Origin of the sequence: Olivibacter jilunii, from assembly GCF_900607235.1 — a bacterium.
Classification (GTDB): domain Bacteria; phylum Bacteroidota; class Bacteroidia; order Sphingobacteriales; family Sphingobacteriaceae; genus Olivibacter; species Olivibacter oleidegradans.
This window is the reverse complement of sequence record NZ_LR027860.1, coordinates 57,672-115,342: the sequence shown is the minus strand read 5'-3', so window position 1 is coordinate 115,342 and position 57,671 is coordinate 57,672. Positions and strand designations below refer to the sequence as shown.

Annotated in this window: 57 protein-coding genes (2 of these 57 cut by a window edge); 29 read left to right on the top strand and 28 right to left on the bottom strand. The window is 39.2% G+C overall.

Features of this window, described 5'->3' with window-relative positions:
* The 7 genes from E0E36_RS26400 to E0E36_RS26370 form a co-directional block, all read left to right on the top strand.
* Positions 1 to 37, top strand: the 3' portion of a protein-coding gene (locus E0E36_RS26400) for a helix-turn-helix transcriptional regulator (RefSeq protein ID WP_013667743.1). 347 nt of this gene lie to the left of the window's left edge; only the last 37 of its 384 coding nucleotides appear in the window; the start codon falls outside the window, past its left edge; it ends in the stop codon at positions 35 to 37.
* Between the two features lie 256 nt (positions 38 to 293).
* Positions 294 to 758 (top strand): GreA/GreB family elongation factor, encoded by a 465-nt coding sequence (locus tag E0E36_RS26395; RefSeq protein ID WP_130858426.1) that lies wholly within the window; start codon positions 294 to 296, stop codon positions 756 to 758.
* Positions 759 to 1,233: 475 nt separating this feature from the next.
* Positions 1,234 to 1,587, top strand: a complete 354-nt coding sequence (locus E0E36_RS26390) for a YciI family protein (protein WP_013667739.1) — start codon at positions 1,234 to 1,236, stop codon at positions 1,585 to 1,587.
* A 17-nt stretch (positions 1,588 to 1,604) separates the two neighbouring features.
* Complete coding sequence (locus E0E36_RS26385; RefSeq protein ID WP_013667738.1) at positions 1,605 to 2,858, top strand: RNA polymerase sigma factor; 1,254 nt, start codon at positions 1,605 to 1,607, stop codon at positions 2,856 to 2,858.
* A 227-nt stretch (positions 2,859 to 3,085) separates the two neighbouring features.
* Positions 3,086 to 3,685 carry a hypothetical protein gene (locus E0E36_RS26380; RefSeq protein ID WP_013667737.1) on the top strand — a complete coding sequence of 200 codons (600 nt, stop codon included), beginning with the start codon at positions 3,086 to 3,088 and terminating at the stop codon, positions 3,683 to 3,685.
* 539 nt (positions 3,686 to 4,224) lie between these two features.
* Entirely contained in the window at positions 4,225 to 4,503 is a 279-nt protein-coding gene (locus tag E0E36_RS26375; protein WP_130858425.1) for a hypothetical protein, read from the top strand.
* Positions 4,504 to 4,509: 6 nt separating this feature from the next.
* On the top strand, positions 4,510 to 6,159 hold the full coding sequence (locus E0E36_RS26370; RefSeq protein ID WP_130858424.1) for a PepSY-associated TM helix domain-containing protein: 1,650 nt from the start codon (positions 4,510 to 4,512) through the stop codon (positions 6,157 to 6,159).
* An 86-nt stretch (positions 6,160 to 6,245) separates the two neighbouring features.
* On the opposite strand, the gene E0E36_RS26365 is transcribed toward E0E36_RS26370, so the two are convergent.
* Positions 6,246 to 6,650: a helix-turn-helix transcriptional regulator gene (locus E0E36_RS26365; protein WP_013667733.1), complete on the bottom strand. Its 405-nt coding sequence runs from the start codon at positions 6,648 to 6,650 to the stop codon at positions 6,246 to 6,248.
* Between the two features lie 472 nt (positions 6,651 to 7,122).
* Between E0E36_RS26365 and E0E36_RS26360 the strand changes: the two genes are divergently transcribed.
* The gene (locus E0E36_RS26360) at positions 7,123 to 9,279 is read left to right on the top strand and encodes a GH92 family glycosyl hydrolase (RefSeq protein WP_130858423.1); all 2,157 of its coding nucleotides are present in this window, start codon (positions 7,123 to 7,125) and stop codon (positions 9,277 to 9,279) included.
* A gap of 20 nt (positions 9,280 to 9,299) precedes the next feature.
* On the opposite strand, the gene E0E36_RS26355 is transcribed toward E0E36_RS26360, so the two are convergent.
* The 3 genes from E0E36_RS26355 to E0E36_RS26345 form a co-directional block, all read right to left on the bottom strand.
* Positions 9,300 to 10,886, bottom strand: coding sequence for a response regulator (locus E0E36_RS26355; protein WP_130858422.1), 1,587 nt, complete (start codon positions 10,884 to 10,886; stop codon positions 9,300 to 9,302).
* A gap of 131 nt (positions 10,887 to 11,017) precedes the next feature.
* Complete coding sequence (locus tag E0E36_RS26350) at positions 11,018 to 11,440, bottom strand: VOC family protein (protein WP_013667730.1); 423 nt, start codon at positions 11,438 to 11,440, stop codon at positions 11,018 to 11,020.
* A 94-nt stretch (positions 11,441 to 11,534) separates the two neighbouring features.
* Positions 11,535 to 11,936: a VOC family protein gene (locus E0E36_RS26345; RefSeq protein WP_130858421.1), complete on the bottom strand. Its 402-nt coding sequence runs from the start codon at positions 11,934 to 11,936 to the stop codon at positions 11,535 to 11,537.
* Positions 11,937 to 12,213: 277 nt separating this feature from the next.
* On the opposite strand from E0E36_RS26345, the gene E0E36_RS26340 reads away from it, so the two are divergent.
* On the top strand, positions 12,214 to 15,096 hold the full coding sequence (locus E0E36_RS26340) for a glycoside hydrolase family 2 protein (RefSeq protein WP_130858420.1): 2,883 nt from the start codon (positions 12,214 to 12,216) through the stop codon (positions 15,094 to 15,096).
* Between the two features lie 82 nt (positions 15,097 to 15,178).
* Here the strand turns inward: E0E36_RS26340 and thiD are convergent, their stop codons facing one another.
* From thiD to E0E36_RS26320, 4 genes are all read right to left on the bottom strand, one after another.
* Positions 15,179 to 16,045, bottom strand: coding sequence for a bifunctional hydroxymethylpyrimidine kinase/phosphomethylpyrimidine kinase (gene thiD / locus E0E36_RS26335; RefSeq protein WP_130858419.1), 867 nt, complete (start codon positions 16,043 to 16,045; stop codon positions 15,179 to 15,181).
* A 183-nt stretch (positions 16,046 to 16,228) separates the two neighbouring features.
* Entirely contained in the window at positions 16,229 to 17,359 is a 1,131-nt protein-coding gene (locus E0E36_RS26330) for an acyltransferase family protein (protein WP_130858418.1), read from the bottom strand.
* Between the two features lie 164 nt (positions 17,360 to 17,523).
* Positions 17,524 to 19,101 carry a cellulase family glycosylhydrolase gene (locus E0E36_RS26325; RefSeq protein ID WP_130858417.1) on the bottom strand — a complete coding sequence of 526 codons (1,578 nt, stop codon included), beginning with the start codon at positions 19,099 to 19,101 and terminating at the stop codon, positions 17,524 to 17,526.
* Between the two features lie 285 nt (positions 19,102 to 19,386).
* Positions 19,387 to 19,590, bottom strand: a complete 204-nt coding sequence (locus tag E0E36_RS26320; RefSeq protein ID WP_130858416.1) for a hypothetical protein — start codon at positions 19,588 to 19,590, stop codon at positions 19,387 to 19,389.
* 236 nt (positions 19,591 to 19,826) lie between these two features.
* On the opposite strand from E0E36_RS26320, the gene E0E36_RS26315 reads away from it, so the two are divergent.
* Entirely contained in the window at positions 19,827 to 20,618 is a 792-nt protein-coding gene (locus E0E36_RS26315; protein WP_130858415.1) for an SDR family NAD(P)-dependent oxidoreductase, read from the top strand.
* 238 nt (positions 20,619 to 20,856) lie between these two features.
* Complete coding sequence (locus E0E36_RS28460) at positions 20,857 to 21,138, top strand: DinB family protein (protein ID WP_130858414.1); 282 nt, start codon at positions 20,857 to 20,859, stop codon at positions 21,136 to 21,138.
* 101 nt (positions 21,139 to 21,239) lie between these two features.
* Here the strand turns inward: E0E36_RS28460 and E0E36_RS26305 are convergent, their stop codons facing one another.
* The 4 genes from E0E36_RS26305 to E0E36_RS26290 are packed head-to-tail and all read right to left on the bottom strand — an operon-like array spanning position 21,240 to position 24,885.
* The gene (locus tag E0E36_RS26305) at positions 21,240 to 21,917 is read right to left on the bottom strand and encodes a LytR/AlgR family response regulator transcription factor (protein ID WP_130858413.1); all 678 of its coding nucleotides are present in this window, start codon (positions 21,915 to 21,917) and stop codon (positions 21,240 to 21,242) included.
* A gap of 1 nt (position 21,918) precedes the next feature.
* Complete coding sequence (locus E0E36_RS26300; RefSeq protein ID WP_130858412.1) at positions 21,919 to 22,767, bottom strand: TlpA family protein disulfide reductase; 849 nt, start codon at positions 22,765 to 22,767, stop codon at positions 21,919 to 21,921.
* A complete protein-coding gene (locus E0E36_RS26295; RefSeq protein WP_130858411.1) occupies positions 22,721 to 23,419 on the bottom strand; it encodes a hypothetical protein in 699 nt (232 codons plus the stop codon). Before E0E36_RS26295 ends, E0E36_RS26300 begins: the two co-directional genes overlap by 47 nt.
* Positions 23,416 to 24,885, bottom strand: a complete 1,470-nt coding sequence (locus tag E0E36_RS26290) for a sensor histidine kinase (protein WP_130858410.1) — start codon at positions 24,883 to 24,885, stop codon at positions 23,416 to 23,418. The genes E0E36_RS26295 and E0E36_RS26290 overlap by 4 nt, the downstream gene beginning before the upstream one ends.
* Positions 24,886 to 25,099: 214 nt before the next feature.
* On the opposite strand from E0E36_RS26290, the gene E0E36_RS26285 reads away from it, so the two are divergent.
* A complete protein-coding gene (locus tag E0E36_RS26285; protein ID WP_165447088.1) occupies positions 25,100 to 25,657 on the top strand; it encodes a DedA family protein in 558 nt (185 codons plus the stop codon).
* A 5-nt stretch (positions 25,658 to 25,662) separates the two neighbouring features.
* Here E0E36_RS26285 and E0E36_RS26280 read toward each other — a convergent pair whose 3' ends face one another.
* Positions 25,663 to 27,105: a WG repeat-containing protein gene (locus E0E36_RS26280; RefSeq protein ID WP_157622289.1), complete on the bottom strand. Its 1,443-nt coding sequence runs from the start codon at positions 27,103 to 27,105 to the stop codon at positions 25,663 to 25,665.
* Between the two features lie 131 nt (positions 27,106 to 27,236).
* Positions 27,237 to 28,226, bottom strand: coding sequence for a helix-turn-helix transcriptional regulator (locus tag E0E36_RS26275; RefSeq protein ID WP_165447087.1), 990 nt, complete (start codon positions 28,224 to 28,226; stop codon positions 27,237 to 27,239).
* A 72-nt stretch (positions 28,227 to 28,298) separates the two neighbouring features.
* Between E0E36_RS26275 and E0E36_RS26270 the strand changes: the two genes are divergently transcribed.
* Entirely contained in the window at positions 28,299 to 28,937 is a 639-nt protein-coding gene (locus tag E0E36_RS26270) for a CatA-like O-acetyltransferase (RefSeq protein WP_130858408.1), read from the top strand.
* A 141-nt stretch (positions 28,938 to 29,078) separates the two neighbouring features.
* On the top strand, positions 29,079 to 30,050 hold the full coding sequence (locus E0E36_RS26265) for a 3-keto-disaccharide hydrolase (RefSeq protein WP_013667714.1): 972 nt from the start codon (positions 29,079 to 29,081) through the stop codon (positions 30,048 to 30,050).
* 80 nt (positions 30,051 to 30,130) lie between these two features.
* Here the strand turns inward: E0E36_RS26265 and E0E36_RS26260 are convergent, their stop codons facing one another.
* Together E0E36_RS26260 and E0E36_RS26255 are read right to left on the bottom strand one after the other, a co-directional pair.
* Positions 30,131 to 31,144 carry a fatty acid desaturase gene (locus tag E0E36_RS26260; RefSeq protein WP_165447086.1) on the bottom strand — a complete coding sequence of 338 codons (1,014 nt, stop codon included), beginning with the start codon at positions 31,142 to 31,144 and terminating at the stop codon, positions 30,131 to 30,133.
* A 191-nt stretch (positions 31,145 to 31,335) separates the two neighbouring features.
* Entirely contained in the window at positions 31,336 to 32,076 is a 741-nt protein-coding gene (locus tag E0E36_RS26255; RefSeq protein WP_130858407.1) for an acyl-CoA desaturase, read from the bottom strand.
* Positions 32,077 to 32,560: 484 nt separating this feature from the next.
* Between E0E36_RS26255 and E0E36_RS26245 the strand changes: the two genes are divergently transcribed.
* The 7 genes from E0E36_RS26245 to E0E36_RS26215 all read left to right on the top strand — a co-directional run bounded on the left by E0E36_RS26245 (position 32,561) and on the right by E0E36_RS26215 (position 38,178).
* Complete coding sequence (locus tag E0E36_RS26245) at positions 32,561 to 32,947, top strand: hypothetical protein (protein ID WP_013667711.1); 387 nt, start codon at positions 32,561 to 32,563, stop codon at positions 32,945 to 32,947.
* A 10-nt stretch (positions 32,948 to 32,957) separates the two neighbouring features.
* Positions 32,958 to 33,092: a hypothetical protein gene (locus tag E0E36_RS28255; RefSeq protein ID WP_013667710.1), complete on the top strand. Its 135-nt coding sequence runs from the start codon at positions 32,958 to 32,960 to the stop codon at positions 33,090 to 33,092.
* Between the two features lie 255 nt (positions 33,093 to 33,347).
* Positions 33,348 to 34,205 carry a sigma-70 family RNA polymerase sigma factor gene (locus E0E36_RS26235; protein ID WP_130858406.1) on the top strand — a complete coding sequence of 286 codons (858 nt, stop codon included), beginning with the start codon at positions 33,348 to 33,350 and terminating at the stop codon, positions 34,203 to 34,205.
* A 152-nt stretch (positions 34,206 to 34,357) separates the two neighbouring features.
* A complete protein-coding gene (locus E0E36_RS26230; RefSeq protein ID WP_013667707.1) occupies positions 34,358 to 34,798 on the top strand; it encodes a cold-shock protein in 441 nt (146 codons plus the stop codon).
* A 962-nt stretch (positions 34,799 to 35,760) separates the two neighbouring features.
* Positions 35,761 to 36,024 carry a hypothetical protein gene (locus tag E0E36_RS26225; protein WP_013667706.1) on the top strand — a complete coding sequence of 88 codons (264 nt, stop codon included), beginning with the start codon at positions 35,761 to 35,763 and terminating at the stop codon, positions 36,022 to 36,024.
* A gap of 324 nt (positions 36,025 to 36,348) precedes the next feature.
* Positions 36,349 to 37,476, top strand: coding sequence for a sensor histidine kinase (locus E0E36_RS26220; protein WP_013667705.1), 1,128 nt, complete (start codon positions 36,349 to 36,351; stop codon positions 37,474 to 37,476).
* A gap of 3 nt (positions 37,477 to 37,479) precedes the next feature.
* Positions 37,480 to 38,178 (top strand): LytR/AlgR family response regulator transcription factor, encoded by a 699-nt coding sequence (locus E0E36_RS26215; protein ID WP_013667704.1) that lies wholly within the window; start codon positions 37,480 to 37,482, stop codon positions 38,176 to 38,178.
* On the opposite strand, the gene E0E36_RS26210 is transcribed toward E0E36_RS26215, so the two are convergent.
* The 3 genes from E0E36_RS26210 to E0E36_RS27880 are packed head-to-tail and all read right to left on the bottom strand — an operon-like array spanning position 38,175 to position 41,812.
* On the bottom strand, positions 38,175 to 41,231 hold the full coding sequence (locus E0E36_RS26210) for a lantibiotic dehydratase (RefSeq protein WP_130858405.1): 3,057 nt from the start codon (positions 41,229 to 41,231) through the stop codon (positions 38,175 to 38,177). The two genes, E0E36_RS26215 and E0E36_RS26210, sit on opposite strands and share 4 nt — an antisense overlap.
* A gap of 12 nt (positions 41,232 to 41,243) precedes the next feature.
* Entirely contained in the window at positions 41,244 to 41,630 is a 387-nt protein-coding gene (locus tag E0E36_RS26205; protein WP_130858404.1) for a LytR/AlgR family response regulator transcription factor, read from the bottom strand.
* A 26-nt stretch (positions 41,631 to 41,656) separates the two neighbouring features.
* Positions 41,657 to 41,812: a hypothetical protein gene (locus E0E36_RS27880; protein ID WP_013667701.1), complete on the bottom strand. Its 156-nt coding sequence runs from the start codon at positions 41,810 to 41,812 to the stop codon at positions 41,657 to 41,659.
* 725 nt (positions 41,813 to 42,537) lie between these two features.
* Here E0E36_RS27880 and E0E36_RS26200 point away from each other — a divergent pair.
* Complete coding sequence (locus tag E0E36_RS26200; protein ID WP_130858403.1) at positions 42,538 to 43,311, top strand: TetR/AcrR family transcriptional regulator; 774 nt, start codon at positions 42,538 to 42,540, stop codon at positions 43,309 to 43,311.
* A 17-nt stretch (positions 43,312 to 43,328) separates the two neighbouring features.
* Here E0E36_RS26200 and E0E36_RS26195 read toward each other — a convergent pair whose 3' ends face one another.
* The 8 genes from E0E36_RS26195 to E0E36_RS26160 form a co-directional block, all read right to left on the bottom strand.
* On the bottom strand, positions 43,329 to 43,898 hold the full coding sequence (locus E0E36_RS26195) for an NUDIX hydrolase (protein ID WP_130858402.1): 570 nt from the start codon (positions 43,896 to 43,898) through the stop codon (positions 43,329 to 43,331).
* Between the two features lie 166 nt (positions 43,899 to 44,064).
* Positions 44,065 to 44,415: a response regulator gene (locus tag E0E36_RS26190; protein WP_157622287.1), complete on the bottom strand. Its 351-nt coding sequence runs from the start codon at positions 44,413 to 44,415 to the stop codon at positions 44,065 to 44,067.
* A gap of 369 nt (positions 44,416 to 44,784) precedes the next feature.
* Positions 44,785 to 45,477 carry a sulfite oxidase-like oxidoreductase gene (locus E0E36_RS26185; protein WP_130858401.1) on the bottom strand — a complete coding sequence of 231 codons (693 nt, stop codon included), beginning with the start codon at positions 45,475 to 45,477 and terminating at the stop codon, positions 44,785 to 44,787.
* Between the two features lie 27 nt (positions 45,478 to 45,504).
* Positions 45,505 to 45,801, bottom strand: a complete 297-nt coding sequence (locus tag E0E36_RS26180) for a hypothetical protein (RefSeq protein WP_130858400.1) — start codon at positions 45,799 to 45,801, stop codon at positions 45,505 to 45,507.
* Between the two features lie 437 nt (positions 45,802 to 46,238).
* Entirely contained in the window at positions 46,239 to 46,652 is a 414-nt protein-coding gene (locus E0E36_RS26175; protein ID WP_130858399.1) for a hypothetical protein, read from the bottom strand.
* 5 nt (positions 46,653 to 46,657) lie between these two features.
* Positions 46,658 to 47,584, bottom strand: a complete 927-nt coding sequence (locus tag E0E36_RS26170) for an alpha/beta fold hydrolase (protein WP_130858398.1) — start codon at positions 47,582 to 47,584, stop codon at positions 46,658 to 46,660.
* 89 nt (positions 47,585 to 47,673) lie between these two features.
* Positions 47,674 to 48,465, bottom strand: a complete 792-nt coding sequence (locus tag E0E36_RS26165) for an alpha/beta hydrolase (protein WP_130858397.1) — start codon at positions 48,463 to 48,465, stop codon at positions 47,674 to 47,676.
* Between the two features lie 42 nt (positions 48,466 to 48,507).
* Positions 48,508 to 49,581, bottom strand: coding sequence for an alpha/beta fold hydrolase (locus tag E0E36_RS26160; RefSeq protein ID WP_207303818.1), 1,074 nt, complete (start codon positions 49,579 to 49,581; stop codon positions 48,508 to 48,510).
* Positions 49,582 to 49,991: 410 nt separating this feature from the next.
* Between E0E36_RS26160 and E0E36_RS26155 the strand changes: the two genes are divergently transcribed.
* The 5 genes from E0E36_RS26155 (at position 49,992) to E0E36_RS26135 (ending at position 53,738) form a co-directional block, all read left to right on the top strand.
* The gene (locus E0E36_RS26155) at positions 49,992 to 51,014 is read left to right on the top strand and encodes a sensor histidine kinase (protein ID WP_130858396.1); all 1,023 of its coding nucleotides are present in this window, start codon (positions 49,992 to 49,994) and stop codon (positions 51,012 to 51,014) included.
* Complete coding sequence (locus tag E0E36_RS26150) at positions 50,995 to 51,756, top strand: LytR/AlgR family response regulator transcription factor (protein WP_130858395.1); 762 nt, start codon at positions 50,995 to 50,997, stop codon at positions 51,754 to 51,756. Before E0E36_RS26155 ends, E0E36_RS26150 begins: the two co-directional genes overlap by 20 nt.
* A gap of 120 nt (positions 51,757 to 51,876) precedes the next feature.
* Positions 51,877 to 52,857 carry a heme-binding domain-containing protein gene (locus E0E36_RS26145; RefSeq protein WP_130858394.1) on the top strand — a complete coding sequence of 327 codons (981 nt, stop codon included), beginning with the start codon at positions 51,877 to 51,879 and terminating at the stop codon, positions 52,855 to 52,857.
* Complete coding sequence (locus tag E0E36_RS26140; RefSeq protein WP_130858393.1) at positions 52,850 to 53,290, top strand: hypothetical protein; 441 nt, start codon at positions 52,850 to 52,852, stop codon at positions 53,288 to 53,290. The genes E0E36_RS26145 and E0E36_RS26140 overlap by 8 nt, the downstream gene beginning before the upstream one ends.
* A 61-nt stretch (positions 53,291 to 53,351) precedes the next feature.
* Positions 53,352 to 53,738: a DoxX family protein gene (locus tag E0E36_RS26135; protein WP_130858392.1), complete on the top strand. Its 387-nt coding sequence runs from the start codon at positions 53,352 to 53,354 to the stop codon at positions 53,736 to 53,738.
* A 55-nt stretch (positions 53,739 to 53,793) separates the two neighbouring features.
* Here E0E36_RS26135 and E0E36_RS26130 read toward each other — a convergent pair whose 3' ends face one another.
* Positions 53,794 to 54,537 (bottom strand): glucose 1-dehydrogenase, encoded by a 744-nt coding sequence (locus E0E36_RS26130; RefSeq protein WP_130858391.1) that lies wholly within the window; start codon positions 54,535 to 54,537, stop codon positions 53,794 to 53,796.
* An 86-nt stretch (positions 54,538 to 54,623) separates the two neighbouring features.
* Here E0E36_RS26130 and E0E36_RS26125 point away from each other — a divergent pair, with 86 nt between their 5' ends.
* Positions 54,624 to 54,968 (top strand): winged helix-turn-helix transcriptional regulator, encoded by a 345-nt coding sequence (locus E0E36_RS26125; RefSeq protein ID WP_130858390.1) that lies wholly within the window; start codon positions 54,624 to 54,626, stop codon positions 54,966 to 54,968.
* A 151-nt stretch (positions 54,969 to 55,119) separates the two neighbouring features.
* Positions 55,120 to 57,671, top strand: the 5' portion of a protein-coding gene (locus E0E36_RS26120) for an AsmA family protein (protein WP_130858389.1). Its footprint extends 406 nt past the window's final position; the window shows 2,552 of its 2,958 coding nt (coding positions 1-2,552); it begins with the start codon at positions 55,120 to 55,122; the stop codon falls past the right edge of the window.

Below are 57,671 nucleotides of genomic sequence, written 5' to 3'. Positions count from 1 at the left end.
TATCCAGACGAGGACGATCTCGATTTCCGCATTATAGCAGCGGTTTTTATCAGTTGATCCGAAAACGTAGGTGCTTCCAAAGTTCGGAACTAATGTTTTGTTGGGATGACCTGTACGGTTATAGGTGTTTTATTAATGGAATTCCAATGCGTTCAGCTGGAAGATTGACTTTAGAAATTATTAAAACGGTATGATGGTTCTCTATAACACGGCCGATATGGATAGCCTACCGATTTACAATTATGTAATAGAGAAGGATCAGGAAGCAATTATTTTTTCGAAATTAGCTTCCTATGAATAAAGAATTGAATGAATTAAAAACTAAGCTGTATAAACGTTGCCATGAGATCGTGAACGAGCGTATTGATCATGCAGAGCAAGGGATTTGCTATGCAAAAGATGCAGCAACGGATGATACAAAAAGTAGCGCGGGAGATAAATACGAAACTACGCGCGAAATGATGCAACAAGAAATCAATAGAAATGAACGTCAATTGGCAGAAGCAAACCGGTTAAAATATCAACTTGATGGTGTTTCTGTTGCGTTAGCGAGTGATATTGTTCAATTGGGAAGTTTAGTGCAAACCAATGATGGCTTATTTTTTTTGGCAATTGCCCTTGGGACAGTTGAACTTTCACCCTATAGCTTTTTTGTTATCTCTCCTGTATCTCCTTTTGGACAGACGATGTTAGGAAAGCGTGTTGGGGAGTGCCTTACATTCAATAAGAGGAGTTATCAAATCTTAGCTATCGTATAAAGCCGGGTTATGCGATATTTGTACACTTAGTATAAAGTGCCTGGCAAATTCCAAACGTTGGGCCTTTTCTTTTCAGATATGCTTAACAGCAGCTTCTTAACCTTGGTTCATTTTTTTTCCTACAATTTTTTTTATCCCATGGGTCTATTTTTCGGCACTTTTACGACTCATGCCATCATTTCAAAAAACACACGGTTATCCGACCCGATAACCGCTGAACTCCTTGTTTATTGATGAATGCAACAATAAATAATCTTTTCTAAATTAGCCGGCTGTATATAGAGAATATAAAAAACTTCGTCTGTTGTCCAATTTTTAAAGTTCAAATGTCTTCTCGTTAAAGCAGATAAATAGAAATAATGAAGACATGGCTTAGCTCCTTTGATGTCCATTTCAACAGTAGTTACGTAAACTTTATCTTTGAACCGATGAAGTCGAAAAAGAATTTTTTATTGTAAATCAAAAAACGAAAGTAATGAATGAGTTTTTATTAATATTCCGTAGATCCTTTATTGGCGAAGAGGCACCATCGCCCGAACAATTGCAGGCTAGTATAAAACCTTGGCAGGATTGGCTGGGGAATATCGCCGCACAAAATAAACTCGCTAGACCATTGCAACGTTGGGATGCCAAAGGAAAGGTGGTTACGAGTAGCAAAACCGTGATTAACGGACCTTATGCCGAAATCAAGGAATCCATTGGTGGCTTAATCATTATAAAAGCGTATGATTATGACGAAGCTACTGAGATCGCAAAAGATTGCCCCATCTTACAGATGGGGGGAAATGTAGAAATAAGGCTAGCTGTGCCGGCCGATTATCATGAATAAAGCTGCTTGACCGGACAATGCACAACAGCGAGCTTTTGCCACATTTATTTCGTACAGAGTACCGTAAGCTGGTTTCGGTACTCTGTTATCTGTTTGGTATAGAACATATAGAAATAGCGGAAGATATCGTAAGCGATACATTTCTTTCTGCCAGTGAATCATGGAGTATAAAAGGAATTCCTGATAATCCCACCGCATGGCTATACACGGTTGCTAAAAATAAAACAAAAAATCACCTAAAACGGAGTAACTTATTTGAGCAGAAATTATCACCTGATTTAAAGCACATTACCGATAAAGTTGAAGAACTGGAAATTGATTTATCAGAAAAAAACATTAGTGATAGCCAGCTGGCAATGATCTTTGCGGTCTGCAATCCTTGTATTTCAAGCGAGGCGCAAATTTCTTTAGCCCTCAATCTGTTATGTGGCTTTAGTGCACAAGAAATTGCAAACGCTTTTTTAACAAACAAAGAGGTAATCTATAAAAGAATTCAGCGAGCCAAAGAAAAGTTAAAAGATGAAAATATTAAGATTGAGCAACCTAAAATAACTGAAATTAATGCTCGATTGGATACCGTTTTAACGGCGTTATACCTGTTGTTTTCAGAGGGTTATTATTCTATCTCTCATCACACCGTCTTGCGTCGGGATCTCTGTGCTGAGGCTATGCGTTTAACCTATTTGTTGATGGAGAACCATCACACAGACAAACCCGCAGTAAGTGCTTTGTTATCACTTATGTGTTTCCACTCATCGAGATTTGACGCTCGTATTCGTCAAAACGGAATGATGATTTTGTATGACGATCAAGATGAGCAACTCTGGAACAAAGAGCTGATCGAAAAGGGGATTTATTATCTGAACCGAGCCTCCCAAGGTAGTCAACTAACCAAATATCACTTAGAAGCAGGTATTGCCTATTGGCACACGCATAAAGAAGATACAAAAGAAAAATGGGAGAATATTTTACAGTTATATAATCATTTACTCATTTTGGAATATTCACCCATAGCAGCCTTAAACCGAACCTATGCGTTGGCTAAAAGTAATGGAAAGGAAGAAGCTATTAAGGAGGCAGAAAAATTAAACCTTGCAGATAATCCTTTTTACTATTCATTACTGGGAAATCTGTATACGGGATTGGATAATCAAAAAGCAGTAGCTTATTATCGAACCGCGTTAGTCTACACGCAATCAGATGCTGACCAAAGCATTCTCAAAAAATATATTGAGCAGTTGTTACACAAAGTGGACCCTCTCACTAAGTAGCAATCTTTCTGTTTGTCAATCAAATTGTTCAATAGCGAACAATCCATCGTTCATTTTCGAACAGTGTAACCTAATATTTTATAATTTATTTAATTGATAATCAGTTGTTTATTGTTTTGGAACGATAATGTGAATTATTGGCATAAATGGTCATTGGGGCTAAAACATGGTTGATGATCTCGATCGTTCCAATGTGGAAAATAAGATTAACAATAAATAAAGAAAGTATGAAAACGTTAGTATTAAGTAGTCTAATAGCAATTGCAAGCGCTGGTAACGCACTTGCTAATCAAACGACAAGTGGCGCTCACGAGAATTTCAGAAGTGGGCCGGAATTAGTGATACCAGCCAAAATGATAGACGATCTAAAAAGTCAAATTGAATTTCATCAGCGAAACATTGATATTCTTTGGAACCAGTACGACCTCATGGTTGCCCGTATTCAAGGCAGTAAAGGAAACCGAATGGAACTCCAAAGTGATAAAGCCTATTTTATCAATGTGCATGAGCAAAATATCGGAAAGGGAATCGCAGTAGAAGAAAGTAAAAAGGCGATTGAAGAAATTGAAAAAAAATTTCAAAAGGAACTTGCTAAACGAGAAGCTTATGAAGCAAAAGAGATCGCTCGCATGCAACGTTCATTAAAGGAAGCGCTCACATTGGAACAAAGAAAAGTAGCGAGGCTGCGGAAGAAGAATGCCGACATAGCGAATCAAGAAGCGTTATCAAAATTACAAGAGTTGGATCGCTACTTTTCGCAATCAATTCAACGTATAGCCGATCTTCAGCAAAATCCCTACAAAATAAGTATAGCGGCTGACAAGTAATTTCCCTGTCGGAGGAGTCGTTGAATAATGTTGGCAAAGAAAGTTGCCCTAAAGTAATATGAAGCAATCTGTTAGTCAAGTTACAGGTTGCTTTTTTTGCTTGGAAGGAAAATACTTATTTAAAGCTTGCTAAAGACACTTTTTTGTTTACCTTTGTATTGTTTGTAATCAATCTAATTAATAATAGTAAAAAATCAGGCGATTATGTACAGTACAGTTTTTATTTTACTTCTTATTGCCTTCTACCTTTTATATAATCTTTCTCAACGGGTTCCGAGTAAGAATAAACCGGCCCGGGCAATATACTTCAGAGAACGAATTATTTTAACACGAATGCTTAGCTTAATTTTGATCCTGGTGACATCGGTTTTGTTGATTAACCGATTAGGAATAGGGGCTGGTATTTTCTGTGCAATGCTGCTATTGATGGTGTGCGCCAGTTTTGTTGTGGTGTTGTCACCGTTACGTTATATTCGATGGCACCATTTACTTGCCATTTATTTTTTTTCCATTGTTCTTGAAACCTTTATCTTTTAGTCATGCCAGCTAATAAAAAATATTTAACTTCTTCACCGTGGCAAAGATGGATGAAAATCAGTGCGGGTTTTTTCGGTGGATACGGTGTTATGATCTCGTTCTTCTTAATGCTCGCTTGTTTTCTCGAAAAAAAGAATGTTATTGTAACTGGCGCCGTAGTAGGCTATGTGCTTTGGGCCTTACTATTGCTTTTCGCTTTCCTCTCGAGGTCGTGGTGGAAGCCGTGGATCATCTATTTAGCGTTAACCATCGTCTTTTTATTACCCTACCTACTAAAATAGCACGTTATGAATAACCGAAACTACAATATTTATTTCCATACCCACACGATAAGCGGCATTATCATAGCATCGCTATTATATGTTATTTTTTTCGCCGGTTCATTTTCTTTTTTTAAAGACGAGATCAGCGCTTGGCAAAGCGGCAAATCAGTAAATGAAAAACTATCTCACGGATTACCCTATCAACTACTCTTGGATTCCCTTGATTCAAAATACAATCTTGCAGGTAGAGATATTAACTTTTACCTTTACCCCAACACGAGTCATTGCTATATAAATATAGCGCCTTCTAAGGACACGCTCCATAATCCTAAAGCAAAAGAGCGGGCTTATATAGGGTATGATTTTGCTGAGCGTAAGGAAAAAAGTTATGAAGAATCGTATGATATGGGCGAGTTTCTCTATCGTTTGCATTTTTTGGCCCAACTCAATCAGGCGATCCCCCTACGAATAGGATACCCCATTGGCTATCTGATTGCAGGTCTGGTGGCCTTTCTCTTCCTGTTTGCGTTAATTACGGGCTTATTGCTACACTGGGACAAGTTGGTTTCCAATTTTTATCTATTCAGACCCTGGTCTAAATGGAAGACCCTGTGGACAGATCTACACACAGTTTTGGGCGTAATCGGTTTTCCATTTCAATTCGTTTTTGCCCTTACCGGTATTATCTTAATCATTAATACCGTTTTTTTGGCACCCTTTAGCCAACTACTCTATAAAGGCGATATGGAAAAAGTATTTCAAGATTTGGAATATGCGACAGCTGCTGAAGCTACTTTCATCGGCAAGCCGTTAACGTCAACGCCCAATATTCAAGAATATATGGATCAAACACAGAAAAGATGGCCAGGTGCTTTCTTCAATCGTGTAGCTATTAAGAACTATGGCGATGAAAGTATGTTACTGTCGATCGAGTCAGAGGCAGATCGTAAACAAAGCTTTGCAGGAACCGGACAAATTACTTATGAATTGAAGACGGGAAAGGTCTTGACCCATCGTTCACCCTACGATACGCCAACCTACATTGCATCGGTTAAAAGCTTTATATATCGATTGCACTTTGGTGACTATGGGGGGTATTTTGTAAAACTTGTTAATTTTATTTTGGGAATAGCGGGTTGTGTGGTTATTATATCCGGTATCTTGATCTGGCTGGTTGCGCGCGACAAAAGCAGTGTCGCTTCTTATAAGAGAAAATTTAATTTTTGGTTGTCTAACGTTTTTTTAGCCATCTGTCTAACGATGTTCCCTGTAACCGCTTTTTCATTTATCCTAATCAAGTTCATTGGTAACGTAAATCAAACCTTAATCTACCAAATTTACTTTTGCAGTTGGCTGGTAATTAGCCTATATTATATTCTTAGGAGAAATCTCAGGCGTACTAATGCAGAGACTTTACTTTTAGGCGGTATATTAGCTTTGCTGGTTCCTGTTGTTAACGGCGTTTTTTCCGGTAATTGGCTATGGAATACCTGGGCTCGACATGCAACGGATATTCTGCTAATTGATCTACTTTGGATATCATTAGGATTGGTGGCGCTTATAGCTTTTGCAAGAATCAAAAAATATCAGGCCTTAAAAGCGCCGGTTGAGAGAATCAATCAAGTTCCTGTCCCTGATGATCAACAGGCTTATACCGGAGATTTAACATATTGATAAAAGGCCACTGTAATTTTGCAATAGCCTTTTCTGTATTATGATGTGCACATGAATGATAAAGGGTGAGAATCTTGGTTTGTTCCTTACAGTTGCTTTAGACTCATGTAGGCACTTGTAGGCGCATCCTTGCCTTTTATAGCCAAAATTTCGTTATATTCCTCTAACAAGGATATATATTTATCCTTCCAATAATTTATTTTTTCCAATTCACTCGCTAAAAAATCGTCACTGAAAGATCTGCTTTTGCTAAATGCCTGCTGGAAATCCGCAGGTGAGAATAACTCGGGAAATTCGTTCGAAAAATCGTGTTTCAAAGCACAACCGATCTTAAAAATAATTTCAGATTTAAACTTAGCTTGATTAAACCAATTGTAAATAGATCGTCTATTTACTTTCATCAATCGCGACAGTTCGCTAATGCTGTAACCATTACGTCTGATAGTGCGTTCGATGATCTCGCCATAGTGTTTGTCAATATTATTTCTCATTTGGTTGATAATTTTGTTAACACAAAGAACTGGGTAAAAAAGTGTAAAAACTAGAGGAAAAAGGAGAGAAATAAACGGGGTATTTCCTGTTTTTTTACCACATATTACCATAATATATGAAATAACTGTGCCTCCTCGCGGCATTTTACGCATGATCATAGGTTGCTACTGCTAATTTGAACCTACGAGCTGGATTAATCGGAGAACATGATCTTGAAATGTTAAAGATTGTTAAGGTTTTGCAAAAAAGCCAACGATGGCGTAGTTTTGTGATATCATAATTTAGGTTTATAATTGGTTAATAAAGCCTTCAATCTCCCCGATTGAAGGCTTTTCTTTTGACAAGTCTTCATAAACGTCCTTTTCAAATGTAATCTCCTGAGTTTGCTAAATCGATTTTGTAACATTTCTGGTGCATTGTAAGTATAAGAACCTGAATGTATATATTTGAAAAGCCAAGCATAAATATAAGATGAATAGCCAAGCAAAAAAAACCTTAATCTTTACAATGATTCTATCGTTTATCGCTCTTTTCGGTAGGGGGCAAACCAAACAGAATTATATACAGTATGTAAATCCTTTCATCGGTACTGCGCCACTTACGGATTCAAAAATTCTTGGTTATGAGCTTCCTACAGGTTGGAGGTCATGGGCAGGTCTTACATTTCCGGGAGCTTCTTTGCCTAATGCTATGGTTCAATTGAGTCCGATTACGGAATATGGTTCAGGCGCCGGCTACGAATATGAAGATACAGTAATTTATGGTTTTACTCATACAAATAAAGGGCATTGGAATCTTTGTAATATTCCCATACTTCCCATATCTAATCCCGATGATTCTTTCGGTTCGAAGTTCACACATAAACGCGAGCAAGCCGCACCTGGATTTTATCAAGTATTTTTAGATGATTATCAGGTTGATGTTAAATTGACCACAACGCTTCGCTGTGGGTACCATTCATATGATTATAAAAATACCATGAACCGACAGATACTCTTCGATCTTGCCAAGGCAAATAACCGAGTGTCGGCGTGGCAAATTGATCAAATAGATAGTAGAACGCTACAAGGATATCAACAAACAGGTGAGCGCATATATTTTTATGCCGTTTTGAATACGGATATAAAAAAGCTCCAGAAGAATCAAACAGAAAAGTCAAAGGGCTTCGCTCTTGTTCATTTAACAAATGAAAGTAAAGCACCTGTTGAACTTAAAATAGGTTTGTCATTTGTTAGCATGGAAAACGCTAAACAAAACCTTTTACAGGAAATAGGTAATAAAAGCTTTGTTGAAATTCAAGAGGAGGCTAGCCGTCAATGGAACGAAATATTATCTTCTATAGAAGTAACAGGGGGAACAAAAAAACAAAAAGAAATGTTTTACTCATCCCTATACCGGTCTTTGTTATGGCCTGCTTTACGTAGCGACGTGAATGGAGAATTTACCGACGCAAAAGGAAACGTGGATAAAGCAGATTTCAACTATTATACTGAACCTTCCCTTTGGGACACTTACCGGAATAAGGACGTACTCCTCGGGTTACTTGCTCCGCAGGTCGCATTGGATGTCATTAAATCAATGAAAGACGTGGGAGATAAAACAGGGTTTATTCCAACTTTCTTTCATGGTGATCATGGAGCTTCTTCTATAGTTGGCGCTTATTTACGTGGCATCAATGATTTTGATGTTCAAGGAACTTACAAACTATTATTACGGAATGCAAATGCGTCAAATGGTGCCCGCCCTTATGTAGATGAGTATATACAGAAAGGTTATATATCGGATCCTGACATCGCAAACCCGCATGTTGAAACAAAAGGGAAAGCGGGTGTTTCAAAAACACTCGAGTACGCTTATGATGATTATTCGCTTGCGCAAATGGCAAAAAAACTGGGCGATGAAGTCAATTATAAGCGTTTGATAGCCCGTTCAAAGAACTACAGAAACGTATTTGATCCAACGACAAAGCTTATGCGGGGCAGATTAGACAATGGAGACTGGATAACCCCTTTCAATCCGCAATACCCTTATTATGAATACATGTATAGAGAAGCCAATGCTTGGCAAGTGTCTTTTTTTGCACCGCATGATATGGAAGGACTGATTGAATTATACGGTGGAAAGAAAGCGTTCGAGTCAAAACTAGATTCGTTATTTACCATCCCATGGAATCCAACTTATATAGCAAGAAACGTTGAAACAATGATCGGACAGTATTGCCATGGAAACCAGCCTGACCATGAAGCACCTTTCGCTTATTATTTTATAGAGAAGCCCGAAAAATCGCAACGCATTATCGATTATATCTTAAATAATCTCTATGGTATTGGTGATGAGGGGCTAGCCCTTTGTGGAATGGATGATGCAGGTGAAATGTCCTCATGGTATGTACTGAGTGCATTGGGTCTATACACATATTCTGCAACGGATCCGACTTACCTTGTGACCGTGCCACTTTTCGATAAAGTGAAATGGCATCGAGCCGCCGGAAAAGAATTGACTATAATAAAAGCCGGTGAAGGACGGGCGCTGAAAAACATTATAGTCAATGATAAACCAAATAAAGGTTATTTTGTATCGCACGATTTGTTTCTTAAGGGGGGTGAAATAAGAGTTGAAACTAAATAATGAGGGAAGCTTTGTATTTGCTAATACGTATCGATAGTTTTCGGAAGCGAAATTTTTATTGCAGTACCTATACCAATTTGGGAACTGCAATGTATATTTCCCCTTAACATTTTTACTCTGTGCTTTATGGTGAGTAAGCCGGTAGCATTGTTGTCTTCTTTTTGAATATCAAAACCGATACCATTGTCCGAAACAGTTGCATTGATAAAACCTTCATTTGAATCATAGATTTTAATAGAGGCTTCGGTAGCTTGCGAATGCTTAACGATGTTCAAGGCGAGTTCTTGAACAATACGATAAACGGCTAGCTGAATCTCTTGGTCAGCCGGTGGGACTATGGGTTCGATTTCTGCAACGAAATTGCAGGGGCCGGTAAGTTGACTACAGATATTTTCAATAGCAGCCTCCAATCCGAAATCTTCTAAAATGCTGGGCATAAGCTCATGAGAAATTCGTCGGCTTTCTCGAATACAATTGGCAAGAAGTAATTCCGCATTTTTTAATTTTTTTCGGTTCTCCTCAGTCGAAAAAAGGGAATCGCTTAAATCAATCGTATCTAAATTCAGCTTAATGCTAAATAGCATCTGTCCGAGTCCATTATGTAGATTCTCCGAAATCCGCCTTCTTTCTTCTTCTTGGGTCCGAAGTGTTACGCGAAAAATTTCTCTTTGTTGTCGCGCTTCCATCTCTAACTGTTTTGCCTTCATTTGCTCATTCTTTATCTGTAACTGCTTTTCTGCTGTCATATCGTCCGCTATTACGATCAACAAATCATGAAGCTTATTCGCTTTAAATCGCAAGCAGCGATTTTTTCCATTTGTTTCGTACCATCGTTCAAAACTAGTTGATTGCCCCGTATAAACAACTTCTTTAAACAGGTCCAATACATCGAGCTTCGAAGCAGTAGGAAATAATTCGCGATAACGTTTTCCAATAATATCGTGCTTTGGTCGATTAAGTGATTGGCACATTAAATCGTTCAATAAGAACATTTCAAAATCATCGATGGAATTATCTGCAGCATAGCATGTTTTATATACAGCAATCGAGCTTGGCACGCCGTTAAAAACAGACTGTAGAAGCTCTTCACTGCTCTTAATAGCCTGATAGGCTTGGTTTCTCGTTCTCTTAAGCGTGATATGCGCTTTAATTCGTGCCAATAATTCGGGCGGAGTGAAAGGTTTTACTAAATAATCGTCAGCACCGGCGTCGAAACTATCAATTTTTGACGCTTCGCTCGCTCTTATGGAAAGTAGAATGAGTGGGATATCATGTGTTCTCGGATCTTGACGTAACGCCTGCAATAGCTGTATTCCGTCCATCCCAGGCATTATAATATCGCTTAATATTAGGTCGGGTCGTGTTGTTTTTGCTAGCTCAAGAGCCATAATGCCATTCTGAACTACGGTTACTCGATATTGTGTCTTAAGTAAACAACTAACATATTCCCGCATATTGGCATCATCATCTGCGAATAAAACGTGAGGGAGTGTCTCGAGGGAAGCTGAGGTGTTGATTCCGTCACTCGCATTGATCCTTTGCGGTGCTTCCATTCTATTGCCGTCCGTTTGCTTTTTGTTGGCAGCAAGGAACCATTTTTTAGCCATGGTAAAATATCTTTGTTTTTACCATAACAATTCTGGCATTTGAAGGTTCGCGAGTTTTTCAGGAAGCGGCGAATAATCGTTAGGAAGTGGGCAGATGATTCGTCTCCCACTCCTTCAATACTTAAGATTTGTTATTTCGCCTTTTCGTTATAATTGATCATCCAACGAACACCGTACCTGTCTTCAAATGAACCAAAGTAATCGCCCCAAAACATGTCTGCCATAGGCATTTCGACTTTTCCTCCAGCCGACAATCCGTTAAATAATCTATCCGCCTCTTCGCGACTATCAGGTGTGATACAGATATAGTTGTTGTTTCCTACGTTTAATTGATGACCTGCTGATTTTAGACAATCGGAAGCCATTAAAAATTGTCCCTCACCAATGGGAATAGAGACATGCATCGCATAGTTTTTTTCATGGTCAGGAAGATTTTCACCTCCTGGAGCCGCACTCATTTTTTGGATAAATAATTCACCGCCAAAAACTGATTGATAGAACTTGAATGCTTCTTCTGCCTGGCCATCGAAGTTCAAATAAGGATTGAGTTTCATATTATTTATTTTAATTAGAGGTTATTAGCTGTTAGCTATAAAACTATTAATGTTTTATGTGTTACACATTACTAAAGGGTTAAATTCTCTTTCATTACTCCATTGAATACAAGCCAAAGAGGTTGCCCTCTGTATCCATGCACAGAGAACAATAGCCGTATTCGCCAATAGAAAATTTCGATTTATGAACTTTTCCTCCGGCCGCTTCTACACGGCTCTCTTCTATACTGCAATCTTGGCAGGGAAAATAAACGATGGTATTGACGCAAGCACCGTCGCCTTCTTTTGTGCCGGGCATTTCTATCAGTGCGCCGCTTACCTTATCGGTCTCCTCATCAGGCGAAGAAAAGAAAGTCATCTTCATTTCTTGAGGCGCTTCGCCTGGTGCGCATTCAGCATCAAAGAACGTTCTATTTAAAACTGTCCGGTAAAACGTCTTTGCCCTTTCTAGGTCCCGGACATATATTTCAAACCAGCATATAACATTGTTTTTCATAATTCAGTGTTTTATTTTTTGTTAGCTATTTTTTTTTGTCTTATTATCGTATAACAAAGGTATTACCTATTTATGAGAATAGAAGAGGCTCTTTATGCCATTTTTAGGGTGTATTTAAGACTTCCTTTTATAAAGGATAAATGAACTGTTTTGTTTTGCATATGAACTAAATCTCCCCATTTTTCCCGACTCAATAAGGTCTGCAACAACGCTATACATTTGGGTCTTAGTCGCGCTTGGCGGATAATCTAAACAATATTTTGTTTAATGCACAAAAATGCTGAAAATTGTAAAACTAACACTTATCATTATCGAGCCAATAATTATGCTTCAGCAATATAGAATTTCCGTAATCGCTTTTTGTAGTAGACCACAAATAGGTCTTATAAGCTTCTTCCTTTTGTGCTTTCTGTCGGGATCAACGGTATTTAGTCAGGAAACAGTGGTCAAATATCTTTCAGGAACGGACAAAGATCATACTAAAAATTGGGATTTTATGGTTTCTTCCGGTGCAAAAAGTGGGCAGTGGACGACGATTGAAGTGCCCTCGAATTGGGAAACCCAGGGTTTTGGAACCTACCACTATGGTTGGGAAGAAGATTTCAGTAAAAACGAAATCGGTTATTATAAGTATCGATTTCCCAGCAACCCGACGTGGAAAAATAAAACCATGAAAATAGTCTTTGAAGGTTCAATGACCGATACAGAAGTGAAGATTAATGGTAAAATCGCGGGAGCTATTCATCAAGGTTCCTTTTATCGATTTAAATATGATATCACTAAATTACTGAAGAAAACGGGTGATAACCTTTTGGAAGTTAAAGTCAGCAAAATATCGGCCGATACTTCGGTCAATCGTGCCGAACGGATGTCAGATTTCTGGGTGTTCGGCGGTATTTTTCGTCCCGTATATTTAGAAATTACGCCGCAGACACATATAGAATGGACAGCTATTGATGCTAGAGCAGATGGCAATTTCGTGATGGACGTATACACAGAAGGAAAGTTAGCACATGGATATGTGGAAGCGCAGATAAGCGATTTAGACGGAAAGCTTGTTGGCGAAGCATTTCAAGCGAAACTCGATCACAAATCAGGGAAAGTAACACTGAATAATAAAGTAACTAAACCTGCATTATGGTCGCCTGAATTTCCCAACCGTTATCAGGTAGTTGTTAGATTAAGAGACTATAAAGGCAAAATCATTCACAGCAAGGTCGAAAAGTTTGGCTTTCGAACCGCTGAGTTGAGACGTGGAGAAGGTTTTTTCGTGAACGGCGTGAAAGTGCGTTTTAAAGGCGTTAACAGACATAGCGCATGGCCTACCTCTGGCAGAACAATGAGCAAGGAAATCAGTGAGTTAGATGTTAATCTTATAAAAGACATGAATATGAATGCGGTTCGTATGTCTCATTATTCTCCGGACGCTCATTTTTTAGATATTTGCGACTCGCTCGGACTGTTTGTGATTGATGAATTGACAGGCTGGCAAAAAAAATACGATACCAGCGTCGGACGTAAATTACTTAAAGAAATGGTTATGAAGGACGTAAATCATCCTTCTATCGTTATCTGGGCTAACGGAAACGAAGGGGGGAATAATCACGAGCTCGTTGCCGATTACGCAAAATATGACCCACAAAAGCGCACCGTTATACACCCATGGAATAATTTTGAAGGTACCGACACGCAGCATTACAGAGCTTATGATTGCTGTGTCGGATCATTGTATAATGGAAAAGAAGTATTTTTTCCTACTGAATTCTTACACGGACTCTATGACGGAGGGCACGGTGCCGGGCTGGAAGATCACTGGAACCTGATGAGAAGTAAACCATTATCTGCGGGAGGCTTTTTATGGTCCTTTGCAGACGAAGGGGTTGTGCGGTTGGATCAGGAAGGACGCATGGATATAAAAGGTAACTTGGCACCCGATGGAATACTTGGACCTTATCGTGAAAAAGAAGGGAGTTTTTATACTATTAAAGAGATTTGGTCACCTATAAAGATAGCTCTTGATAAGCTTCCCCAGAACTTTGATGGCTTACTTCCGCTCAGCAATGATTACCTTTATACCAATCTCAATCAGATTAGGTTTAGCTATGAATGTCGGCAATTACCGACACCATATGAATCGGATACCACCGTGAAAATTCTTGAGAAAGGTGATTTACAAGGACCCAATGTAGAGCCTCAGCAAAACGGCTATTTACGCTTACCCTTTCAGCATGATTTAGCGAAGACCGATGTGTTAGCACTTACCGCTAAAGATCCTTATGGTCGGGAGATTTTCACTTGGACTTGGTCACTAAAATCACCAATTGAAATGAATGAAAGATGGCTCAGCACAAAAATAAGCTGGCCTATTTCCGTTGACGAAGCTAATAATACTTTACGTTTACAATTGAATAAAACTACCATTGCCTTTGATACAAAAAGTGGCTTACTGCAAAGTGTGATTAGTAACGGCACGGTAATTCCTTTGACTAACGGCCCGCAATTGGCGGTAGGAAAGGCATCTTATGTAGGTATGAAACATTACAAAAAAGGAGACAGTCTTTATGTGGATGTTCAGTATACCGGTGCTTGGAAGAAGGTTCGTTATATATTGGCTCCGAACGGTTTATTAACATTGGAATATGCATACAATGTTTATAATTCCAATCCGCATAACGAGTATCCCTTTTTAGGAATTAACTTCAATTTTCCTGAAAATTTAATTACCGGTGTTCGGTATATGGGACGAGGCCCCTATAGGGTATGGAAAAATCGGATGAAGGGAAATAGCTTCGGTGTTTGGAACAAAAAGTACAATAATACGGTCACGGGCGAATCATGGGATTATCCGGAGTTTAAGGGCTATTATCGCGATTTCAACTGGGTTGTAATAAAAAATAAAGCAAAGGATTTTATTGTATATAACGGAAGTGATAAACTGTTTTTGCGGTTGTACACGCCGGAAAAACCAAAAGGCGCAAGGAATGAAAACAATTCTCCCGATTTTCCTGATGGTGACATTTCATTTTTGCACGCGATTAATGCCATCGGTACCAAATTTGACCGGGCTGTGGATCACGGACCTCAAGGACAACTGAATAGAGTGGGCTTTAACGCCATTGAAGGGAAACTAATATTTGATTTCGATCCTAAATTGCAGTAGTAGCCTTGCCTAGACAGCCTCGTGTGAAAGTCGAACATATCGGTTGCTCAGGCGTTAATAATTAATAGCATTCACACGGGCTTTACCTGTTTTTTTGATCTTGCTCGCTCTCCGAAAGAAAAGCGTTTTTTATTAATTTTTCAGGATCGAAAAAATGATTTAAAGGGCCGCGCCCTTTACCCGTTAAGACATCCATTCCGTTTTTGATAGCTTTGTACGTATAGCACTGTCCCGCAACTATTGCGCTTTCCATAGGGAAATCCCGGGCTAAGAAGCTTGTAATAGCAGATGATAGCGTGCAGCCTGTTCCATGTAGATTATTCGTTTCCAGTTTAGCTGACTCATAGGAATGGACTTTACCTTGATTGTCGAAATATAAGGACGTAAGCGTAGATGACTGCAAGTGGCCTCCTTTCAATAAAACATTCGTAGCTCCCAGCTTCAAAATCCGTTCGCCGGCAATATACATATCATCCAGGGAGCTGATTTTCATTTCGGCAAGTACAGCAGCCTCATCGATATTGGGGGTAATAAGATCGGTTTTCGGAATTAGCTTTTCCACAATAGTAGCTACAGTTGCGTCTTGTACTAGTCGATGTCCGCTGCTTGCTACCATCACGGGATCGAAAATAAGTGGAACTTTTGGATATTCTGAAAGGGTTTCCACGATGACATCCACTAAAGTTGCTGTGTGCACCATTCCAATTTTTATAGCTTTCGGAAAAATGTCGCTCAATAGAACCCTTATCTGTTCCTGTATGGCCCGATCCGGGATGGCATAAATCGCTTGAACCCCTTGTGTGTTTTGAATGGGAAGTGCTGTTAACACCGAGGTAGCAAAGCATCCCAATGCGGAGAAGGTTTTGATGTCTGCCTGAATTCCTGCGCCACCACTACCGTCAAAGCCGGCAATTGTCATGGCAATAGGGTATATATACTCTTTTTGCATTTAACGTATTATTACTTTTCCTCACTATTTCAGTGCGATCAACTTCAGAGCATGCACTCCACGCTTCTTAGCAGAATTAAAGCTAATGCGAATGTACAAATCTTTAATAAGGGTAAAAACAAATCTTTACTTGATTTCGTCCAGCAGAGTAATTGCATCATATTTGTGATGTGCCCATTCTCGTTAGACTTTTATATAAATCTTCTTGCGATCAAGTAGCCACCCAACACTCCAACAGAAAAGCATATAGCATAGTGCAAATAATAACGATCCTGCCGGACCGGGGAGTAATTTCTGAAACAAATGTATGTTGATGTAATCAAACAACGAAGTTCCACCTAAAGGTATTAAAAATAGGCTGATCAAAACAATTTCGGATAATAGGTAAACGAATAGCGGATTTTTTCCAAAGATAATAAAGAAATTAGTCCATTTTCTTGGGACGCCATTACCATTTTCTGAAATTGGAACCAACAAAGGAAGAATTAGTAGGTCTAAGCTAATCGTTAATAGCGCAAATGAACTGGACCATATTTTTTTATTTATAGGAAACACCTGGTTCCATACCAAGGCTATCAATACACCGATAGCGCCAATAATCAACAATTTACCAAGGCTCTGTACCGTTCCGCCCTTTTCTTGTAAATACTTACCGACCAAATACCCTGCAATTGCATTGGTAATAGCAGGTATTGTGCTCAACAAACCTTCCGGATCAAAAATAATTCCGTGGCTATGATATAAATGAGACTCGCCAAGAAGCCATAGGTCGAGTTTGAATATGGCATTTCCCTCTAATGAATAGGGCGCATCCGTGCCAAAAATTAGTAGGATGACCCAATATATTGATAATAATGCAATCGCAAGCCAAACAAGATACTTTCTTCGAACATAGTACACCGCTAGGGCTGTAAAAAGATAACATAAGGCAATACGCTGTAAAACGCCAAATACACGAGTCTCATGTAAAGGGAAAGATATGATTTCATGTTGCTCCGTTATTTTAAAAAAGGGGAACCAATACATTAAAAAGCCTAATAAAAAAATCAATGCCGCTCTTTTGAAAATGGTCAAAAGTACCTGTTTGGATGAGAGATACTGAAATTTCCTTTCAGAAAATGAAAGTGCGTTCCCAACGGCAAATAAGAATGAAGGAAAGACAAGATCCGTAGGAGTAAAACCATGCCATGTTGCATGGTTCAAAGGCCAATACGGTGTTGCACCTGACCCTGGACTGTTTACAATTATCATGAAACATATTGTCATTCCCCGAAATACATCCAGGGCAGTGAATCGTAATTTCTGTTCCTTCATTAGCTGCGCTCGGCTTATTAGTTGTTGAAGTTTAAGCATAAAACAATCCAATTCACCGTACTAAGTGGCGATGGAATCGGATTGCTTTTACGTGCAATTTACAAAAACAGCTTACAATTACAATTATTTTTCTTGATGATATTGATAGAGACAAGAAGAGTAAATTAGGGATTCGACAAAAATTCAACCCAGTTTACATTGTAGCCGATGCCTTCAAATTCCAGTCGAAGAATTTTATTACTGCCCGATGGTACCGTCACATCACTTAACGTAAAGTTCTGATAGGTCTCCCAACCACCGGTACTTGTAATATCGACTGTTCCGAGTGGAGCGTTATCAAGCTTTACGGTGATTTTTTTTCCGGTGGCTGCATCGCCACTTGCTACACGCAGGTTGATGTCGTAGGTGCCGGCAACTGTATTTGATAAGGTGTAAGCAAGCCACTCGCCCGTATTTATATAACCAAGCGTATATCCACCGCCGCCATCATTTGTGGTACCTAGGTCAACCGGCGTGTTACGGTAAACATTTCCTCCCTGATTGTCGAAGGTCGTTTCATGATAGGAGATATCTTGGCCGCCTTCATCGAAATCTTCAATTTCCATTCTGCCAGGAATGTTATGCACCTTAAACGCCGTTTGTGGTCCGGGTGTAAAACCGCCCGCCTGATTGTGATTTTGCAATTCGAAAAGCCAGTCCCGTATAAACTTTCCTTGATTTTCGCCGCTCATTAAATTCCAGTTCCAGTCGAATATCTGTGGTTTCCAATAATTGTCAAAAATGTAGTTAAGCCAACCGATATGGGCGTGGCCATCCATATACGTACGGAACTGTTTGCCCCAACCGCCGGATGTGCCATAAGTGACATTGTCGGAATAATTTGGGTCAGCGTTCCATCCAAATTCAGTTATAACAATAGGAATGCTATTTGCAGCATTACCAAATCGAGCATCCAAACTGCTAGTAGTTGCCGGCTGATTAGGATAAATATGATACACATAAGCCATATTTGGATCATCAAAAGGGTCAGAAACGGCTTGGTTGACCCGTGTGCTCCATTGTGGGTTACCCATGAGGATGAGATTATTAGGTGCAACTGCTCGGATAGTATCGACAACAGGTTGAATAAAATTTTTCCATGTCGTCCAATTATCGGGACTAATTGGCTCATTGTACACCTCGAAAATCACTTCCGGATTATTGGCATAGTGTGGCGCTACATAACGCCAGAAGTCGATCACTTTTGACTGTGGCGTCCCTCCATCACCATAATTTGCGACAAGATGAAGATCAACAATAACATATAAGCCTAACGAAATGGCCTGTTGCACAAAAGGATCAATGTGATTTGCAAAAGCACTGGCAGGATCACTGTAACTTTGATGAACACCGATGCGCACAACTCGCGAGAACCATCCTTGGGCAGCATTAGCCTGTAATGCTAACATTTCACTAATCGGTCGTGGGCTACAGGTGGTACATTCATCGTTGCTTTCGTTTGGAAGGAGTGAAAAACCCCTAAGTGTAACAGGATTTCCGAAAGCATCTTTAATTTGATTGCCGTCTACATGTAACGAAGGTAACGGTGAACTAGTTCGCTTAAGTGAGCTAAAGGTCTGTTTTTGGGAAAGAAGTTCACTGGGCTCTATCGGCTTTGTTTCACAAGATGTCAACAGGACTGTCATCCCAATGAACACACAGCCCATCAATTTTCTTTTACAGAGATTAATTGGGGATATCATAATCGTTTTGGTTTATAAATGTTAATATCCTTGAGGACATTAGCTGCCTCTAATAAATGTATAGTATAAAATGCAAAAAAAAGCTTTTTTGTTTTAAAATAATAAACTAATTAATTACACATTTACATAATTAGCCAACTGACGATACATGCTTCATGCCATGGTGGATTTTGATGCGGTCCTATAAAGACGCAATTTGTATCATCCGTGAGACAAGGTTAAAGGCCTTATATGCCTATTGGCTAATAAGACAGGCATTGGGGCGGGTGGTGAGTAAACATTAGCTCAGAGAGCCCGGTGTTGGTATTCATCACTTACATCGATGTTAATTAAATCTAACAAATGAAGCGAAATTGCTTGTTCTTTCTGCTGAGTTACTTCCACTGCTTTCTCAGATTTAATATCCTTTGCAATGGTAAAGGCTATTGCCGCCATCATTTGATCACGGGCCTTCAATAGTTCGGATAGGTCTTTTGTTGTCGTTTGCATGCCAGTACTTTTGTTTTATATCCAAAGAATAGGGTAAGTTGTCCGCTCGCAAAAATTCAAAAACTACTTTAGCAAATCTTTAAATAAATGTTATTATAGCGTGATTACAAGTTACGAAAAATTTAGAAAAGGCAACTAAACTTTTTTAAAATTCACAATACACTTCATAAAAGCGTAATAGTAGGGCCAGCTAATTTTCGACTTGTATATTTGTGCTGATATTAAAAAGCCAAATTATGTTAAAAGACAAAGTAATAGTAATTTACGGAGCCAGCCAGTCGCTTGCCGGCGCCGTAGCCAAAACAATGGCTCAAGCCGGTGCAAAGCTGTTCTTAAGCAACCGCCACTTGACGCCGGCAGAAGAAGTCGCACGAGAAATAAATGAAGCAGGCGGTTTTGCCGAAGCAGCCGAAGTTGATGCCCTAGACAAGGGGGCTATTGAAAAACACCTTGTCAAGACACTAAAGAAAACGAAGCGAATCGATGCTTCCTTTAATCTTGCGGGGTTTGAAGTGCTGCAGGATGTTGATCTGATTGATATGTCGTTAGACGACTTTGTTCGTCCGATAACGACGGCGATGCAAACTCATTTTCTAACTGCTACGGCTGCCGGGAGAATCATGGCTAAACAAGGTTACGGGGTGATATTAACTTTAACGGCAACTCCCGGCGGAATAGGTTACCCCAAAGTCGGAGGCTTCGGGCCCATATGTTCGGCTGTCGAAACCTTTTCCAAAAATCTGGCAGCCGAATTAGGACCTTTAGGGGTAAGAGTAGTTAACATACGATCGGCAGGATCCTTAGATTCGCGCCCCTTTAAGGAGGCCTTAGCTTTTGGTGGTGATCGAATCATAGAAGTAATCAAAAAGATGAAATCTGATACGATGTTAAAAGAGTTACCGTCTATGCACGACATTGCTTCTGCAGCGTCGTTTTTAGTGTCAGATATGGCGAAAAGTATTACAGGTACCACCATCGATGTAACAATTGGCACAACTACTGCGTTGAATTATAAAACAGACATTTGAACCTTATGTAATGGAGAGAAAGATTCACATACAAACAATAATTGGAATCAATGGAATCATTAAATGAATATATGGAGCACCAATATCAATTGGTGAAGCATTCACGGAAAAAACTATTTGACTATTGCAGCACGTTCGTAACCGAGGATTTTGTAAAGCCAATTTCTTTTTTTGGTAATGGAGGTAGTGTGCGGAGCTTGTTAGTAATACCTACAAAGCTTGGATCGTATGTCGTGGCATGGCATTAAACACGGATTTTTTGAAGGAGGAAGTGGTTAGCTCTATGAAAGACATTATTCCTATCTATTTGGACATAGATGCTCATGTTGATGCCTTCATAAAAAAAAGCAGGCAGAAAAAATTGGGCGTTACTTTTATGCGAAATGGCCGTCTATGTACACTAAGTCCTTTTCACCTATTTAGCCATGTTATTACTCATGAGTTTCATCATAAAGGACAAATACTAAGTATAAGTAGATGCCTTGGATATCAACCTGTTGATACAGATATAATTAGTTGAACGCTTGAACCAGTTGTATTAATTTGAGATAATTGGCTTCTGTACCTTTCGAATCCATCGATGGACAATACAGGCTAGTATGCATGATTTGCCAATTTCTATTAAAGCCTAGGCAACTTGTTTTTATACGAAGATGAAATGGGAAGAATATAGCCTTGAGCGGTTAATTGATGACGTTCGATTTTCGTTACCGCGTCTGTATTTACGATAAATGATCTATGAATGCGGATAAAACGACTTTTAGGAAGCAACTCTTCACACTCGGTTAAGGTCATCCGACTATTGACAATTTCGTTTTTACATACAAAACTGACATAATTGCCAGTTGCTTCTATATAAAGCAGATCGTTCAGATATAGGCGGATTTGTTCTATACCGCTTTTAACTAAAATAGCGTGAGACATTTCGGTAACGCCATTTTTTACTTGTAAGAGATTCTTAGCCTTATGACATGCTTTCAAGAAACGAGTGACGGAGAAGGGCTTTAAAAGATAATCCACTGCATCTAGGTCAAAGCCTTTTAGAGCGTGTTCTGCATAAGCGGTTGTAAATATTACGAAGGGTTTTTTATATAAGCCATCATAAAAGTCGATACCTGAAATGTCAGGCATTTTTATATCTAAAAACAATAGATCTACTTTTTCCACTTGCAAGTATTCTATGGCCTGATAAGCATTAGTAAATGTACTATCTATTTGCAGAAAAGGTACTTTCTCTGCAAGCTTTTGTATAATACCTAAGGCTATAGGCTCATCATCGATAGCGATTGCTTTAATCATATCATAGGTGTTTTTCCAGTTGTGTATAGAGTAGTTGCTGATCACTCGGACGCTTTGCCTTCTCTTTGATCAAGATTCCATTTTTGTCAAATATAAAATAACTAGGATATAATCCGCGTAGACCGTCCCCGGTTGGAAGAAGCTCTGCCCAGATTCGCTGAATATGCTCATTATTCATACGTATATGGAGGACTTGTAGATTACTAATCCAGACAAAATTACGCCATTCATCCTCTTTGTCGTCGTCGTCCATGTCTAAATATATAAAAACAATATCTTTATTGTTAAATTTATCTTTTAATTGCGATGTGTAAGATAATTCTACTTTACAGGGGCCGCACCAGGTTCCCCAAATAGCTAAATACACCACTTTCCCTCGATATCGTTTGATGATTTCGTAAATAGATTTTATATGGTTGCCTTCATTAAAAAATTTAATAGAAGCGTTACGCTTATTAGCCATCAATTTTTCATCAAGCTTCGCTATGCAAGTCCGGAGATGGGGTAAATAACGACTATCGGCAAAATATGCTTCAAAATCAACCATTAAAATTTTCATCGATTTTAAATCCTTATAGCGATAGCTGTTTAGGATTTGCTGCGCAAGATACCTTTCAGCAGTAGCACGACTGACATTTTGTTTAACAGACAACCATGCCACATAGTTTTCACCATTTACTTTAGCTAGCCTCATTATGCTGTCTAAACTTAAATTGAAAAAAAGCAGACGGCTGATTGTTGTGTCCTTTAAGTATTGATCAAGCGCTTTGGATTGCATATAACTAATGTATCGGTCAATGAATTTATAGTATTGAAGACCATGATACTGTTCCTCCAGATTCGGTGACACAGGTATCGTATAATGCCAGCTGAAAATTTCTCCATTCGCTTTTCCTCCAACGGACAATTGACCCTGTAAAATCTGTCAAGCTTGCTAGCGCATGGAATCGCACCTCATTTTTAAAAAGCTCCTTGTTTGCTTGAGAGATCGAGCTCTGTGTTATACGCAGTAACTTTTCCTCACGTTCTTTAAACCACGGTTTAACTACCATGCTTTGTATTTCTTCAGCCGTTGTAGATGCATAGTTATACTTTCCTCCTTGCTGTTCCATGAAAAAAGGAGTTTTGTTAAAACCAATAGCTTGCAGTAAGTAGTTCTCATCCGCCAGACTTCCTTTGAAGTCCGCAATCGTTCTATTGTTACTATTGATCACTAAAAATAAATCTTCGTGAGGCTGGACGAATAGAAGTATTTGATCGTTATCAAGATGAAGAGCAATAAATCGTCGGTCTGTTAGTGGGATGTTGACGCTGAAGTTCCCGTTGCTTTCAACAGCTATTTCTTTTGCATTTAATGGGTCGAGATCGTAGATTACCGGGACGTCCAATTTTAGATTCACCTCCTTATCGCCGATCACAGAACCGCTGATTTTGAATTGTGCAAATGAAAGAAAAGACGAAAAGATAAGAATTACATCAATTAGAAAAGCTTTAAATTTCATAATGTTAGGGTTAAGTGAACAAAATACTCCATATCAGTTTGACGTATAGTAAGCTCGTGTTTATTAGGATAGAGTTGTAATAAGCGCTGCCTTACATTGGGAATACCTATACTACTGCGGTTTTTTTCGGGATCATTTATCTGCTTTAAATGCACGCTATTGTATACATCAAAAAATAAGCGATCATCCTGCATAGAAAGATTGACTTTAATCCACGACGGCTCTTTTAAACTTATACCGTGCTTAAAGGCATTTTCGACAAAAGGGATCAACAACATAGGGGCGATAAAAAGGTCCTTAGTAACTTGTTGAATATTGTAATCCACGATAACATTTTGCGATAAATCTGTCCGCAGTTTCTGAAGATCTATATAGTTGTGTAAATATTCTATTTCCCTAACCAACAGTATGTTATCTAGTATGTTCTCATGAAGCATAAAGCGCATAATATCACCGAGTTTCTGTATACTCGTGGCGGTCATCTCTGCGCCCTCTGTCAGCGCGCTGCCATATAAAGTATTTAATGCGTTAAATAAAAAATGAGGATTAATTTGCGAACGTAAAAAGCTCAAATTAGCCGTACTATTACCTAAGGCATTTTCAAGATTACCTAATTTTGTATGATGTTGCAGCTTTAGGTGATATAGGTGTTTAATAACCGGGATAGAGATTAGACAAGTACAGCACCATAACGCGAAAAAGGCATTAGTGTTGAATCCTAGCCCGCTAACCACTACAAATCCAAATGGTGCATAAATAAGAAACGAAAGAGGCAATCGTACATAGAGGTATTGTTTTAAACTGTATTTGGCTTTGCTACAAAATGGGAGTAATCCGTACATTTCTATACTATACATAATAAATAGATAAATGGAAATTATAAGCCAGAAAAAGGCCATACTTCCATTAAAAACCAGAAGGAACAAATAGGCAGATGATATAACGGAGAAAGCAATTAAACTTTCTTTTAGAAGTGTCGATGACAGATTTAATTTTTTTTGAAGTAAAAAGAGACGCCCTTGTTTCGCTAACGTATAAGTACTAATAAATAGAACAATAGAAACAATAGAGCTGATTACCCTCCCGCTTTCGCCAAAATAGGCCCAAACAGTTAGTCTATTATATCGATGCTGCATCCACTCACAGTAGGCAAAGCCAAACCACAAAATAAAAAGCGTAAGAAAAGATGTAAAGAGTGCCATTTCGTACTTCGCTTTGTTTATGTATCTGGGAATAATGAAATTATTGAATGTGAGAAAAGCTATATAGAAAAGTGCTACAAATAATAGGGTCGGCAAAAGATGGTTTTCAAAAAAGTTAAAAGTCATTCCCTTTTCTTCAAAGGGCTTTTCTAGAAATAGCGACGTCCTAGCTTCCCAGTTTTTCGTTTTTTTGCCAAACATTATTACCATAACAACCAGTGTAATAACGGTAGCGACAATGGCTTCGATTCTTCTTAGTTTCATATTCTTATTTTGTACAATGCTAAATAATTAACTGTCCTGACGCAATTAATTGGGATGAATAGTGCTTTTTTTGGGATGAAAGGCTCCTTTGCTTGTTTTTTGCGTATCAACACAATTACCTCATGCGCGTAAGACCATATTCTTCTTTTGCAAATACTGAATTTAGTATGTTTGTGTCATGTTTGATACGGAAGCGTTGCTAAACCAGGGGGGCATGTTGTTTTTGATTTTTTCTGTTTATGGACAGATCGGGTTGATTTTTCTCTTTTTCTTACCGAGTGGTGGGTTTATGTTTACCGCCGGTGTGCTAATTGCAGCCGGTAGATATCATTATGACCTGCCGACACTATGTATGCTGCTAACTATCGCTGCTATTGCCGGCAATATAACGGGATATATATTCGGTAAAAAAATAGCACCATATCTGCATACGCGACAAGATTCCCGATTCTTTAAGCAAACCTACTTAATAAGTGCACAGCGGTTCTTTCAAAAACATGGCTCTTTAGCAATTGCTGTTGCTTTATTTTTTCCTGTGGTTCGTACTTTTGTGCCTATTGTTGCCGGTATTACTAAGGTCCATTTCAATAAGTTTTTACTGTATGCCGCTGTAGGTTCCCTTTTTTATGTAGTTGGGTTTTCACTCACAGGATATTTAATAGGCAAAGTGCCAATGTTGAAGCCCTATCTCAACTATATCACCATAGGTCTTATTCTTTTACTAACATCACCGGTTCTTGTGCGATTAGTGAAAATTGTTAAGAATGCATAACTGATTTATTTCCTGATTTTATCCCGATATTCCTGTAAGCTCTCAAAATCGACGTAGAAACGTATATATTGTCCGTTCTCCTGTAAGGTAACCATCCCATCGCTATTGATGTCAAAATAGGTCGGGGTAATTAAAACCTCACCTGTTTTTGGACGATAAATACCGTAGGCCTTTTCACGTTCAGGCCTAAAAGACCATAACCCCTTTTCGGCATCCAAGCAGCGGATGCTATAATTATCGGGATTCCAAATCCAACGATTTTCCTGTTTATTCCAAAGGCCTTGTCTCTGGTGATCGCCTCGCTTAAGAGTTATGATCAACCAATGCATATTTTCGGATACATCTTCGTAAGCAATGGCACGAAAATCTTTCAAAGCATTTGGATTGATTACAGTGGATAATTCGGGCCATACGATATCGCCGGTAGGATAACGTAATGTAAAATTATGTTCGCCGGAAGGTTGGGACACCCACCTTCCATCCGATTGAAGAACTTTGTGTTTAATCTGGCCGGTTATTTGGTCGAACGAGCGTACTAAGAAGCAATTTGTTCCGGCAATGGGCGCTAATAACATCGCTTGCTGTAATACCGAATCAGCTAAAATATGATCATCAATTAGAGTTTCGACAGATTGGGGAAATGCTATCTTCATTTCAGGGAAGAGGTACTGCTTGCCTTCTGTATCTTCAAACACTTGCGCGATATTTTGGTAAAGGTAGTCGTCTTTATGCAGTTTAATGGCATGGCTTTCGCCTTTAACAGTATAAATTAAACTGTCTTTTTTTCTAAATATCCGTCCATCTGTTTTTCGGTTATTTCGATCGGTGATATAATAGTTGTTACCGTTAACTTGAAACAATTGGTCATATCCAATAACATTTTCAATATGGTTGCTTATGACCTTTGCTTTGCCATCATTTAGTTGATATAATTTTCTTTTGTGTAAAAAATATCCGTCGCCCAAATTATTAACCTCCATGTGGTAACGATAGCTTTCAGAAGTCTGTACTTCATTATCATAAATAACTTGCTTGTTTTCAATAATAGTGATTTTTAGTTTAGACATGTTAACCTTGGTGTCAAATAAACGGTTATCATTTTTTGAAGATCCCATAAGCGAAAGACCGGGAAGAAAGCGCCAATTCCAGAAACGCCATCGCGTAGTATAAGTCTCTTCCGTCCACATTAACGTGTAGTTGTCCAGTTCTTGAAGATAAATATGTTTATACTTTATAGGCACAACGATATTCCCAAGAGTGTTGATGACACCATATTGCAGTGTCGTATCTTGTACGACGGCAAAACCGGTATGAGTAAACTTATTCGCAGTAATATAACATGGGGAAACCACCAAGCGCATCGCCGTGTCAGCGTAACCATAAAGTCCATTGCTGCCAAGATAAGGATATAGCTGAAGGGAATTGGTTTCTACAGTGGTTGCGATCACCTTCGTTTTGCTTTGACAGGCGTGCATGGAGCAACAGAAAACAACTGAAATAAAAAAAGTGTAGCTAAAGCTCCAGGTAGCCATTGTTGATGTATGATTTCTACATCAAAATTAGTACAGGAAACTCATTTCTATAATCCCTGAAAACAACCATTTCCAAGGGGCTTACTTTTATTCGGCGCGTACCCATAATAGTTTTTAAAGGCACGTATAAAGGAGGCATCAGATTGATAGCCAACCAAGGCCGCAATTGCACCCAAAGGAAGAGCTCTTGCTTGGAGGAGTTTATAACTATATTGCATACGCAAATGGTTGATGTAGCCAAACACTGAATAGTTAAATAAGATTTTGAAGCCTTTCTTTAGTTTGAATTCATTGATACCGGCCTGTCTGGCCAGCCCGGAAAGGTTATGCTGCTTCAGGAAATTATCGTCTAAGTATATTTTTAAATCGTGAAGTAAGTCGACGTCGCGTTGACTGAAAGGAAAAGTGTTTCTTTTCTGACTAAGCGATGATTCATTTAGGATAAGTAATATCAATTCTTCAATTTTATGGGGGACATAGGTAGAAATTAAAGAATCGGCCACCGGAGGATGAATGATTGCGTAAAGGGTTTGTTTTAGTAAGGAGCCAAAATGCTTTGGTTTGTCAAATAAAGTAAAGGGTTGGTCTTTTGCTAGCTTTTTAGCTATTTTCTGCCATTCGGCTCCGCACTGTTCCAATAGTGATGTAAGGTATTGTTGATTAATCCCTAGGCATATATAACTATAGTCTTTCTGTTTTGGAAACGAGAAATTACTGATAGGATCAATACAATTCATTACATTAAATTCACCCTGCTTCATGGGTAGCGCATCCCCGAAACAAGAGATACGCGCGTTCGAATGCCCTTCAAGTTGGAAGTGGAAGCTGGTATGATTGAAGTCTCGAAAGTTAACGACACGTACTTCCTCCTGAAAGGACGACTCGAATTGAAGTATGTTAAAATTGCTGTTGTTGGACGTACGCGTTATAGCATTAAATTGACCGACATGCTTTAACGCTTTATACTGGCCTTTTTCCGAATCAGCAAATTGCCGGTCCACTAATTGGGTGAATTCATGGCTATATAAGGTATACATAAAAATCCGTTTGCGCTGTTTAAAATCCTTTTTTGCACCAAGGCTCCACGAGCAAAAATAGATATTTGTCGCATGAAAAAAGAAGTTTCTTATAACCAAGTCAATACGCTGAACTGGAAACGGCAAGCTCATTACGACTTTTTTAGATCCTTTGAAAAACCGTTCTGGGGTGTCACCACGCAGTTAAATTGTACGAAAGCTTTTGCATATTGTAAGACTTATAATGTCTCGTTTTTTTGCTATTATTTATACTTATCGCTGCGGGCGGTTAACGAAGTGCAGGCTTTTCGTTATCGCATACATGACAACAACGTCCTGGAGTATCACGAAATTGGCGGGTCCATTACCGTCATCAGGCCTGACGAAACTTTCGGCTTTGCCTATTTTGATTTTTACGATGAATTTGAGCGCTTTCAAGTAGAACTAAAAAAACAAATTAATTTAGAAAAGCAGTCGCGTGGATTACAAACGGATGCAAATTGCCGGGATGTTATACACTATTCGGTGCTGCCCTACATTTCCTTTACACAAATGGAACATGCTTTATATGGGGGGCAAGATAATGGCATACCAAAAATCACCTTTGGGAAATACCTATTTCAAAATGATCAGATCTTGCTTCCCATGTCTATACATGTACATCATGCGCTGTGTGATGGGGTTGATGTTGGCAAGTTCGTTACCACATTTCAGGGATATCTGGAAATGTAGCTTAAGCATTTTCCTAAACCGAAAACACCCATTTGAAAAATGGAAGCTATGGTTAAGAAAAGTCTATTCAGTCTAAAAATTTCGTGTATGGGTAAAAAACGATATCTTTATTGACCATAATAACTATTGAATACCATATTTATGAAGAAGAAACTATTTTTAGGCTTAGCATGTGGTTTATTGTTTGCTGCAATCGAGCCTTTTTGCGCACAGGCACAGGTAGCGCCTATCCACAGCAATGCGGTGCAAGGAGGGGAGCTCATCGGTCGTTGGGATATCACCGTCGAAGAGAATGGCAAACCGGCACCATCTTGGTTGGAAGTGGAGTTGTCGGGCTTTAAAACACTGGTGGGACGTTTTGTTAGTACAGGAGGTAGTGCACGGCCTGTTGCTAAAGTTAATTTTGAGAATGGAAAATTCAGTTTTGCTATTCCTCCACAATGGGAGCGCGAAGACCGTGACTTGGTCTTAGAAGGAACTGTATCGGGCGATCGCATTCAGGGGACAATCACTACAAGCGCCGGTGTAAAGCAGTCTTTTACTGGAGTAAGAGCCCCCTATCTAACAAGAACAGCTGAACCCGTTTGGGGAAAACCAATCGAGCTGTTCAATGGAAAAGATTTAACAGGGTGGACGGCACTTGGGAACAAAAATCAATGGGTAGTGAAAGATGGAATTCTGACGAGTCCGGAATCGGGTGCAAACCTGGTGTCGGAGAAAAAGTTTAACGACTTTAAGCTACACGTGGAATTTAGGTATAAAGAGGGGAGCAATAGTGGTGTTTATTTGAGAGGCCGATACGAAGTACAAATCATTGACAATCCAAAAACAGATCATCCCAATAGTCATTTGTTCGGTGGAGTTTACGGCTTTTTAGTGCCAAGTGAGATGGCGGTAAAAGGTCCGGGCGAATGGCAGAGTTACGATATTACACTGGTGGGGCGGATGGTTACCATAGTAGCCAATGGTAAAACGATTATTGCGAATCAAGAAATACCAGGTATTACCGGTGGTGCGCTCGACAGTAATGAAGGTGAGCCTGGTCCGATCTATTTTCAAGGAGACCATGGTCCGATTGAATTCAGAAAGGTTGTTATTACACCCGCAAAGTAGCTTTATACAAATAAAGATAGCCAGCCTCTTAACTAGATCGCTGGCTATTTTTTGCCTCTCCAACAGGAGTAGTCGTTATTTTATGCCCCGTTATATCGCTTCATAAAAGAAGCTTTCGAATCATGGTAAGTGATTACGCCACCGATAAAGTGCAAGAACTTTATATAATACCAAGCCAAGTCTACCTGATGTTTTAAAAAGCCTGAACGCGCACTGCTCGGGTATAAATGATGATTATTATGCCATTCCCCTGCAACAAAACCTGGCCATAATTGATTAATTGACATATCTTTTTCGTTTAAATCATAGCCTTTTTTACGCTTATCTTTTCCTTTTCCATGTCCTTCATAATTAAACGTTCGCACGCCTATTGCCCAGAAAGCTGCGGCACCAAAGAGTGCGCAAGCCAGCGCATGACCGCCAATTAAATAAAATATACCGTACCATACCAACCAATTTACTAAGCAAGCAGAGATAGCACGCATTGGATGTACAACTGATCCCCATTTCTGATACTTTCTATAGCAATTAGCTTTTACACCGGTGTGTGCCATTAGTTGCACAGTTTGCTTATATTCCTCTGCACTGAGGTCTTTAGCAATAGGTTGATGATTTACATCTGCTAAAAAGCAATATAAGAAACCGCCATTGGCATTATAAGGATCGCCCGGCTTGTCTGATTTCGCGTGATGCACGTGGTGCGAGATGGCATAAATTTCTTCGGGAATCATGCTGATCGTTAGGTTTTGTGTTAGCACCCGCCAAAATCGATTCTTAAAACGGTAGGCTTTGTGCGTGCAATACCGATGGTGCCAGATCGTTCCGTGCGTTCCCATAATGATCATGCTGTAAATAAACGCGGCAACTAATAAAGCGACGCTGAAATAGTTGAATATAAAAAGAAATAGCAGCGGAATCAGTAAAAGTACGCGAGCCCAGCTAAATAGAGGTAACCAATTTTTTTTGGATTGAAATATATTAATACGTTTTAAAAACTCGCGGAGTAATTGCTTGGTTGTAGGTTTACTGAAGGCCCCATCCCGATCCGTCCATCCATACGATGGCGGATCTAACACTTTATCTAATAACATCATATTTTTAATTGGTGTAAGGTACGTCTTTTAGTCGGTAGATTTTCAGCATAGCCCAAATCTTAACATAACTTAACATTTGCTTCTGTTCGGTACAATGATTTCGTTCCGGAAGCTGCATCGACACTTCGCGGCGCCTAGCACTAAACCGCCAAAAAAGCAATAAACCAGATCGTTATTCGGCTTTTAATGAGTTAAATTACTGGAGTAAGTTTGGGAAAGCGAATAATCCGAAGCCACTTCAACAAAACAATGATGGGATAAACAGGATCTATTTCATGCCAGCGATTTCCGAAATTTACAGATGAAGGATGCTTATGATGATTATTATGGTACGATTCACCGAGCATCAATACATCAATAACCAATAAATTTTTAGCGGTGTTTCGTAACCTGAAATTTATATAGCCATATTTATGCGCAAACCAATTAACGATCGCGCCATGAAACGCACCCATCGTGATTACAATAGGCAACAGCAAAAACCACCAATAGGTGTTGGCAAAAAATAGAAAAAAAGCGAAATAGGCAGCTACCCACAGAAGTCGCGATACTCCCGAATGTGCCCAGCGATCAAATCCTTTCCACTCAGGCAAGTTTTTAAGAAACCGTGTTTCTATCGGTTCTTTATTGTTAACAATATTCCCGTAAATATTTCGTGTACGCCACATCATACTGAAGATATTAGATGAGAACCGAGGAGAATGAGGATCTTTCTCGGTATCAGTATAAGCGTGATGCATGCGATGCATAATGGCGTAGGCTCGGGCGCTCATGTAAGAAGAACCCTGGGTGAGATAGGCGAAGATGAAAAAAAAACGCTCCCAAAACTTACTCATCGTAAAGGAGCCATGTGCTGCATATCGATGTTGAAAGAAGGTTTGTGAAAAAAGGGACAGATACCATAGTCCGATAAAAAAAATGAAAATAACCATAAAACTAATTGTGTAAATAAATCAAGAATGCAGAAAAAATTTGAAGCCCACTTTGGCAGTGTAGAAAGAAGGAAAGTGGTAACCTGTAGAATGCTAACTGTACTCTAAAATGTAAAGATAACTTTTTTGGTTGGTAATAACAAAAAAAAGCAATGATTTAAAGAGGGAGACTTAAAAAAATAAAGTGGTACAATTCATTGGTTGTCAATTATTTTATTACCTTTATTGCATATCTCCAAAAGAAAAGGGTAAAATTGGTTGATATAGGGCTACTAGGTAGCTCGAGGCTACAGATCATGAACCCTTGGAACAATACTTCTTTTTTTATCAAATTATTTAGCAATCGATATCGACTGAGCGGTAATTTTTAATAGAATAAGATCATTATGGTAATGAAGCAATGCATCTCATCATTCATTTTTTGAATGGATGCTCTGGCAAGTTCCTTCCTAAAAGAATATACTTTACTTAAAAACAATTTACGATGAAGAGCTATTATCGGTACTACCGGGTCTCAATAAATAATACCGAAATTACTGAGATGTCTTCGAATGATTTCACTCGGATTAATATGAAGCCTTTCAAGACAATTTGGAAAGACAACCATCCCGTGAAAGTGTATTATTCGTTAACCAATCAAGCATATTCGCTTACCGGAATGCGTTCTATTCAGCAGGATTTCGTTGATAAGATTACGGCGATGGAACATGCAAAAAGTGGCGCACTACATTACATATCATCTCTTATTGCACAGGCTGATGCGGTGATAGCAGTATTAAAGCAATACCGTATCGACCATTATGATGATCTAAACAAAAATTTACTTGAGGATAATATCCGTCGGTTAGAACGATTAATGGGAAATAATTAATAAATATACCATGAGCAGAGACAAAAAAACACCCAAAAGCACCGAGAAGAAGGGTTCTTCTGATTATCAAAACAGTAAAAAGACCTCTTCAAAAACAGAAATAATAACAACCGGAAAATCTAACTTAACAAAAGGAAAGAAGTAATAAGCTTAACAAAAACCATTATGCAGGAGGGAATAGTAAGAATTTTTAATGGATCTCGCGGTTTTGGCTTTACAATACCACAACGGGGAAAAATTCATGAAAACGATCAAGTTACCTACAAGGTAGTACAAAGGTCTAAAGGCCTAAGCGCCATCGAACTTAAGATAGCCTAAGCTATCCGCATATGTAAGAGCATTCTTTTTAGTCGAAGAATGCTTTCGCTTTTAGGCATAACGTATCCGTAAAAAAAAATCAATGAGACAATTAAAAATATCCGATTCAATTACCAACCGTAATAACCGTTCCCTCAGTCTGTATTTAAATGAGGTTAGCAAGTTTGAATTAATCAGTGCCGACGAAGAAGTGTCTTTAGCTGAAAAAATAAGAGAGGGAGATCAACTTGCGCTCGAACGTTTAACCAAGGCCAACTTGCGCTTTGTGATTTCTGTAGCAAAGCAGTATCAACATCAGGGATTGGTATTGGAAGATCTAATCAATGAGGGGAATGCCGGCTTAGTAAAGGCTGCTAGACGCTTTGATGAAACGAAGGGTTTTAAATTTATCTCTTATGCAGTATGGTGGATTCGACAGAGTATCATGTCCGCTATTTCCATTCAGTCTAGAGCGGTCCGACTTCCGGGAAATCAGATTAGCAACTTGATCAAACTGCGGCGTTCCCAGGCTGAGATGGAACAACGCCTAGAACGCGAGCCGAGCGTGGAAGAATTAGCCGTCGAGCTGGGAACTACTACCGATCGTATTATTGCCTCTTTTGCAAATGCTGAAAGGCAGCTGTCGATAGATGCTCCATCAGTATTCTCGGAAGAAGAGCGATTGTTGGATAGTTTAGCTAGTTCAGATCCTGCCACTGATCAGCAACTGATTCAAGACTCGCTCTTTCTGCGGATTGATTTGGTGCTGAAGAAACTTTCATCACGTGAACGGCAAATTCTTACCATGTTTTATGGATTAAGCAATAGTGAGCCGCAAACGCTGGACGAAATCGCCTATCAGTTAAAACTTACACCGGAGCGTATCCGGCAGTTGAAAACAAAGGCGCTTCTACATATTAAAAATTCGTCTTCGGGACGCGATTTGTTGCAACATCTTTAGCTTATACGCTCTCCTTCATAGGAGATGTACAAATATTTTCGTATATTTGACGAAAACCTCACTTACTCTGTTTCCGGTCTCCTTTTTCCGCAGGTCTCCTTTTTCATTGTAAACACGGTCAATTTCATTTATTAATTCATAAATAATAACGTATGGGTAGAAGTCAAGAAACATTCAGAAAGAAAGAAAATATTAAAAAGCGCGAACAAAAGAAAAAGGATAAAGAGCTAAGAAAGGAAAATAGGAGTAGTCAATCTGACAAGGGAAAATCGTTGGAAGATATGTTGGCGTATGTGGATGAGAATGGAAACTTGACTACTGAAAAACCTGCAGAATTTAGAAAACAAAAGATTAACGTCGAAGAGATCCAGATTAGCACACCCAAAATGGTGGAGGAAGACGATGTGCATAAAGGAAAGGTGAAGTATTATAATGAACAGCGTGGTTGGGGCTTTATTAACAACGAATTTGGAGAACGTGTGTTTTTCCTCATTGCCGAGGCACCTGCGTCTATCAAAGTTGATGATGTTGTGAATTTCAGAACCCGAAAGGGACCTAAAGGCTTACAAGCCTACGAAATTCAGGTGGTATAAACTATAATCTTATGAACTAGCTTGCAATGGGCCGAATACCTAATAAAACGAAAGAAAAATTTCTATACCTCAAAACAAAAGCTAACGTTGAGGGTTAATAGACAACAGTTATATCGCATTAAACACCAATGCTCAGCCTTGCCGTCGCGATGACCGCAAGGTTTTCTTTTGAATGGTTTACAAGCAACCTGTTTGTCAGTGGTTTATTAAACGGATCCGCTATAACCGTAAAAGAGTAATCGAATTTTTGCGCGTATGATAGTTGATGTTGCAGAAGTGGGCGTTTACTGCCAGCTTTGTTAAAATATGTTAATCATTTTGCAACATTGTCTCTTTAATGCGATATTTGTGTCATCATAATTTAGGTTTATAATTGGTTAGTAAAGGCCTTCAATCTCCCCGGTTGAAGGCTTTTCTTTTTTCGATACATGGTTTTTCGGATCAAGCAAAAAGGTTGCGGAAGAGAAAAGCCTATCTTGAGATTTTAGGGAATACGGTTTATGGATAAGCTACAGCTATATAAACCTGCGTATGGGCGTATGCTTCTGAGTAATTGACACAAACTAAGTTTAATAAAAGCGAAAAGCCCGGCTTTTGGGATCGCCGGACTTTTCTAATCAACCTAAACCTGTCCTTCTACTATCAAATCTTATGCCGAAAGCTGAATACACATTATATAGGACTTTAGCAGACAAGCTGTCAGGGTGAATGACATTTTATTCACTTCATTGAGATACGCTTTCCATGTGGGGTTGTTATGTAGCTGACACAGATTTTCGTGTAAGGTAGGGCTGTTTATGTGTAAATTTCTTTCCCTGAAATTAGTGGTTCCTTATTTTTGCTATAAATAAAACAGAAACAAAGTCGTATCATCAACAGAGGCCATCTCCGATTGAAAAGTGATCGTCATAACTGCATTACAAAGTTTATGGTTAGATGCCATCTGCTTTCTAAATCAAAACATGAGAAATAGAATATCCTATATATTGATCTGTCTAATCATTGTTTTACTGTTGGGACCTAACTTTTCCCTTTGGTTGCAGCATGGAGGTTTGCAGTTTGGACAGCCCTTCTCTTACCTCGAAGTGCAGCGTTTTGTATCTTCTCATGGTACAGATACATCTGTAGGTTTAATCCCTACCAATCTGTTTATTGATATGATGCTAGGGCTCGTCTGCTTTTTGCTATACGTACTCTGGATGTTTTTACGTAAAAAAAATGTCTAAACGATTTAATAATCATACTTATCTTATGGTGGACAGCATCCCCCATGTACGTTATATCGATCTGATAGATGGAACGATAAGTTAAGGGAGCGATTTTACATCATAATAAAAGCCGCTTTCTCAAGCGGCCTTTATTAAACTGTGCTGTAAAGTATGCCCTCTTGTCGAGAGTTTCGCTAAAATAACCAAACCGTATTAGAATGGTCTAAAAATAGTTGTTCAAGAATGGGGAACTATTTGCTAAACTATTTTATTTTTAAGCATTCCGATATAACGCATTTTGGAAATAAAGCCTATTTTTATGGCACTTAACCTGTCAATAAGATGAATGTTAGTGAGCTACGTATTCCAACGTCAAGTGACTCAGTATTTTCGCGGCTGGGTTTACGTTTAGCTTATCATAGTCTCTTTTGGCTATTAATCGCTGTAGTTTATTATTTTAACTACTATAGATTGATCGGTAACGCCGAGCACGTATGGATATTTGTAATAAAAGAGTTATTAGTGGTGATGATTGCTTTTTATTCACTATCTTCTCGAAAAGTTGTGTCTGTTTTCTCCAATCCACGTGGTATCCCTTTTGTGCTGTTATGGATAGCAGTCTTGTATGTAATTTGGGCCTTAACAACTTACGCTGCATGTTTTATCTTTCAGGCTACATTCAAAAACTATGGACCGAGATTCGGTAAGTATCTTGAGCTTGTACTGACAGATGGACCTTTAAGTATAGTGAAGAATGTTTACATTTTTGTGCTTGATTTTATCTTTCTTATTTCACTCCCCGTTGGGCCGAAATTCGTGAAAATCATGTTAGAACAAGTACTTACTAAAACAAGGCTAGAGCGCGACAACCTCGAGCTTGAGCTTAATTTTCTCAAGTCGCAGGTAAACCCACACTTTTTATTTAATACCCTAAACAATATCTATCAACTACTCGATACGGATTATGATAAAGGCCGAGATATGGTTCTGCGTCTTTCGACGTTAATGCGCTATACGCTATACGAATCCCAAAATCATTTTATTCCCTTACGAAAGGAACTCGAATTCCTTAAAGATTTTATAGCGCTTATGCATATTAGATACGGTGAACGCGTGCAGATCGAAGCGTATATTACGGATATAAAAGAGCCTTATAAAATCAGTCCATTGATGCTTATACCATTTGTGGAAAATGCTTTCAAGCACGGACCGGATAAAAGCCCTAACAATAATTTCGTTTACATTAACATTGACGTAAACGACGATTGGATATTTTTGCAGGTAGAGAACGAAGTAGAATCTACCCAACACATCGCTAAACCAAATGATAGTCAATCCGTAGGAGGGGTGGGTATGTCCAATATTCTCCGAAGATTGGACTTACATTATAAGGACAAGTATTATTTGTCCTATGGGGTACAAAAAAACGTATATTCAGTACATTTGAAAATTAATCTGAAATCTAATTGAAATATGCTACGATGTATAATAATTGAAGATGAACCGTTGGCGAGAAAAGGCATAAGTGAACATATCACTCAGATCCCCTTTGTAAGTTTGGAAGCTAGTTTCGAAACGGCGATGGATGCAATCGTTTTTTTAAGCAAAAACAACATCGATGTGGTCATTTCAGACATTAATATGCCTGGTATTAATGGGGTTGATTTCCTGAAATCGCTATCTAAAAGACCGCTTTTCATATTTATTACAGGACGAGCAGACTATGCATTGGAAAGCTTTGAATTGGAAGTATTCGATTATATACTGAAGCCTTATTCATTTGAAAGGTTATTCAAGGCCTTATCGCGAGCACAGAGCCATCTTACTCGAAATGATGTAGTAGAAAAAGTGCAGACTGGTACGTTTGCTATTAAAGACAATTATAGGAACTATCTGGTTCCCTATCACGAAATACAATACGTAGAGGGCGACCGGGAATATATCAGAATATCCACAACTGAACGGGAGTTCCTGATCATTTACTCATTAAAAAAAATCACCAACGACCTACCACAGGATGTGTTTCTGAGGACCCATAAGTCCTATATTATCAATAAAAACTTTGTGCGAGCAGTCGATCCGGACAAGATCATTATGAGAGGGAGTATAAAAGATATCCCAATAGGTGTTACCTATCGGGATGAGGTTTATAAAAAATTAGTGAATCACTAACTTGGACATAGTTCTCCTGTCGTAATTGCAAAGGTGGTAGCGCTTTCATTCTTCGATCGAGCTATCCTTGATCGGTAATTTTTAGCCAAAAAGCTATATAGGACCATTTCGTTGGCTCGCTGATCCGAAAAGAAAAGTCGGTTAAAAAACATATGGCAGATGCTTCCAATTAGCTTATTTACCTCAATCTTATTTGGCTTCCATTTTTGTAATATATGGGTAATACCTTGGAATCGCTTTTCAAGAAGATCTTTCGCGAAAATCCGGGAAGGCTCTTGATGCCAAAGCAGAGCATCAATGGAAGCGGCATGATTTCGGTAATTTAGATTCATCTTTTTTTGCTTTACCTTATCAATTTTAAATTCTCTGGCCAGCGCTAAACTCCATTCTTCAGTTAATTCGAAACGTTCTGATAGATTTATTCCGAAAGCGTTAAATAGTTGATCAACGGCCTTTAATCCAAAAAGCCATCGCACATTTACGTCGTCCTTGGGCAGCGTTGCCAAAAAATCCAAAACAACCGCTGAATCAATTGAGAATATCGATTCGCAATGCTCGATATTATCAACGCCATAACGTTCAAGTTCTCTCACATATGTATCGTATTGAACTGTCCAAATTTTGTTTTGAGAGGCCAAATGTTCCATAGTGAAGCGTAAAATTTCTCGTAGTTTATTATAAGCCTTTTTACTGTTATTGGGTGCGTGTAGGCGCAAACGGATATGGAATTCGGGGTCATGATAGCGCGTAAAGAAACACTTATCGATGAGTTGCCATTCTTTAAGCTGTCTAACTAAGTTCATGATATCTTCAGCCAATATTTCATCCGCAGTTTTCTGTGGACAATAAAGCTTTATATAAATCCATTCGCTTCCAGGCAAGAAACTCCGTTTCACTTCCTTGTTCTTCAACGGGGTCATTTCGATGAACGCGCACTTTTTTACAATCGATTTGAAAGGAATGATAATTTCGTTAACAAAAGCATTACCGTTTGTATCCTTAATAATAGTGCTATGGTGCACTAAAGACTCATATAATATTACATCCCCCAACGCCAGTTTGTCTTTCAATAACTGCATTCCCCAACTGGTTCTGATGTCAATGTATAATTCATTGTCGCCTTCAGCGATCAATATTTCGTTCGGTAATCGTAGATCCTTTTGCAGCTGCCTAAACCAATTTATATCGAACTGGCGCCTTTGCTTTATATACCAGCGCGCGCGAGATAAGATAAGATGTTTATAGCTGATTCTAGGTAAGAACGGAGCCCTTTTATATTTGTCCCAGTTCCAATAGATGGAAAAAGGGGTGTCTTGATATTGCAAATCGCATAAAAATCGATAAACGGAGATTCCTTGTCTAAAATTGTGAGCGCAACTCAACCTTGGAATAACCCTTTTGTCTAGTTTTTTGGAGAACAAAATAACCTGGTTGTTTCTCACAGTTACTGTAAGGTCCGAAAGAGGGATTTGTTTTTTATTTTTTGTACAAGTAAGTCCCAATACGGGTATTTCATAACTGTACAGCTTCGGCCGCCGCAAGATGTTACCTATTTTATTCTCCGGTATATGTTTGATATCTGCCAGAATCACATTATCAAAGCATTGTTCTTCATAAATAGCGCAGCTTCGAAGGTTATTCTTCAGCGCCTCGTCCATATAAGCAAAGCGCGACATCAAATTTACTGCTGACGATCCACTACATGCGGCTAGGTGAAATTGAAAATTGCCGTTATCCAAATCCTCTACTTTTTTTGTCAAAAGATTGCCAATGGCGTAGCAGGTCGGCGCAACAGCACTGTTCTCCTGTCTCTTTTCCAAAAGAGGATAAATTGTTTCCAGATCTATATGCCGTGAACCGGAAAACAACGCATTAGTCATCACTTGTTCTTCAAGCGTCGATGTGAGCTGTTTCTTACCCTCGCTTATATCCAGGTTGTTAATTAAAGGATGTTCGCTTTTATATTGATTATCGAGGTTTCCATAGCCGATACCCAAATCCCCATCAAGTACTTCCAGCAGTGGTACCTCCATCATCTCGTATCGCCTTTTAAATTTTTGAATAAAAACCTGCAGTTCTTGTGGTATTAATGATGTAAACAACGGATGTAGCTCACACAATTCTCTAGCTATTAGCTGTATTACAGATTGTTTCAGGTTGACCTCCTTTGCGATGAATTTTTTATCAACCTGTGGTAGCACAACGTTGAATGGGAATTCATCTAAGGTAGCTATTCTGTTGGAGCAAGATGACAAAGTTAATAGGTCTCGCATCTCTACAACTGCGGCATCCGTTCCCTTTAACTTATGAGTAAGCTTGTGAATATCTTGGTCTTCCAAAATCGTGGGCTCTAATTCCGATATTAGAAATTGATTATCTAAGAGCTTAGATAGATAGGCTGTTATCTCGTTTCTCTCAATATCAAAGTCCATAAGAAAGGTTATGAGTTCACTGAAAGTTCTCCCTTCCCTGGCATAATCATAAAGCAATTTCAATAAAGGGTTTATCTTAAGTTTAACCTGAAAAAAAGTCCTTTTGTCTTTTACGGTTTCAAAACGTATATACCTGAAATAACCGCCTACTGCGTAAATACTATTATTCGTGTAGAATACAATGTCGTTTAGCCAATCCTGACTTTGTTGTAGCTGATGAAGTTGACGCATCAAGTGATCTAGACTCACACGAGCATAGATAGTTGCGTGCCCTGTAAGCGTTAATGTACTCGTATTATCATTGATATGCCCCATGCAGACACCGGCAAAACTACCAAAGGGAGTAGCGCGAGAAGCCATGCGAGAGACATATTTATACAGAGTAACCAGTAGCTTTAGATCTGGCATATATCCATTCTCTAACCAGCTAAGATAGGTATGATAGAGATCTTTGCTGGCAAATGAAATAGCTTCCAATACTTCCGGATTACGACTGAGCAAATCATGTAGGTTTTCGGCTAGGCTGGCCGTATTATCGGCATTGATCCTTTGAATTTCCTGCAATGGTAAACTTGGCAATCTTAATAAAAAGAAACCTAAATGTTCAATATTACTTAACATCGCATGCAGAGTCTACTGGAAGTGTCCTATTCCTAACAAAAAGTCAATGCATTCATTGAATTTTTCAAGCGAAAAGGGCTTCAATAATTCATAAACCTTATTATTGTTTTCTATTTCTTCTTTATTTCTGAAGTGGGATAGGGGTGAAGCAGATGTGTTGATAACAATTGAATTAGGTGAGATTTGATCCAGTATTTTGTCAACATCGCCATCAAAACCAGGTGTTTTGAAATCAAGGAAGATGATATCCGGCGTAATTCTTTTTATAATCACATGAAAATCGTACACATTATCAATCGTAGCTACCAACGTTAAATCGGACCGTTTACTGATATAGCCCTTGAGCATTTGTACAGCGAGCGGCTCATCCTCCACGATAGCGCATATCAAGCATCGCATATTCCTTTATTTTAGCAAGGTGAGTATTAAATGAAATTCGATGTGGTAAAGGTCATGCTGCTCACTGTTTCGTCACCATCTCGAAGATGCTGGTTACTTTCGCGCGGTGCGTCTATAGTGCAGATACACTCTGCTTCGATTCTTAAATAACTTTCTAAAAGACTTTTGTTAAACTTTTCCATGTTGTTTATAATTTATCCTAGGCTAATTTGAGGGGAATGAATTTGATAGGCATGTTTATTTAATCAACCGCCTATCTTCTTATACCAACTTGCATATACGCTCAACATCGTTTTGCCAAGAATTTTTGCTACCAAGTTGGTATGAAGAAATCTGTTGCTCGTGACGACTTATATTAGGTATTTAATAAATCATCAGTCAACCACAAATTCAATTTAGTGTAGAATAGATAATTCGGCTTCTTTAGTGCTTGATGTGCGCAATTGTCACCCGTTCTTTTAGGATATAACCGAGGTATTTTTTGTAAGTTATTGATTATCTGTTGTAATAAATGATTTTATCAACAAAATCAGAAAAGTGTAGCAATAATTTAATGAAAGTGATCTGCATCTGGTGGAGGCTCGTTCAGAGTGATTATAATACTTACATTTGCTCAAGGATATTTCATATTGAACAATATATTATTGTCAATTTGGAACATGATCGAAGGTATTCCAGTACTATGCTGTTTATTGAAAATTGGCTAAGAAAGTGTTATGCTCTCGCTTCAAACTATGTCTACCCGTAGTGAATACGGCAAACTTTCCGAAGAGAAACAACATTACATCAGCAACGTCTGGTAGCCGTTTGAGAAAGTCAGTCTGTAGACTGGATACCATTCGACGTGATATGAGGCCAAACCTAAGACAAATTAACTAAATCGAAGTATAAGCTCGCATGGCTCAGCATGCGAAAAGTAGACCAAGAAAACGAATTGATAGATGCTATAGCACTGTTCGTAAAGTTAACTGTTAATTGCAAGGCAAACCATGCAATTTCGTATACACCTATAGATAGGGTTACGATGGAGATAGAGAAAAAAAACGCACAGCGCACAAGAGCTATTATTTTAGAGGCAGCTGCCAATATCATACGAGAAAAAGGTCTTCAAGCACTAAAAATAAGTCGTCTCGCCGATAGATCCAAATTCACCCGGTGGACGATCTATAATCATTTCGGTAGTTTAGATGGTGTAAAAAAAGAACTGTACAGCCGACACGACTACCTTATTGCGAACTTACCCCAAATAGTCGCTTTAGCGGCGAGACAGGAGGAAGCTATGCGATTTGAACTCTTAGCGCACCTTATCGTTCAACATTTTGATGCACTTATGAGAGATCCCCTATACCGAGAATTCGCAGTTGCCGAATTTATGGGAACAGATGCTGCGATCGCGAAAATGGTATCGGCTCGTGAACGACGCATGTTGAAGATGATGAAAACATCCGAATTAACTGACTCAACGGGAAAGCCGTTTCTCCTCGAGTTTCTATTCCCGATTATTTTAGGTGGTATTACGTATATGGCGTTTCAATACAGAATAGGTGGACATGCTTCTTGTTTCGGTGTTATGTGTTTGCAGAAAGAGTTCAAAATAAATTTGAGACAGTTTTTAATATATTTAATAAAAACCGCTATTAACGGTTTAGATGGAGATATAGCTAATCAACAAATGACCTAGTCGTAAGCAAAGGATTCTTAGACATTAAAAATAGCCGGATATTTTCTTGCTGCCATTAATATTAAATTCATTGAATCCGTAACCCAAATTTCACCATTTTCAACCATACGAAGCGCTTCCGATGCCGGTAACGTAATTACTTCTATATTTTCAGTGATGTCCAGACGTTGTACAGCATTGAATTCAGCATTAAATAAGATATAGCCATAGGTTATTTGTTTGAGTTTAGTTGGATTAATAGCAAAACGACAGATAAATTTCAAATCTTCCTCAGCGGCTTTGATTCCACACTCTTCTTCAAGCTCGGCTACGGCTGATTGTTTTAGCGTTTTATCCTTTTGTTGCATTCCTCCGGGCACTTCAATTAGAATTTCGCCAAGCCCATGTTTATATTGACGAGTAAGTACCACCTGATTGTCAGGAGTAAAAGCTAAAACCTGCACCACATCGCCCAGTGGAGATAAAAAGTAATCATCTACGATCAGACCATTTGGTAATTCTACTTTTTGCTTATGTAGAGGATACCAGACGCTTGGCGAAATATCCTCGTCTTCTAAAAGAGTCCACGGTTTTATTCTATCAGACATGACGTAAAAGTAACTGTTTTAACTTATTTGTTAACTAATTCAGTACAATTTTATAGGCGGAATAATGATAATACGGCTACTGCTCTGATAAATGTCAGTACCTAAGTATTGCAGAAACGGTGGAAAATCAAAATGGCGATAGACCGTCATGAATAATCAGCTTAGACTATGAATGCGCGTAGTGTAGATTGATTGTCGACATAATATCATACATATCAAAGGGTTTACGTATATATCCATCTGCTCCGCATTCCAGTGCAATTGATGGAATATCCCATAGTCCGGATATCATAATTACCGGTACATGCTGGTAATTACTTAAGGATTTAAGCTGCTTACAAAGATCGCTTCCCTGACACCATCGCAGATTTTCATCCATTAAAATCATGCCTACCTCATGTTCATCCAGCAATCTATACAAGTTTTTCCCGGTGTCCATGATAACTTCAATACCTTCATAATCGAGAATATCCATAATCAGACCTTGCATCTCTGAATCGTCTTCAACGTATAACATTGTTTTTTTCTTAGTCATAGCGGTATAGCATAACTTCGCACAAATTACACAAGTGAAAAAAAGCTCTATATTGTTTAGCCTCTAACGGCAAAAGGAACTGCGCGACATGAAGTTATAACAAATACCGTGCAAAATATATGATAATATTAGTTTTATTTGTTTATGTTGTTTATTATCAGTTTGTTTAATATAGTGTTAATTAAAAATATTAACGGTTTCTTTGTTTTCTTACTTCAATTCAATAGGTCAAGGTTATTTTTGAGAAGTTTCCATGCATAGGAAACGAATAGATTTCATTTTTGATTTGGCCACCCTTTTGGATCCGGGTGGCTTTTTTATCAAAATTTGATGAATAGAATCGTTCTTTGGTTAATCATAACGATCATTACGCCAAGGATAAGCGGTATTCGAATAACCACGCTCCTCCCAAAAGCCTGGTTGGTCCTGGTTCAGGAATTCAATTCTTTTTATCCATTTGGCGCCTTTCCAAGCATAAAGTTGAGGTGTAATCATACGACAAGGCCCGCCGTGTTCCTTCGCCAGCGGTTGGTTCTCAAAGGTATGCACTAAAAGCACGTCTGGCTTCAAGGCCTCTTCTAATGAAAGGTTAGTAGTATAAGTATCATAGCCATGACAAAGAATATGAGTTGCGTCTTCGTGAGGTTGCACAAGTGCAGCTAAATCCAACATACTGACACCAATCCAGCTCATATCCAGTTTGGACCAAGTAGTGACGCAGTGGAAGTCGGATATGTCATGGGTCTGTGGTAGTGCCATAAAATCTTCCCAAGTTAACATAACCGGATGCTTTACATTGCCGTCTATCCTTAAACGCCAACGATCTAGCGAAATATCGGGCTGATAACCGAGGTCTAAAACCGGCCATTTGGTAGTTACAGCCTGTCCTATAGGAATAGTTGGCATCCCATGCCGATTTATTTTACCCGTCCCCATGGGTTTGTCGTCCGCCATAGAGGGCGTATCTTTCATTTTTGCTGCGAAACGTGCTTTTAATTTCATTCTCGCCTCTACAATACGATTCAATTTTGCTGATCCTTCCATATCGGGCTTCATTAAGTGTCTGTCATATCAGCTATCCTCTTCATCCGGGACGGTATATTTAAATCGGAACAGCTTAAATAAACCGAGAACAAGTAGTACTGAAAAAACGATGTCGATAAAAAGATACCCAAAGTGAAAGTCCTTTATTTCAGCAAAAAGTCCTGTCTCCACGTTTTGACCAACTGATTTTCGGAGGAATATAAGCGGAAATCCCATCGTTGTATCATCGGTGTAAGGCATACCGCCACGATAGGAAAACGCAGTAAAAAAAGTAAAAAGTAAAACGGTGCCCGCTCCCCAAAGTAATATTCTATATTTTTTCATAGTTGGCGACAGTTTTTTAGCGCGTTTACAATGCCACTAACTTTCCGTTACGATAGTTACTTACAAACTAAGATAAATTGTTTTATACATAATATCATCGAATTGCATAAAAGTCGTATAGCTGTCTCTCTTCCGCTTCTTAAGGTTCTTTTATAGAAAAAATACAAGTACACTAGCATATTATTTCACATGTACAAGGTATAAATTATCTGTTGAAAAATGGAAAATTGATTGGTCAAATTTAATGTGTATGGCACCGAATGTTCATTTTTCCAAACAAATTTGCTGTAAAAAATGACGTAGGCATTGTCGTGCTCAATGAAAATGCATCTTCACCATCGCTATATTCAGTCGTTACTGAATGACAAATCTAAACCTCATATAACAAGGTACTGTACAAATAAGAGACGTTATTTGGAGAGCACGAATGAGTAAAGTTAATAATTCCGAGCAATTGGTTCAGGAATAAAATAACTGAGGTCATTACAGGGTATAACTTCCAGCGAACCGCTAAAGACAAACTTACCCGGCAACTTCAAATGTTGTTTATAGAGTGCAGCTTTATCGTATGACTCCCGTCCAATTGCAAAAGACGTTATTAAGTCCAAGCGCTGGCCAATTGGCGGGTATTGGTTGATTTCCACGGGTTCGCTAAAGGGAAAATATACAAAATCCGCTTGTTTACTGATATAGCTCGGCGATTGCGGAAATGCGGATTTTGTGACGCCTATAGATAATAATTTACTAGGTGCCAATTCTTGTGATGACCTTATCCCCCCTGGGGATAAGGATTGGGCGTTGGCTGATACACTAAAGGAAAGGGCCAACATGAAAGCAGTTATTATTTTCATTCGTTTTAATTGTTTAAAAACTCAATTGCTTGCTGTACGAAATCAAGTGCATATTGAAAAGCAGCCGCATGACCCGCATCTTTATAGACGATCAGCCGCGCATTTGGTATATGCTCGGACATCTTTATAGCATTTATCACCGGAGTGGGAACATCTTCCTGACCTTGTGCAATCAAAACCAGTTGTTTAACTGTTGCCAACTCTTTCAGCGCATCCGGGTAGGGGGTAGCCCATTTCAGTACCGCGGTTAATTCTGCTGTGGCACTCTGTGCACTCAAGGGAAGATCGCGATCGATTACACGCTTTTGAATTCTTTCGTAGACGCGTTTTCCTGCTTGCCGGCTAGCGTTGGATTTAGTGAAACCAACATGTAAAAAACTCTCCTCCGGACTCAGATTTGCCGTGCTTTCCAGCAGCTCTGGTAACTTCGAAAGCCCTTCACTACCTTTGGGTCCTGTTCCGGTTAAAATCAGTTTATTTACAAGGGTAGGTTCAGTTAATATAATCTGCTGACTGATAAATCCGCCCATTGAAAAACCCAGAAGATTTACTTTCTTATACCCCAAAGCTTTTATAAAGGCTACCACACCCTTAGCCATATCAGGTATATTTTCGGGCGTGTGGCCGCTTGAAGAGCCAGCCCCTTCAAGATCAAATAAGATTACTTTATTCTTTTCGGCTAAGCCATTTGTAATGGCAGGATCCCAATCATCCATAGAGCTACCCAAAGGAGAAACCATAACAAGCGGTATATCATCCGTTTTGCCTAAAACCCTGTAAGCAAATTTAACTTCTCCTACTTTAATAAATTGGGTGCTTGCTGTTTGATGATAATCTATTTCATCCATATTGGAGCCTTCTTGCGGACCGTCCTCTTTTTTACAGGATAATAGTTGAAGCGCGACTAGTACTGATAAGATAATTTTTTTCATATTGTTGTTTTTAGTAAGGCAATAGGCTAATAAAATTGGACTTCGTGAAAAGGAATCGGCACATCGTTAATATATGTACTGTTAACTTGTTATAGCTGAGTTGCTGCTTTCATAATCACCTCTGCTACTGCTTCCGCTTGTGAAATAAAAATTACATGACTACCCTTAATTTCAGTGACATCAGCGTGCGCGCGCTTATACATAACCCGCTCCGTCTCCGGATTGAGGGCCTTATCTTCCGTGGCAACAATGGCGTAGCTTGGTTTCATTTTCCAGGCCGCGTTTTCAACGGGCTCCTCAAAACACTTTCCGATAATCGGTACCTGTGAAGCGTTCATAAAGTCGCTCTGCGCTTTACTTAAATCACCGGCAAAACCAGCATGAAATTTCATCGGATCAAAATATACAAACCCAAACCTGTCCGTTGCTGTAAACCCAGCTTCAGGTGCTGCAGGCGCGGCTGCAACCCATTTTCCAGTTGTTTCACCTTTATCTGGCATAAAGGCGGCTACATATACCAAACCACTTACCTTTGGGTGTAAACCTGCTTCGGTAATCACGGTGCCTCCCCAAGAATGACCTACTAAAATTACCGGGCCATCCTTCGCTTCAATAACACTTTGCGTTTCGGCAACATCGTCCCTAAGTGAAGTCAATGGATTCTGGACAATACTGACATGGTAGCCCTTTTTAGTAAGAATGTCGTAAACTCCTTTCCAACCCGAACCATCCGCAAAAGCGCCGTGCACCAGTACGATATTCTTTACAGGAACGCCTTGTGCATAAGCATTTCCCGTGGCTATAAGTAATTGACAGCTTATCAGAAGTGTAGCTACAAGGGTTAATTTGATGGTATTAAACCATTTACATGTTGTTTTCATTTGTTTTGAGATTTGTCGTGAATATATTTGTTGATTTATCAGCTATTGTGAAGCTTTGGCGTAATCATCAGCTTCTATAATGGCTTTGGCAAAAGCTTCAGGTGCTTCCTGCGGTAAATTATGTCCAATACCCCCCTGAAGAGTTCTATGTCTGTATTTACCTTTAAATTTGGCAGCATATATAGCAGGGTCGGGGTGAGGAGCGCCATTTGCATCGCCTTCGAGTGTGATGGTTGGAACATTTATCACCGGGCCCTCAGCCAGCTGTTTTTCAAGGGAGTCGTACTGGCTTTCACCTGCCGCAAGACCCAAACGCCAACGATAATTGTGAACGACGATTGCAACATGATCGGGATTATCCAAGGCAGGTGCAGACAGCTCGAATGTGGTATCATCAAATTCCCATTTGGGTGAAGCCGTTTGCCAAATAAGCTTTGCAAAATCGCGCCGATTTGCTTCATAGCCCTTGCGGCCACGTTCGGTTGCAAAATAAAATTGGTACCACCATGATAACTCTGCTTTTGGCGATAGGGGATTTGCATTTGCTTGTTGACTTCCAATTAGATAGCCGCTTACAGAAACCATCGCTTTACAACGTTGCGGCCATAAGGCAGCTATAATATTGGCCGTGCGGGCCCCCCAGTCAAACCCACCAATAACAGCCTTATCGATTTTCAGTGCATCCATCAACGCAATAATGTCCATCGCAATTGCTGACTGCTGTCCATTTCTGGGTGATTGGTCGGAAAGAAACCTTGTACTGCCATGGCCACGTAGGTAAGGTACAATAACTCGATAACCTTCGTTTGCCAATAAGGCGCTAACCTCCGCGTAACTGTGGATATCATAAGGCCAGCCATGTAATAAAATAACTGCTTGACCGTTGGTTGGACCAACTTCGGCATAACCAAGGTCCAATACGCCGGCTTTTACCTGCTTAATTATATCAAAAGATGAATTTCGGAATCGAGGGCTTATGCCATTCTCAGTTAAAAAAGGAATTTTACTGTTCTCTGCTTTCAATAGACCTATGCCGCTCATTTCTGCCGCAACAACGGTTAATGCAGCGACGCTTAAAAAGCGCCGACGCCCATATTTGACTATTTGTTCCATCATGATAAAATATGAATTTAACACTACTCCTTACCGTCGCTTTGTGATTGGTAAGTGGAACAAAAGTAGTTCGGGATGAACTCCCAGAGAATCATTAAATGGTTGAATAAGGCAGATTAGGTCTTGAATTTGGCATTTTTCATTGTCAAACTTATTTTATTCCTTTACCTATTTCGAATGGCAGTTTGTACCCGGTTTTAGACTTGTCTAGTTCGGCCTGCGTATTGTCCAGATCAGATGTAAACCGGTCCATTTCGATAAATTCATAGAAGTATTATCAATCCAATTTGTTAAGTTTGATGCCATATCCATTTATATGAATAGCAATTTTTTCCGAAAGAAATATCAAACAGATTGTTTGTTTAGCGATCTGATTTAATCAGCTAGCTATATGAAGCTTTTTTTAGTTTTTTATGAAAGCAGTGAGGACATTTAAAATTTCCCATAGGCTCATCTGGTTCAGCTCGCTTTTTTTAGGAATGCTCACGGCCGTACCTAAAATTGCAGAACACCAGTTTCGCCCTTACGAGGCTTTAGTCGATTCATCCGTAACCTTTCTATTTGCCTTGATTATATGGTATTACAATGTCTATAATTTGCCAAGATATACGGCCAATAACCCGAAAGGTGGTTTCTCGACAAAGCAGCTGCTGAAAGGGCTTTTCTTTGGTTTGGTGCTCATGTTTTTGCTTGCTTGCATACAGCAATATCTCTTATCACATCTGCCTTTTGGTCCCGTGATGCTGATGTTTGAGGTGCGTAGTATCCTCATTAGCAGTGCCTTCTATATGTTTATCCATCTTTTGTATCAAAGTTATCTTAATCAACAGGTCAGCGTAGAACTGGAGCGGACAACAGCTGCAAATGTATGGGCCCAATACGAATTATTAAAGCAACAGGTAAATCCACATTTTCTATTTAATAGTTTAAACACACTCAAATATATGGTTGAAAGCGGAGATCCGCAGGCAGTCAATTTTATTTTAAAACTATCCGACTTTTATCGTTTCACGTTAGAAAGCAGAAAACTTGATTTGATTGATCTTTCAGAAGAATTAAAGATATTAGAAGCCTATATGTATCTGTTGAAAGCACGCTTTGAAAACGGGATTGAACTATCAACCAACTTGCCGGAAAAAGTACATACTTCACCGATTCCACCTTTCACTTTGCAGTTATTGATAGAGAATTGCATAAAACATAATATTGTCTCCTTAGAAAAGCCCCTACAAATACGCCTTTATTTGGATACGGATTATTTGGTGATAGAAAACAATATCCAGCTGAAGCGAGAACCGGAGTCTTCCACCGGATTAGGACTTGAGAATATTAACCAGCGCTACCAACATCTTTTAGACAGGGAAATAGTAATTGAAGTCACCGATAACACATTCACCATTAAATTACCAGTTATTTATGAAAGCAATCATCATTGAGGACGAGATCAAAGCGGCCAAATCTTTAGAGAATATGATTGTAAAATTGCGTCCTTCTACCTGCATATTGGCTAAATTGCAAAGTGTAGAGGCATCCATAAGTTATTTATCAAATCACGAGATGCCGGAAGTGATATTTATGGATATTCAATTGTCCGACGGACTTTGCTTCGAGATTTTTAAATCCGTGAATATTACCTGTCCTATTATATTTTGTACTGCCTACGGGGAGTATGCCTTAGAAGCAATAAAGGCTAACGGTGTTGACTATCTACTGAAACCATTCGCTGAAGCCGATCTTGAAACAGCTTTTGGAAGAATCGATAACTTTAAAAATTTCTTTCAACAACATACAGGAACCAATCTGCAAGAGCTGATTCGTAGAATGAATGTAGATGATGGAAAAAAAAGTTTTTTGGTTTTTAAGAACAATAAATACCAAACGGTACAAACCGAACAAATTGCCTATATCTATATTAATTATAACGCTCCATCTATCGTTACTTTCAAAGGAGATGAGTATGCCATTAACCAATCATTGGATCAAATACAGAATCAGTTATCGAGCAGACAGTTTTATCGATTAAATAGGCAATACCTTATCAACTTTACGGCTATAAAAGAAGTAGAACATTACTTTGCCAGAAAACTGTTTGTTCGCTTGCATATCGCTACACCCGAAAAGCTTTTAATCGGAAAGGAAAAAACAGCAGCATTTCTGCACTGGTTGGAAGATCGATAGTCTGGCCAAGCCCCAAAATTCCGTCTACAGGCCCTAATTTGCCTAATCCACCAAGATATTCGTTTCCTTCCGACGTTTCCATCACTATTTTCGCTATTGAAAATAGAAAAAACACAGATTATGGAAGCAATAAGAAGAAAGAGAAAACAGCGATTATACCTGGCATTACTCGGGATAATTAGCCTGTTTATCGGCATTCAGTTTTTTAACCAACCTTTAGCGGGTAAACCGATCACCGGTGCTATTGAAGCTCCGAAAGAAGTAAGGGCCATTCTCGAGCGGTCATGTTATGGATGTCATTCTAATGAGCAAAAGCTGAACTGGCTAGAGCGGACTGCCCCAGTTTCTTGGATAGTAAAAAAAGATGTGAATCGGGCACGAGAAGTATTAAATTTTTCCGAATGGGGAAAATACTCGCCAGCAGAACATGAAGGGAAAATGTACGCCATACTCAACATGCTAAAGGCTGGGAAAATGCCTCTATCGCCATATACCTTATTGCATCCTACCGCAAAAATCTCAAAAAAAGATATAGCAGTGATTAACGCGTACACTTTATCCTTATCAAGAAAGGACACTACTGCAAATAGCTCTTTCGCACATCCGGAAGCAATTCCAACTATTTCGGAAGAAAGGTTTTCTGTTTCGCCCAATGGTATAAAATATACGGACGCTTTTAAAAACTGGAAGGTGATCAGCATGAGTACGCTGTTTGACCATTCTATCCGGGTAATTTTTGGAAACGAGATCGCCGTAAAAGCGATTGAAGAAGAAAATTTTCACCCCTGGCCTAAAGGCAGTTTAGTAGTGAAGGCCGTTTGGGAGCAAACAGAAGGGCCCGACGGCGAACTCCGAGCAGGTAAATTCATCAATGCACAATTCATGGTGAAGGATGCTGAGCAATATAAGAATACAGAGGGTTGGGGCTTTGCCAAATTCAGTGGCCAACAATTAATTCCCACTGGTAAAACAGCCTTATTTGCACAGCAATCCTGTATCAGCTGTCACCGCCAGCTAGCGGAATCTACCGGGTATCTTTTTGACGTACCCTTAAAAGTAAATCGTAAAGAATTAATCTCAAAAATAATAAGACATGAATAAAATGATTTTTATGCTAGTGCTTATTGGTACGTTGCTTAGCAGCTGTGTCGACAAAGCGGAAAACAAGGGTTATAGTCGTGTTGTATTTGACCCCGGGGCCTTAAAATTTATTGCCTCTTCCGTGAGTAAAAAGAACCAAACCATGGCTGCCTTATATGGTAATGAAAAAGCCTATCAGACTTTGTCAAAAGGCGATAGCTTACCTGCGGCAGGTAGTGTTTTACGCTTGGTTACCTGGCGTTCGCATGATAATCCCCAATATGTTGGAGGTACCATAAACGGTGAACTCTTAAGTGTCGAATCGATTGAAAGTGATGGAATGGGTGCCATATCGTATCAGCTTAATAAAGGGACGCTGCAAAACGGAAATAATAAGCCGGAAGACCAGCAAAAAAGAATAAGCTATATCATGGGGTACAAACCGGTCTTCTAGCCGCTAACTCACTCGGCGAAGCTATTACTATCTCATCTTAAATTCAATAACTAAATAAAAAATGAAAACAACAAAAATTATTTACTGGTCAGGAGTTATCTTTATGTCGCTTTGGTTTGGAGCGAGTGGCTATTTCGAACTGACGAGAAATCCAATTGTATGGGGTATCACGCAGCAATTGGGATATCCATCACATTTTATCTACCTATTAGGTGTTTTTAAGCTTTCAGGCGTTGCCGTACTCTTGCTTCCTAATAAGCTCATTCGACTAAAAGAATGGGTGTTTGCAGGAATGTTCTTTGATATTATCTTCGCTTTCTTTTCTAAGATAAGTGTAATCGGTTTTCCTGCTACGGTTGATGCACTCGTTGCTTTTAGCGTATTAACGATGGTCTACATCCAGTTTAGAAAACTGTATCCCATAAAATATACGATATTTTCCCTATAGCGTAAAAAAGCAAACCTTTATGGTTTGCTTTTTTACTTTATATAAGCCACCTGGGTTAAAGTGTTATTCCACCATCCACAATAACTTCCGTACCGGTGATAAAAGAGGCCGCGTCATCACATAAGTAAGTGACCAATTTGGCAACATCTTCCGGTTCACCCATTTTTTTCAATGGAATATCGTTGATTAGCTGTTCTGTAATGCTTTTTAACGCCATTTCTTCCAAGCCTGTTTTCCTCATTATTTCCGTTCTATGCGGACCCGGACTTACAATATTTACCCTGATTTTTCTTGGCGCCAATTCTGCGGCTGCTGTTTTTGCGATTGAATTTAAAGCCGCTTTGCTGGCCTGATAAATAGAACTGTTTGGTTTATGAGTAGCGGCTACTATAGAGGAAAGTATCACAACCGAAGCACCATCATTTAGTAAGGGAATGAACTTGCTCAACGTAAAATAGGCTCCCCTAAAATTGATATTCATCACACGATCGAAATTTTCTACACTCGCTTCTTCAATCGGTCCCAAGGTTCCGGTAATTCCTGCGTTGATAACTAAGATATCTATCTTAGCAAATTGCTCTTTAACAGCAGCCGTTAATTGTATGGTGTCATCGAGGTTCGCTTGGTCGGCTAAGAAAGAACTGGCACCTATTTCATGGGCAGCGGCCTCTATTGCCTCTTTACGTCTTCCTGTAATAACGACTTTTGCGCCTTGCGCTACCAGTTCTTTCCCAATTGCATAGCCAATGCCACTATTCCCGCCGGTTACAAGGGCTATCTTATTTTTTAAATTATTCATTTTTTTATTTTTTTGATAAAGATATGCTGAAAATGGTATACTTTTGTAATCAGTATAACAGAGTATATCAGGTAACATAAATAAAAATGGAAAGAAATCAAGAAGAAGAACTCAGGGCTTTGCAAGACACCCTATACTTTATCGGCGGGAAATGGCGGATACCTATCATTAATTCCATTTGCAACGGTAACAGGCGTTTTCGGGAAATTGAACGGAGTATTCCAGGAATTACTACGCGTATGTTATCTAAAGAACTGAAGGAGATGGAATTAAATAAATTGGTGAAACGAACGGTTTATGTAGACACGCCGGTATTGATTGAATATGAACCAACAGGATACTGTAGAACTTTCGGTAATATTATCCAGGAAATGATTAATTGGGGGAGAGCGCATCGGGATGTAGTAACAAAAGAAGCCGCAGAAAGTTAACCAAGTCGTTTATGTGTATAGGAGTATCTGATGTGCTAAAAAGCATTTTGAAAATAGTATTAAATTTGGCGACGCAAAATATAAGGCCTGTTTGCAGCTCTCCGAGGCTGAATCGGTTAAACGCCTTGCGGCAGAACAGGAAATAGAATATATGTCGAACATCCTAAAAAAAATTCTTATTAGCTTGGGCTTAGCCTGCACTTTGATTCTGCTTGCCATAACTTTCATTACTAATTTTCTCTTTAAACCTGAGAAGATAACGCCCATAGCACTTAAGGCGATTAATCAACAATTGGATGGACAGGTTTTTTGTAAAAGCGTCGAATTAACTTTTTTTTCTTCTTTTCCACGTTTCGGTGCTCGTCTACATGACGGATATATTCTTTCGAGAGACAGGAGAGATACCCTAGTTGTTTTCAGTGACTTTCGGGGCGCCGTCAACATGACTAAATTACTTTTAAAAAAAGAAATAGATATTGAGCGAATTACATTGCGCAGGCCGCGACTTCATTTGGCAGTGGATCAGCACGGCAACGCAAATTATGATATTCTGAAGAAGGAAACGGCTGAAGCTACTGACACAAGCGATGTCCAATCGGCAATAAAAAAAATTCATATTAAATCGCTTCGCATCGAAGATGCCAGTTTTCACTATGAAGACAAAGGATCAAGACTTGATTGCCGAATCCCGCATTTGGCTCTTAAAATTGGGTTTGTTTACGACGAGGATCACCTCCTGTTAAAATTACATTCAGATAGTAAGCAGCTAACGATCACGAAGGTTGGATTTGTCTTTATCCGGCAATTGAACAGCCTTTTGGATACAGATATGAAGCTTGATAAGAAAAGTCGAAAACTCAGCTTTACCAATGGAACGCTAAAATTGAACGATATAGACTTTCTGCTTGACGGCGTCTTTGAACGACCCAATGGCAGAAAAGCTGTAAATGTAGCATTGCAAGCTAAAATGAAGGTGCCATCGCTGGCAAATTTATGGAAAATGGTGCCAAAAAGATACCTTAAGACAACAGATGTTGATGTTGGCGGGAGGGTGTTTTTAGTGTTGCGGACAAATGGCGTGTACGGTGAAGGCAAGCTGCCTGTATCAAGGGCACAGCTTAAAATACATGGCGGTTCTCTGCGTTATAAAAAGTTTCCGGGCCAAATTACCGCCCTAGAGGCAGATGTAGAAAGTCTTTTAGACTTTAATGAGCGCCAACGTTCCGCAGTACGTATCAATAAGATGCTAATAAGAGGAACGGGCATACACCTTAGCGGTAGCGTATCAGCACAAAACCTGTTGGATAACCCGGAAATTGAACCGGATGTCGAAGCAAATATCGATCTTACAAAAATTGGGTCAACATTTCCTATTGTCGAGGGATTGCAGCTCGGTGGAAGAGCGTTCATAGATCTCGCGGGAAAAATTACGTATACGGCTCAATCGGGCTTTGATTATCGCGATCTGTCATTACAAGGTAATGCTAAGCTCGCGGATCTACAAATAAACATGGCTAAAGAGGAGCTTCTTTTTCATACACCTTATACTGCACTGAGCCTGAAAAGAGATGAAAAGAATGGATTGTCCGGACAATTGGATATAGATAGGCTTAATCTACAATACGGAAAAAAACATAAGCTTACGGTGCAGGCACTTCATGCGCAGCTTTCAGGATCTAAAAAAGTCGACAAACGCTTACCGCTGAAATCGAAGATCAATTTGGCGGCTCTTCACTATCAATCTACAGACAGTATGAATGTACGCATTGAGAAAGCTTCCATCGCTGCTGCGGTTGGCCCAGGTAAGCTGCCACGTGCTCCTCATTTTGTTACGAGCTTCGACGCGCAGAATTTAGCCCTGCACTATGGACAAATGACACTGATCGTTGATAAAGGGTCTTACCAATTCAATGTCGAGAAAAATGAGCAGAAGCAATGGTGGCCAATAGGCTCCTTTAGCTTTTCGAAGCTTAAGGCGGCCATTCCTAATGTCGGTATGCCGCTGTCGGTTAATCGTTCCCTTATTACTGTAAAAGGACATGATATTCACCTAAACAATGCTTTTGTGGCGCTTGGCGACTTCAAGATGAAGCTCGACGGCGAGGTACGCAACATCTTTCCGGTAGACAAGCGGGATACGCTTTTGTATGCTGATTTAAATCTGCATGCCCGCTATTTGGATATTGACGAGTTAATGGGCGTATTGCAAGCCGAAAGCGCTAACGCAGGAGTTATAGAGCGTATGGCGGCGCCAGCGTTGACCGCCGCGCCACCCGTAACACCTATAGCAGACTCTACTCGTTTTACATTACCTACCAATATTCGTTTTACCTTTAACTCCTTTATAGAGCAATTGAAAATGGGATCATTAATGCTGAACAATCTTAAAGGTCAAGCCCGTGTTGATAACGGGCAGTTGAATTTACATGATTTCAGTTTAAAATCCGGTGAGGCTTCTCTGCAAACCAAACTGCGTTATAAACCACTGGCGAATGGTCAAGCTAGAATGCAATACGTGATTGACGTACGTAACATGAAAATGAATCAATTGAAGGATTTTGCCCCCACGTTAGACACTCTTTTCCCTGTTATAAAATCACTGGAAGGTAATGCAGATTTCAGTATAAAAGGCTCTGCTAATCTGAATAACGATATGGAGATCGATATCGGATCAGTAAGAAGTGTAGCCGCGTTGCGAGCTAC

Excerpts from the sequence above, each read along its gene's own strand:
- E0E36_RS26305 (WP_130858413.1), bottom strand. The coding sequence starts at position 21,917 with ATGATTAAAGCAATCGCTATCGATGATGAGCCTATAGCCTTAGGTATT.
- E0E36_RS26345 (WP_130858421.1), bottom strand. The coding sequence starts at position 11,936 with ATGAAAAACAATGTTATATGCTGGTTTGAAATATATGTCCGGGACCTA.
- E0E36_RS26275 (WP_165447087.1), bottom strand. The coding sequence starts at position 28,226 with ATGTATACCTTATATAGCCATGAATTCACCCAATTAGTGGACCGGCAA.
- E0E36_RS26395 (WP_130858426.1), top strand. The coding sequence starts at position 294 with ATGAATAAAGAATTGAATGAATTAAAAACTAAGCTGTATAAACGTTGC.
- E0E36_RS26160 (WP_207303818.1), bottom strand. The coding sequence starts at position 49,581 with ATGATGGAACAAATAGTCAAATATGGGCGTCGGCGCTTTTTAAGCGTC.
- E0E36_RS26325 (WP_130858417.1), bottom strand. The coding sequence starts at position 19,101 with ATGATATCCCCAATTAATCTCTGTAAAAGAAAATTGATGGGCTGTGTG.
- E0E36_RS26165 (WP_130858397.1), bottom strand. The coding sequence starts at position 48,465 with ATGAAAACAACATGTAAATGGTTTAATACCATCAAATTAACCCTTGTA.
- E0E36_RS26150 (WP_130858395.1), top strand. The coding sequence starts at position 50,995 with ATGAAAGCAATCATCATTGAGGACGAGATCAAAGCGGCCAAATCTTTA.
- E0E36_RS26340 (WP_130858420.1), top strand. The coding sequence starts at position 12,214 with ATGCTGAAAATTGTAAAACTAACACTTATCATTATCGAGCCAATAATT.
- E0E36_RS26365 (WP_013667733.1), bottom strand. The coding sequence starts at position 6,650 with ATGAGAAATAATATTGACAAACACTATGGCGAGATCATCGAACGCACT.
- E0E36_RS26375 (WP_130858425.1), top strand. The coding sequence starts at position 4,225 with ATGCCAGCTAATAAAAAATATTTAACTTCTTCACCGTGGCAAAGATGG.
- E0E36_RS26330 (WP_130858418.1), bottom strand. The coding sequence starts at position 17,359 with ATGAAGGAACAGAAATTACGATTCACTGCCCTGGATGTATTTCGGGGA.
- E0E36_RS26255 (WP_130858407.1), bottom strand. The coding sequence starts at position 32,076 with ATGGTTATTTTCATTTTTTTTATCGGACTATGGTATCTGTCCCTTTTT.
- E0E36_RS26350 (WP_013667730.1), bottom strand. The coding sequence starts at position 11,440 with ATGAAACTCAATCCTTATTTGAACTTCGATGGCCAGGCAGAAGAAGCA.
- E0E36_RS26155 (WP_130858396.1), top strand. The coding sequence starts at position 49,992 with ATGAAAGCAGTGAGGACATTTAAAATTTCCCATAGGCTCATCTGGTTC.
- E0E36_RS26380 (WP_013667737.1), top strand. The coding sequence starts at position 3,086 with ATGAAAACGTTAGTATTAAGTAGTCTAATAGCAATTGCAAGCGCTGGT.
- E0E36_RS28460 (WP_130858414.1), top strand. The coding sequence starts at position 20,857 with ATGGCATTAAACACGGATTTTTTGAAGGAGGAAGTGGTTAGCTCTATG.
- E0E36_RS26170 (WP_130858398.1), bottom strand. The coding sequence starts at position 47,584 with ATGAAAAAAATTATCTTATCAGTACTAGTCGCGCTTCAACTATTATCC.
- E0E36_RS26135 (WP_130858392.1), top strand. The coding sequence starts at position 53,352 with ATGAAAACAACAAAAATTATTTACTGGTCAGGAGTTATCTTTATGTCG.
- E0E36_RS26360 (WP_130858423.1), top strand. The coding sequence starts at position 7,123 with ATGAATAGCCAAGCAAAAAAAACCTTAATCTTTACAATGATTCTATCG.
- E0E36_RS26260 (WP_165447086.1), bottom strand. The coding sequence starts at position 31,144 with ATGATGTTATTAGATAAAGTGTTAGATCCGCCATCGTATGGATGGACG.
- E0E36_RS26235 (WP_130858406.1), top strand. The coding sequence starts at position 33,348 with ATGAGACAATTAAAAATATCCGATTCAATTACCAACCGTAATAACCGT.
- E0E36_RS26225 (WP_013667706.1), top strand. The coding sequence starts at position 35,761 with ATGAGAAATAGAATATCCTATATATTGATCTGTCTAATCATTGTTTTA.
- E0E36_RS26290 (WP_130858410.1), bottom strand. The coding sequence starts at position 24,885 with ATGAAACTAAGAAGAATCGAAGCCATTGTCGCTACCGTTATTACACTG.
- E0E36_RS26145 (WP_130858394.1), top strand. The coding sequence starts at position 51,877 with ATGGAAGCAATAAGAAGAAAGAGAAAACAGCGATTATACCTGGCATTA.
- E0E36_RS28255 (WP_013667710.1), top strand. The coding sequence starts at position 32,958 with ATGAGCAGAGACAAAAAAACACCCAAAAGCACCGAGAAGAAGGGTTCT.
- E0E36_RS26285 (WP_165447088.1), top strand. The coding sequence starts at position 25,100 with ATGTTGTTTTTGATTTTTTCTGTTTATGGACAGATCGGGTTGATTTTT.
- E0E36_RS26190 (WP_157622287.1), bottom strand. The coding sequence starts at position 44,415 with ATGTTATACGTTGAAGACGATTCAGAGATGCAAGGTCTGATTATGGAT.
- E0E36_RS26210 (WP_130858405.1), bottom strand. The coding sequence starts at position 41,231 with ATGTTAAGTAATATTGAACATTTAGGTTTCTTTTTATTAAGATTGCCA.
- E0E36_RS26130 (WP_130858391.1), bottom strand. The coding sequence starts at position 54,537 with ATGAATAATTTAAAAAATAAGATAGCCCTTGTAACCGGCGGGAATAGT.
- E0E36_RS26390 (WP_013667739.1), top strand. The coding sequence starts at position 1,234 with ATGAATGAGTTTTTATTAATATTCCGTAGATCCTTTATTGGCGAAGAG.
- E0E36_RS26270 (WP_130858408.1), top strand. The coding sequence starts at position 28,299 with ATGAAAAAAGAAGTTTCTTATAACCAAGTCAATACGCTGAACTGGAAA.
- E0E36_RS26205 (WP_130858404.1), bottom strand. The coding sequence starts at position 41,630 with ATGCGATGCTTGATATGCGCTATCGTGGAGGATGAGCCGCTCGCTGTA.
- E0E36_RS26220 (WP_013667705.1), top strand. The coding sequence starts at position 36,349 with ATGAATGTTAGTGAGCTACGTATTCCAACGTCAAGTGACTCAGTATTT.
- E0E36_RS26175 (WP_130858399.1), bottom strand. The coding sequence starts at position 46,652 with ATGAAAATAATAACTGCTTTCATGTTGGCCCTTTCCTTTAGTGTATCA.
- E0E36_RS26125 (WP_130858390.1), top strand. The coding sequence starts at position 54,624 with ATGGAAAGAAATCAAGAAGAAGAACTCAGGGCTTTGCAAGACACCCTA.
- E0E36_RS26265 (WP_013667714.1), top strand. The coding sequence starts at position 29,079 with ATGAAGAAGAAACTATTTTTAGGCTTAGCATGTGGTTTATTGTTTGCT.
- E0E36_RS26200 (WP_130858403.1), top strand. The coding sequence starts at position 42,538 with ATGCGAAAAGTAGACCAAGAAAACGAATTGATAGATGCTATAGCACTG.
- E0E36_RS27880 (WP_013667701.1), bottom strand. The coding sequence starts at position 41,812 with ATGGAAAAGTTTAACAAAAGTCTTTTAGAAAGTTATTTAAGAATCGAA.
- E0E36_RS26245 (WP_013667711.1), top strand. The coding sequence starts at position 32,561 with ATGAAGAGCTATTATCGGTACTACCGGGTCTCAATAAATAATACCGAA.
- E0E36_RS26215 (WP_013667704.1), top strand. The coding sequence starts at position 37,480 with ATGCTACGATGTATAATAATTGAAGATGAACCGTTGGCGAGAAAAGGC.
- E0E36_RS26140 (WP_130858393.1), top strand. The coding sequence starts at position 52,850 with ATGAATAAAATGATTTTTATGCTAGTGCTTATTGGTACGTTGCTTAGC.
- E0E36_RS26185 (WP_130858401.1), bottom strand. The coding sequence starts at position 45,477 with ATGGAAGGATCAGCAAAATTGAATCGTATTGTAGAGGCGAGAATGAAA.
- E0E36_RS26195 (WP_130858402.1), bottom strand. The coding sequence starts at position 43,898 with ATGTCTGATAGAATAAAACCGTGGACTCTTTTAGAAGACGAGGATATT.
- E0E36_RS26370 (WP_130858424.1), top strand. The coding sequence starts at position 4,510 with ATGAATAACCGAAACTACAATATTTATTTCCATACCCACACGATAAGC.
- E0E36_RS26315 (WP_130858415.1), top strand. The coding sequence starts at position 19,827 with ATGTTAAAAGACAAAGTAATAGTAATTTACGGAGCCAGCCAGTCGCTT.
- E0E36_RS26355 (WP_130858422.1), bottom strand. The coding sequence starts at position 10,886 with ATGGCTAAAAAATGGTTCCTTGCTGCCAACAAAAAGCAAACGGACGGC.
- E0E36_RS26320 (WP_130858416.1), bottom strand. The coding sequence starts at position 19,590 with ATGCAAACGACAACAAAAGACCTATCCGAACTATTGAAGGCCCGTGAT.
- E0E36_RS26295 (WP_130858411.1), bottom strand. The coding sequence starts at position 23,419 with ATGAAATTTAAAGCTTTTCTAATTGATGTAATTCTTATCTTTTCGTCT.
- E0E36_RS26385 (WP_013667738.1), top strand. The coding sequence starts at position 1,605 with ATGCACAACAGCGAGCTTTTGCCACATTTATTTCGTACAGAGTACCGT.
- E0E36_RS26180 (WP_130858400.1), bottom strand. The coding sequence starts at position 45,801 with ATGAAAAAATATAGAATATTACTTTGGGGAGCGGGCACCGTTTTACTT.
- thiD (WP_130858419.1), bottom strand. The coding sequence starts at position 16,045 with ATGCAAAAAGAGTATATATACCCTATTGCCATGACAATTGCCGGCTTT.
- E0E36_RS26230 (WP_013667707.1), top strand. The coding sequence starts at position 34,358 with ATGGGTAGAAGTCAAGAAACATTCAGAAAGAAAGAAAATATTAAAAAG.